Source organism: Rhizorhapis sp. (assembly GCF_035276005.1).
Taxonomy (GTDB): domain Bacteria; phylum Pseudomonadota; class Alphaproteobacteria; order Sphingomonadales; family Sphingomonadaceae; genus Rhizorhapis.
In genome coordinates this window covers 56375-112198 of sequence record NZ_DATEMB010000008.1, presented here as the reverse complement: position 1 = coordinate 112198, position 55824 = coordinate 56375, and the positions used below count along the sequence as shown (strand labels likewise).

At 60.9% G+C, this 55824-nt stretch carries 56 protein-coding genes and 1 tRNA gene (2 of these 57 only partly in view); 20 read left to right on the top strand and 37 right to left on the bottom strand.

The window, feature by feature from the left end; translation table 11 throughout:
* Nucleotides 1-1247, top strand: partial view of a DEAD/DEAH box helicase gene (locus VJS46_RS03035; protein WP_324057861.1) — the 3' portion only. It extends 70 nt beyond the left edge of the window; the window shows 1247 of its 1317 coding nt (coding positions 71-1317); its start codon lies off the left edge, out of view; its stop codon occupies nt 1245-1247.
* A 169-nt stretch (nt 1248-1416) separates the two neighbouring features.
* Here the strand turns inward: VJS46_RS03035 and VJS46_RS03030 are convergent, their stop codons facing one another.
* Nucleotides 1417-2181, bottom strand: coding sequence for a DUF2171 domain-containing protein (locus VJS46_RS03030; protein WP_324057860.1), 765 nt, complete (start codon nt 2179-2181; stop codon nt 1417-1419).
* A gap of 194 nt (nt 2182-2375) precedes the next feature.
* Here VJS46_RS03030 and VJS46_RS03025 point away from each other — a divergent pair.
* A tRNA-Ala gene (locus VJS46_RS03025) sits at nt 2376-2451 on the top strand.
* 194 nt (nt 2452-2645) lie between these two features.
* Here the strand turns inward: VJS46_RS03025 and VJS46_RS03020 are convergent.
* A complete protein-coding gene (locus VJS46_RS03020; RefSeq protein WP_324057859.1) occupies nt 2646-3140 on the bottom strand; it encodes a hypothetical protein in 495 nt (164 codons plus the stop codon).
* Nucleotides 3141-3824: 684 nt separating this feature from the next.
* Here VJS46_RS03020 and VJS46_RS03015 point away from each other — a divergent pair.
* The 3 genes from VJS46_RS03015 to VJS46_RS03005 all read left to right on the top strand — a co-directional run bounded on the left by VJS46_RS03015 (nt 3825) and on the right by VJS46_RS03005 (nt 6861).
* The gene (locus tag VJS46_RS03015) at nt 3825-4583 is read left to right on the top strand and encodes a Crp/Fnr family transcriptional regulator (protein ID WP_324057858.1); all 759 of its coding nucleotides are present in this window, start codon (nt 3825-3827) and stop codon (nt 4581-4583) included.
* A gap of 95 nt (nt 4584-4678) precedes the next feature.
* Nucleotides 4679-5356 carry a protein-L-isoaspartate(D-aspartate) O-methyltransferase gene (locus tag VJS46_RS03010; RefSeq protein ID WP_324057857.1) on the top strand — a complete coding sequence of 226 codons (678 nt, stop codon included), beginning with the start codon at nt 4679-4681 and terminating at the stop codon, nt 5354-5356.
* A 131-nt stretch (nt 5357-5487) separates the two neighbouring features.
* Complete coding sequence (locus VJS46_RS03005; protein WP_324057856.1) at nt 5488-6861, top strand: OprO/OprP family phosphate-selective porin; 1374 nt, start codon at nt 5488-5490, stop codon at nt 6859-6861.
* A 112-nt stretch (nt 6862-6973) separates the two neighbouring features.
* Here the strand turns inward: VJS46_RS03005 and VJS46_RS03000 are convergent, their stop codons facing one another.
* The gene (locus VJS46_RS03000) at nt 6974-7327 is read right to left on the bottom strand and encodes a DUF2171 domain-containing protein (protein ID WP_324057855.1); all 354 of its coding nucleotides are present in this window, start codon (nt 7325-7327) and stop codon (nt 6974-6976) included.
* Nucleotides 7328-7463: 136 nt separating this feature from the next.
* Between VJS46_RS03000 and VJS46_RS02995 the strand changes: the two genes are divergently transcribed.
* Nucleotides 7464-7730, top strand: coding sequence for a hypothetical protein (locus VJS46_RS02995; protein ID WP_324057854.1), 267 nt, complete (start codon nt 7464-7466; stop codon nt 7728-7730).
* On the opposite strand, the gene VJS46_RS02990 is transcribed toward VJS46_RS02995, so the two are convergent.
* Nucleotides 7721-8251 (bottom strand): hypothetical protein, encoded by a 531-nt coding sequence (locus VJS46_RS02990; RefSeq protein ID WP_324057853.1) that lies wholly within the window; start codon nt 8249-8251, stop codon nt 7721-7723. The genes VJS46_RS02995 and VJS46_RS02990 overlap by 10 nt on opposite strands.
* 365 nt (nt 8252-8616) lie before the next feature.
* Between VJS46_RS02990 and VJS46_RS02985 the strand changes: the two genes are divergently transcribed.
* Entirely contained in the window at nt 8617-8928 is a 312-nt protein-coding gene (locus tag VJS46_RS02985) for a hypothetical protein (RefSeq protein ID WP_324057852.1), read from the top strand.
* A 193-nt stretch (nt 8929-9121) separates the two neighbouring features.
* Here VJS46_RS02985 and VJS46_RS02980 read toward each other — a convergent pair whose 3' ends face one another.
* The 12 genes from VJS46_RS02980 to VJS46_RS02925 all read right to left on the bottom strand — a co-directional run bounded on the left by VJS46_RS02980 (nt 9122) and on the right by VJS46_RS02925 (nt 18285).
* Nucleotides 9122-10045 (bottom strand): hemolysin family protein, encoded by a 924-nt coding sequence (locus VJS46_RS02980; RefSeq protein WP_324057851.1) that lies wholly within the window; start codon nt 10043-10045, stop codon nt 9122-9124.
* Between the two features lie 17 nt (nt 10046-10062).
* Nucleotides 10063-10566, bottom strand: a complete 504-nt coding sequence (gene ybeY / locus VJS46_RS02975; protein ID WP_324057850.1) for an rRNA maturation RNase YbeY — start codon at nt 10564-10566, stop codon at nt 10063-10065.
* Nucleotides 10559-11554 carry a PhoH family protein gene (locus VJS46_RS02970; protein ID WP_324057849.1) on the bottom strand — a complete coding sequence of 332 codons (996 nt, stop codon included), beginning with the start codon at nt 11552-11554 and terminating at the stop codon, nt 10559-10561. The genes ybeY and VJS46_RS02970 overlap by 8 nt, the downstream gene beginning before the upstream one ends.
* Nucleotides 11555-11678: 124 nt before the next feature.
* Nucleotides 11679-13016, bottom strand: coding sequence for a tRNA (N6-isopentenyl adenosine(37)-C2)-methylthiotransferase MiaB (miaB, locus tag VJS46_RS02965; RefSeq protein ID WP_324057905.1), 1338 nt, complete (start codon nt 13014-13016; stop codon nt 11679-11681).
* A 10-nt stretch (nt 13017-13026) separates the two neighbouring features.
* Entirely contained in the window at nt 13027-13755 is a 729-nt protein-coding gene (locus VJS46_RS02960) for a lysophospholipid acyltransferase family protein (RefSeq protein ID WP_324057848.1), read from the bottom strand.
* 129 nt (nt 13756-13884) lie between these two features.
* Nucleotides 13885-14307 (bottom strand): Fur family transcriptional regulator, encoded by a 423-nt coding sequence (locus tag VJS46_RS02955; RefSeq protein ID WP_324057847.1) that lies wholly within the window; start codon nt 14305-14307, stop codon nt 13885-13887.
* 132 nt (nt 14308-14439) lie between these two features.
* On the bottom strand, nt 14440-14859 hold the full coding sequence (locus VJS46_RS02950; RefSeq protein ID WP_324057846.1) for a MucR family transcriptional regulator: 420 nt from the start codon (nt 14857-14859) through the stop codon (nt 14440-14442).
* Nucleotides 14860-14955: 96 nt separating this feature from the next.
* Complete coding sequence (locus tag VJS46_RS02945) at nt 14956-15357, bottom strand: GNAT family N-acetyltransferase (protein WP_324057904.1); 402 nt, start codon at nt 15355-15357, stop codon at nt 14956-14958.
* A gap of 89 nt (nt 15358-15446) precedes the next feature.
* The gene (tsaB, locus tag VJS46_RS02940; protein WP_324057845.1) at nt 15447-16064 is read right to left on the bottom strand and encodes a tRNA (adenosine(37)-N6)-threonylcarbamoyltransferase complex dimerization subunit type 1 TsaB; all 618 of its coding nucleotides are present in this window, start codon (nt 16062-16064) and stop codon (nt 15447-15449) included.
* A gap of 34 nt (nt 16065-16098) precedes the next feature.
* Nucleotides 16099-16692 carry a malonic semialdehyde reductase gene (locus VJS46_RS02935; protein ID WP_324057844.1) on the bottom strand — a complete coding sequence of 198 codons (594 nt, stop codon included), beginning with the start codon at nt 16690-16692 and terminating at the stop codon, nt 16099-16101.
* A gap of 34 nt (nt 16693-16726) precedes the next feature.
* Nucleotides 16727-17302, bottom strand: coding sequence for a NifU family protein (locus tag VJS46_RS02930; protein WP_324057843.1), 576 nt, complete (start codon nt 17300-17302; stop codon nt 16727-16729).
* Between the two features lie 56 nt (nt 17303-17358).
* Entirely contained in the window at nt 17359-18285 is a 927-nt protein-coding gene (locus tag VJS46_RS02925; RefSeq protein WP_324057842.1) for a PAS domain-containing protein, read from the bottom strand.
* Between the two features lie 344 nt (nt 18286-18629).
* On the opposite strand from VJS46_RS02925, the gene VJS46_RS02920 reads away from it, so the two are divergent.
* Nucleotides 18630-20003, top strand: a complete 1374-nt coding sequence (locus VJS46_RS02920; protein WP_324057841.1) for a DEAD/DEAH box helicase — start codon at nt 18630-18632, stop codon at nt 20001-20003.
* 110 nt (nt 20004-20113) lie between these two features.
* Here VJS46_RS02920 and cysS read toward each other — a convergent pair whose 3' ends face one another.
* The 4 genes from cysS to VJS46_RS02900 all read right to left on the bottom strand — a co-directional run bounded on the left by cysS (nt 20114) and on the right by VJS46_RS02900 (nt 25306).
* Nucleotides 20114-21598 carry a cysteine--tRNA ligase gene (gene cysS, locus VJS46_RS02915; protein WP_324057840.1) on the bottom strand — a complete coding sequence of 495 codons (1485 nt, stop codon included), beginning with the start codon at nt 21596-21598 and terminating at the stop codon, nt 20114-20116.
* A 180-nt stretch (nt 21599-21778) separates the two neighbouring features.
* On the bottom strand, nt 21779-23605 hold the full coding sequence (gene cobT / locus VJS46_RS02910; protein WP_324057839.1) for a cobaltochelatase subunit CobT: 1827 nt from the start codon (nt 23603-23605) through the stop codon (nt 21779-21781).
* Complete coding sequence (cobS, locus tag VJS46_RS02905; protein ID WP_324057838.1) at nt 23606-24613, bottom strand: cobaltochelatase subunit CobS; 1008 nt, start codon at nt 24611-24613, stop codon at nt 23606-23608.
* A 105-nt stretch (nt 24614-24718) separates the two neighbouring features.
* Entirely contained in the window at nt 24719-25306 is a 588-nt protein-coding gene (locus VJS46_RS02900) for a J domain-containing protein (protein ID WP_324057837.1), read from the bottom strand.
* Nucleotides 25307-25385: 79 nt separating this feature from the next.
* On the opposite strand from VJS46_RS02900, the gene VJS46_RS02895 reads away from it, so the two are divergent.
* Together VJS46_RS02895 and VJS46_RS02890 are read left to right on the top strand one after the other, a co-directional pair.
* Nucleotides 25386-25670 (top strand): BolA family protein, encoded by a 285-nt coding sequence (locus VJS46_RS02895; protein WP_324057836.1) that lies wholly within the window; start codon nt 25386-25388, stop codon nt 25668-25670.
* Nucleotides 25671-25693: 23 nt separating this feature from the next.
* Nucleotides 25694-26596, top strand: coding sequence for a pirin family protein (locus VJS46_RS02890; RefSeq protein WP_324057835.1), 903 nt, complete (start codon nt 25694-25696; stop codon nt 26594-26596).
* Nucleotides 26597-26682: 86 nt separating this feature from the next.
* Here the strand turns inward: VJS46_RS02890 and VJS46_RS02885 are convergent, their stop codons facing one another.
* Nucleotides 26683-28005: a sorbosone dehydrogenase family protein gene (locus tag VJS46_RS02885; RefSeq protein WP_324057834.1), complete on the bottom strand. Its 1323-nt coding sequence runs from the start codon at nt 28003-28005 to the stop codon at nt 26683-26685.
* A 48-nt stretch (nt 28006-28053) separates the two neighbouring features.
* Nucleotides 28054-28230 carry a hypothetical protein gene (locus VJS46_RS02880; RefSeq protein WP_324057833.1) on the bottom strand — a complete coding sequence of 59 codons (177 nt, stop codon included), beginning with the start codon at nt 28228-28230 and terminating at the stop codon, nt 28054-28056.
* Nucleotides 28231-28425: 195 nt separating this feature from the next.
* Between VJS46_RS02880 and VJS46_RS02875 the strand changes: the two genes are divergently transcribed.
* Nucleotides 28426-28629, top strand: coding sequence for a hypothetical protein (locus VJS46_RS02875; RefSeq protein WP_324057903.1), 204 nt, complete (start codon nt 28426-28428; stop codon nt 28627-28629).
* A 109-nt stretch (nt 28630-28738) separates the two neighbouring features.
* On the opposite strand, the gene argC is transcribed toward VJS46_RS02875, so the two are convergent.
* The 4 genes from argC to VJS46_RS02855 all read right to left on the bottom strand — a co-directional run bounded on the left by argC (nt 28739) and on the right by VJS46_RS02855 (nt 31938).
* Entirely contained in the window at nt 28739-29692 is a 954-nt protein-coding gene (argC, locus tag VJS46_RS02870; protein WP_324057832.1) for an N-acetyl-gamma-glutamyl-phosphate reductase, read from the bottom strand.
* Nucleotides 29689-30540, bottom strand: a complete 852-nt coding sequence (locus VJS46_RS02865; RefSeq protein WP_324057831.1) for a C40 family peptidase — start codon at nt 30538-30540, stop codon at nt 29689-29691. The genes argC and VJS46_RS02865 overlap by 4 nt, the downstream gene beginning before the upstream one ends.
* 22 nt (nt 30541-30562) lie before the next feature.
* Nucleotides 30563-30961 (bottom strand): MarR family winged helix-turn-helix transcriptional regulator, encoded by a 399-nt coding sequence (locus tag VJS46_RS02860; protein ID WP_324057830.1) that lies wholly within the window; start codon nt 30959-30961, stop codon nt 30563-30565.
* A gap of 107 nt (nt 30962-31068) precedes the next feature.
* Nucleotides 31069-31938, bottom strand: coding sequence for a BadF/BadG/BcrA/BcrD ATPase family protein (locus VJS46_RS02855; RefSeq protein ID WP_324057829.1), 870 nt, complete (start codon nt 31936-31938; stop codon nt 31069-31071).
* Between the two features lie 49 nt (nt 31939-31987).
* Between VJS46_RS02855 and VJS46_RS02850 the strand changes: the two genes are divergently transcribed.
* The gene (locus VJS46_RS02850) at nt 31988-32881 is read left to right on the top strand and encodes an N-acetylmuramic acid 6-phosphate etherase (protein ID WP_324057828.1); all 894 of its coding nucleotides are present in this window, start codon (nt 31988-31990) and stop codon (nt 32879-32881) included.
* Nucleotides 32882-32888: 7 nt separating this feature from the next.
* Here the strand turns inward: VJS46_RS02850 and VJS46_RS02845 are convergent, their stop codons facing one another.
* From VJS46_RS02845 to VJS46_RS02815, 7 genes are all read right to left on the bottom strand, one after another.
* Entirely contained in the window at nt 32889-34067 is a 1179-nt protein-coding gene (locus VJS46_RS02845; RefSeq protein ID WP_324057827.1) for a phospholipase A, read from the bottom strand.
* Between the two features lie 122 nt (nt 34068-34189).
* Nucleotides 34190-35269, bottom strand: coding sequence for a DUF2279 domain-containing protein (locus VJS46_RS02840; protein WP_324057826.1), 1080 nt, complete (start codon nt 35267-35269; stop codon nt 34190-34192).
* A 301-nt stretch (nt 35270-35570) separates the two neighbouring features.
* Complete coding sequence (gene purL, locus VJS46_RS02835) at nt 35571-37766, bottom strand: phosphoribosylformylglycinamidine synthase subunit PurL (RefSeq protein WP_324057825.1); 2196 nt, start codon at nt 37764-37766, stop codon at nt 35571-35573.
* A gap of 134 nt (nt 37767-37900) precedes the next feature.
* Nucleotides 37901-38449, bottom strand: coding sequence for a gamma carbonic anhydrase family protein (locus VJS46_RS02830; RefSeq protein WP_324057824.1), 549 nt, complete (start codon nt 38447-38449; stop codon nt 37901-37903).
* A complete protein-coding gene (locus VJS46_RS02825; RefSeq protein WP_324057823.1) occupies nt 38446-39000 on the bottom strand; it encodes a GNAT family N-acetyltransferase in 555 nt (184 codons plus the stop codon). Before VJS46_RS02825 ends, VJS46_RS02830 begins: the two co-directional genes overlap by 4 nt.
* The gene (gene hemB / locus VJS46_RS02820; protein WP_324057822.1) at nt 38997-39989 is read right to left on the bottom strand and encodes a porphobilinogen synthase; all 993 of its coding nucleotides are present in this window, start codon (nt 39987-39989) and stop codon (nt 38997-38999) included. Before hemB ends, VJS46_RS02825 begins: the two co-directional genes overlap by 4 nt.
* A gap of 157 nt (nt 39990-40146) precedes the next feature.
* Nucleotides 40147-41715 (bottom strand): M23 family metallopeptidase, encoded by a 1569-nt coding sequence (locus VJS46_RS02815; protein WP_324057821.1) that lies wholly within the window; start codon nt 41713-41715, stop codon nt 40147-40149.
* A gap of 386 nt (nt 41716-42101) precedes the next feature.
* On the opposite strand from VJS46_RS02815, the gene VJS46_RS02810 reads away from it, so the two are divergent.
* The 5 genes from VJS46_RS02810 to VJS46_RS02790 all read left to right on the top strand — a co-directional run bounded on the left by VJS46_RS02810 (nt 42102) and on the right by VJS46_RS02790 (nt 47042).
* A complete protein-coding gene (locus VJS46_RS02810; RefSeq protein WP_324057820.1) occupies nt 42102-44627 on the top strand; it encodes a helicase-related protein in 2526 nt (841 codons plus the stop codon).
* The gene (locus VJS46_RS02805; protein ID WP_324057819.1) at nt 44620-44928 is read left to right on the top strand and encodes an RNA-binding S4 domain-containing protein; all 309 of its coding nucleotides are present in this window, start codon (nt 44620-44622) and stop codon (nt 44926-44928) included. The genes VJS46_RS02810 and VJS46_RS02805 overlap by 8 nt, the downstream gene beginning before the upstream one ends.
* 150 nt (nt 44929-45078) lie before the next feature.
* A complete protein-coding gene (gene fdxA, locus VJS46_RS02800) occupies nt 45079-45417 on the top strand; it encodes a ferredoxin FdxA (RefSeq protein ID WP_324057818.1) in 339 nt (112 codons plus the stop codon).
* A 305-nt stretch (nt 45418-45722) separates the two neighbouring features.
* Nucleotides 45723-46253, top strand: a complete 531-nt coding sequence (locus VJS46_RS02795) for a CarD family transcriptional regulator (protein WP_324057817.1) — start codon at nt 45723-45725, stop codon at nt 46251-46253.
* 90 nt (nt 46254-46343) lie between these two features.
* Nucleotides 46344-47042: a GIN domain-containing protein gene (locus VJS46_RS02790; protein ID WP_324057816.1), complete on the top strand. Its 699-nt coding sequence runs from the start codon at nt 46344-46346 to the stop codon at nt 47040-47042.
* Nucleotides 47043-47079: 37 nt separating this feature from the next.
* Here VJS46_RS02790 and VJS46_RS02785 read toward each other — a convergent pair whose 3' ends face one another.
* Nucleotides 47080-49176, bottom strand: a complete 2097-nt coding sequence (locus VJS46_RS02785; RefSeq protein WP_324057902.1) for a bifunctional (p)ppGpp synthetase/guanosine-3',5'-bis(diphosphate) 3'-pyrophosphohydrolase — start codon at nt 49174-49176, stop codon at nt 47080-47082.
* Between the two features lie 104 nt (nt 49177-49280).
* The gene (locus VJS46_RS02780) at nt 49281-49877 is read right to left on the bottom strand and encodes a phosphohydrolase (RefSeq protein WP_324057815.1); all 597 of its coding nucleotides are present in this window, start codon (nt 49875-49877) and stop codon (nt 49281-49283) included.
* A gap of 223 nt (nt 49878-50100) precedes the next feature.
* Here VJS46_RS02780 and VJS46_RS02775 point away from each other — a divergent pair, with 223 nt between their 5' ends.
* Nucleotides 50101-51198: a sensor histidine kinase gene (locus VJS46_RS02775; protein ID WP_324057814.1), complete on the top strand. Its 1098-nt coding sequence runs from the start codon at nt 50101-50103 to the stop codon at nt 51196-51198.
* Nucleotides 51195-51992, top strand: coding sequence for a LytTR family DNA-binding domain-containing protein (locus tag VJS46_RS02770; protein ID WP_324057813.1), 798 nt, complete (start codon nt 51195-51197; stop codon nt 51990-51992). The genes VJS46_RS02775 and VJS46_RS02770 overlap by 4 nt, the downstream gene beginning before the upstream one ends.
* A gap of 91 nt (nt 51993-52083) precedes the next feature.
* Here VJS46_RS02770 and VJS46_RS02765 read toward each other — a convergent pair whose 3' ends face one another.
* Nucleotides 52084-52695: a glutathione S-transferase family protein gene (locus VJS46_RS02765; RefSeq protein ID WP_324057812.1), complete on the bottom strand. Its 612-nt coding sequence runs from the start codon at nt 52693-52695 to the stop codon at nt 52084-52086.
* A gap of 173 nt (nt 52696-52868) precedes the next feature.
* Between VJS46_RS02765 and VJS46_RS02760 the strand changes: the two genes are divergently transcribed.
* Nucleotides 52869-53636: a CsgG/HfaB family protein gene (locus tag VJS46_RS02760; protein ID WP_324057811.1), complete on the top strand. Its 768-nt coding sequence runs from the start codon at nt 52869-52871 to the stop codon at nt 53634-53636.
* A gap of 246 nt (nt 53637-53882) precedes the next feature.
* On the opposite strand, the gene clpA is transcribed toward VJS46_RS02760, so the two are convergent.
* Nucleotides 53883-55824, bottom strand: partial view of an ATP-dependent Clp protease ATP-binding subunit ClpA gene (gene clpA, locus VJS46_RS02755; protein WP_324057810.1) — the 3' portion only. 383 nt of this gene lie beyond the right edge of the window; 1942 of the gene's 2325 nt are visible here — the last part of the coding sequence; its start codon lies beyond the right edge, outside the window — the gene reads right to left on this strand; it ends in the stop codon at nt 53883-53885.

Here is a 55824-nt window from a genome sequence, read left to right as displayed (position 1 = left end):
CGACCCCTATTCAGGCGCAGGCCATACCGCCGGTGCTGATGATGAAGGACCTCATTGGCATTGCCCAGACCGGAACGGGAAAGACGGCAAGTTTCGTCCTGCCGATGATCGACATTCTGGCCCATGGGCGCAGCCGTGCCCGGATGCCCCGGTCGTTGATCCTTGAACCCACCCGCGAGCTGGCTGCACAGGTTGCGGAGAATTTCGAGAAGTACGGCAAATATCACAAGCTCTCCATGGCCTTGCTCATTGGCGGCGTTTCGATGGGGGACCAGGTGAAGGCGCTCGAAAAGGGCGTGGACGTGCTGATCGCCACCCCGGGGCGGCTGATGGATCTGTTCGGGCGCGGCAATATCCTGCTCACCGGATGCAATCTGCTGGTGATCGATGAAGCCGACCGCATGCTGGACATGGGCTTCATTCCGGATATCGAGGAAATCTGCACCAAGCTGCCCGCCACGCGGCAGACGCTGCTTTTTTCGGCGACCATGCCGCCTCCGATCAAGAAGCTGTCCGACAAGTTCCTCAGCAACCCCAAACATATAGAGGTTGCCCGCCCGGCCACCACCAATTCCGCTATCAAGCAATGGCTGGTGCCTGCCGAAGTCCGGACCAAAAGGGAAATTCTGCGCAACCTGCTGCAGAATGAGGATGTCAACACGGCGATCATCTTCTGCAACCGCAAGACGGCGGTACGGGAACTGGCGAAAAGCCTGCAGCGGCATGGTTATGCCGCTGGCGAAATCCATGGCGACATGGAGCAGTCCGCGCGCATCGCGGAGCTGGACCGCTTCAAGAAGGGCGATATCAATATTCTGGTGGCGTCCGACGTTGCGGCCCGGGGGCTGGACGTCAAGGGGGTCAGTCATGTTTTCAACTTTGATGCTCCCTGGCATCCGGACGATTATGTCCATCGCATCGGCCGCACGGGACGGGCAGGGGCAACCGGCACCGCCTATACCTTCGTCACGAAGGACGATGGAGAGGCAATCGCCAATATCGAGAAGCTGACCGGACAAAAGATCGAACGCGTGGCGGGCATCGAACCGCCCCCTGCCGAGGAGAAACCGGCGCGCCCCAGGCAGGACCGGGAAAAGAAACCTGCTCGGGCAGAAGAGAAGGCGGCGGGCAATTCAGGCAAGCAACGCCCCCCACGCCGCAAGGAAGAGGATGACGGCCCGGATGAGGGCTGGAACGGGCCGGTTCCCAATTTCCTTTCCTATGGCTTCGGTGTGGCTGGCGCTTAGGGTACATCTCGGCCGGTTTGAAGCATTCACCCATTCCCGTTCATGTCGAGCGAAGTCGAGACAGGTCGCGCCGGCGTACTTCGACGGCGCAGTCGAGGGGCTCCCATCGAACGGAGGAGTGATCGCAATATCGGCTTCGCTTTCTCCTGCGGAGAAGAATTGCGCGCTTTCAACCTTGCTCGCTTCTCCACTCCGCCTGCGCCTGGGCCGCCGGAATGGACAGGATCAGCTTGTCCTCCACCCGTTCAATCCAGCGTGAAGGGATGCTGTGATGCACGCCGCCCGCGCCGGGATCAGTCCGGGTGAGCATGATCGCGTCGCCGCGCACGCAATCTACAGTGCCGACATGGGCGCCGTCACTTCCGACGACCTCCATATGCTCGCTGACCTGATCCAGACATGCCTGCTGGGTCGAGCGCTTTTCGCGCCATCCGTCGAAGCTTTCGTCGAACTGCTGCTGTTTTTCCTGGCGATATTCCTGATATTCCCGGTCCATCGCCGCCATCTGCCGTTCCCGCCAGACCTGATATTCCAGGTCGAATTCCCGGTCATGTTCGATAAAGGGCCGGGACGGCCTGCTGGAGATCGCGCCGGTTTGAGGATAGGTCATCGGACCATAGCCTCTTGGCCCGCCAGATCCTCCGGATGAGGCAAAGCCCACCCGATAGGTTTCCATATAGCTATGGTGCATCTGCTCGTCATATTGCCGCCGCCGCTCGGCCTCTTCATCGCCGAACCAGCTTCGCACCTCATCGCCGATCCGGTCGAAGAAGCTGCGGGTTTCCAGGTCATAGCCAGGAGGCGGGGTTTCGAAATCCCCCAGCGAACGCATGGGAGGCGGGGTGGCTTGCCTTGGCATGCCGCCGGGAACATCTCCCCGCAAATCCCGCCTGCGGCGCAGATGGCGCCGGCTTTCCACATCCATTTGGCCCATCTTTCTCTCCTTTCCTTTGCTGATCTTCTCGACGCAATCCATGCGGAAAAGGTCTGACATCCTGTGCTGGTAGAACGGAAAAGCGGCGGGGGTTGTTCCACCTCCGATAGCGTTCAACTGCAGGGCGGGAGAGGGGAGAGCAAAGCAAAAATCCATTGCAACCGAAGCTCCTCCATGCTTATAGAGCCGCCACCGGGGCCGTAGCTCAGTTGGGAGAGCGCATCGTTCGCAATGATGAGGTCAGGGGTTCGATTCCCCTCGGCTCCACCAGTTTTCCGGGCCCTTATTCGCCCGCTTCCTGAATTGCCGCAAAAAAATCCACCACTCCCTAAGGGGGAAGGGAGCGGTGGGAGGGGCCTTTGCCGCATGTCAGCCCATCGGAACGGAGGCATTGTTCCAGATGAAGCCTTCAATCCGGGTCGCAATGGATTGTCGGCCCTTAGCTGACGGCGGCGTTCAGGGTCTCAATGTAGGTTTCCAGACGGCGAGCTAGTATGCCGGCCCGGGTTTGATTCCTTTTTCGGATAGGAAATCTCGCCTTTGGCCGCAGTGATCAGAAATGACTCCATCATTTCGCTCGCCGTGCTGGACAATGCGGCATTAAGCTCCGTCATCTGGGAACCGAGGCTTTCCATCAGCGAGGAGCCGGCGGCAAAACGCTGGTCAGTTGCCGGTGGGACCAACGCATCGCGGGACAATTCGCTACTCAGCGAGATCGCCTGCCAACATAGTTCCGCAGCCGAAGCAGCCAGAACGAAATAGGCCTGGACCGCGGTTGCGGCAGCTCTTGCCGTCCTTTCGCTGCCCTCCCGCATGATGGCGGTTCTTTCGCCCAGCGACTTCATATTGCGCTGAAGCTGCGTATTGGCGCTGGCCACCCCCTCCCGGTAGATGTCCATCAGTGGGGCCGCGATGGATGCGCCATTGGCATTGCTGCTGGTTTGAGCCTGTTCACGCATGCTTTCTGTCCTGTTTCGATCTGCTCCTGGGGGCAGAAACCCGATCGGTGAGTTGCCTCAGCCGAATATCCGGGCCGAACGCTGCCTCGGCGGCGCATAGCAGGGACAGCGGATACCGCTTGTCCTTCTCATGTGAGGAAGAATCCATGGACAATCCTCCTATGAATGAAGCTGGAAACTGAAAAGGAACTCAATTGTTCGCAAGTGAGCCTTGCGTCAGGCGTCAAGGGTTTCCCAGAATCGTTCCACCATCTGCTTGGTTTCCTGTGGTGAAAGCCTGCGCTCTGAATGGGACTCCCCACTTAGCGCCCAACTGGGGTGGGGCAGAGGAGGAACGGTTTGTTTTAGTTGTGGGACAGTGCCGTTTCTTTGGTACCTGGCCATTCGTCATCCTCTCTTTTTTATGATAAATACTAGAGGCGACCCTAAACATTTATCTTGTCGTCACGGTGCCGGTTTGGATGGCCCGTGCTGCTTGCGAGGATGTTTGCTTATAAACAACGCAGTTCAGGATTCGCAATCCCTTTCTCTGTACGGAGGCATACAAAGGTAGCCTGACGTAGGGGAAATAAGGAATGCAAAACATATTGCCTTCCTGAGACAATAGTCTCCTCAGCAACAAGCGGGTCCGGGCAGTCCACCGATAATCGGCTGGAAGGGCGGACCAAAGCAAGGGAGGCGGGAATGCGCGATGTATCAGTCGACCTGTCTTTGACGCGTAACTTGTTGTTGCGCGGGCTTTCGTCAGCCGACCAGGCGGCGTTACGAGCCTTTCTGGTACGTTTTGATCTGGCGCCCCGGATGGTCCTCGAAAGTGCCAATGAACCTGTCTCGACGGTTCATTTTGTGGAATCCGGTTTCATCTCCGTAATGGCCAATACCACGCTCAACCGCCAGGTGGAGGTCGGCATCATCGGCCGCGAGGGGATGTCGGGCATTCCTTTGATTCTGGGCAGCGACCGGTCGCCGAACAAGACCATCGTGCAGGGTGCCGGTACATCGCTTGCCATCGGGAGCGGGGAACTGGTGCGCTTGATGAATGCGCGTCCGACCCTGCACCACCGTTTCGACCTGTTCGTTCAGAGCTTCATGGTGCAGATCACACAAACCACGCTCGCCAACAGCAAGGCGAATGTCGAACAGCGCCTGGCGCGATGGCTGCTGATGGCGCGCGACAGGACGGATGGCGATGCCATACCGCTGACGCATGAGTTTCTGAGCATCATGATAGGCGTGAGGCGGGCGGCCGTTACCATCGCGCTGCACAATCTTGAGGCGGAGCAGTTTATCCGGGCCTCGCGGGGCGTGGTCACCATTCGCGACCATGAGGCGCTGAGGCGCTTCGCTGACGGCCTCTATGGGATAGCCGAGCAGGAATATGACCGGCTGCTAGAAGCGTCATTCTCACATGATCGGAGTTTCGCGGCTGCCGCTCAGGGATGAACGGCGGCCTCAAGCTTTTTTGATCGGGAGATGATATGTTTCGTCCCCGCTGCGTTCTTCCAGAAGCGGAAGGCACGGGTACAGGACGCGCAGCCATGAAACCTCTGACCGAAAAGCATCTCACCATATTCCGGCGGCACATGGTGGAGGTGATCGACGTCAACTTTGACGTTCTGGGCGAGGAAATCGGCAGCGACCTTCTGGATTCAAGGGTTCGGGCGGCTTTTCTGAAAGTGCCGCGTCACCTGTTCGTACCCCATCAGTTTGCAGCGATGGCCTATCAGGATACGCCATTGCCGATTGGCTTCGACAAGACGATCTCGCAGCCCTTCATCGCCGCCCTCATGATCCATCTGTTGTCGGTTTCTCCTGGTCTGAAGCTGCTCGAAGTGGGGACGGGCCTTGGCTATCAGGCGGCGGTCCTGGCGGAGATGGGCGCGCGGCTATGGAGCGTAGAGATCGTCGAGGAATTTGCTGAACAGGCCCATGTCCGGCTGGGGCTGGCTGGATATGAGGGCATAGAGATCCGCGTCGGCGACGGATCGCGCGGCTGGCCGGAACATGCTCCATTTGACCGCATCCTCGTCACTGCAGCAGCCGAGGAGCCTCCAGAAGCCTTGGTGGATCAATTGGCGCCGGGCGGGCGGCTGGTCATGCCGCTGGGGGGCAAGGACAGCCAGAAGCTCACCGTCTTGACGAAGAATCCCACCGGGGCGGTGGAGACGGAGCCGATCATGGCGGTCCGGTTCACTCAGTTGGAAATGGCCACATGACGTAGCGGCATGCGGTGTCACGGAGCGGTCACAAGCGAAATAAATCTGTCATAAAAATTCCGCTGAACCGTAATAATGGTCCCCTAGAGGGACGGCCGGGTTCAAGGTCCGTTTTCAAAAGGGGATTACCGATGAGGATGAAATTGGTTGCGCGACTTGCGGTCGCCTGCTCTTTGCTTGCGCTGGCGCCCGGCATGGCACAGGCTCAGGCGCTCTCCGCGGAGGAAGCTGCCACTCTGCGCGCTGAAGTTGCAGCCCTGAAAGCGCAGTTGAGCGCGATGGAATCGCGCCTCAACAATATCAGCGCTCAAACCGAGGCCAACAGCACCGCCATTGCAACCGCGCCCAAGCCCGCACCTGCGCCGGAGCCGGAAACCACGGTCAAGTGGAAGGGCGCACCCGAACTCAGCACCAAGAGCGGCTGGTCGTTCAAGGTTCGCGGCCGTATGCAGTTTGACGCGGGCCATGTCGACGCACCGTCGTCCATCGATGAGGATGGACTTGGCTTCTCCAGCGAATTGCGCCGCGCATATGTCGGTGTTCAGGGCACGATGCCAGGCGGCTTTGGCTATAAGGCCGAAGTCGACCTCGCTGATAATGAGGTGGAATGGACCGACATTTACCTGACCTATGATCATGACGGAAAGAATGTGACCGTCGGTCAACATTATCCTTTCCTGTCCCTGGAGCAGATGACAAGCGATCTGTTCACCAGCTTTACAGAACGCGCGGCCTTTACAGGCGCCTTCAACTTTGAGCGGCGGGTGGGTCTGTCGGGTGGATATGCCAAGGGCGACCTGATGGTGAATGCCGGCGTGTTCACGGACAATGTCGCTGATCTGACCGACGACGGAAACAAATCCTACAGCGTCGATGGCCGCCTGGTCTGGATGCCCAAATTGGGCGATGCGCAATTGCACCTTGGCGCCTCGGCCCATTGGCGAGACCTCAACAGCAGCCTGGCCGATGCCGGCAGCCGCTATCGCGTTCGTCCCTTCGTTCATAGCACCGATGTTCGTTTCATCGACACAGGAACCCTGAACGTGTCGAAGGAGGCCAATTACGGTCTGGAGGCCGCAATTGTCTCGGGCCGCCTGCATGCGGCGGCCGAAGGGAACTGGCTGCGCGCCAGCCGCCCGGGACTTTCTGACCCGACTTTCTTCGGCGGTTATGCAGAAGTTGGCTATTTCCTGACCGGCGGCGATACACGCGGTTACAAGGCGGGCGCTTTCGACCGGATCAAGCCGTCCAACCCGGTCGGAAAGGGTGGCATCGGAGCGATCCAGCTTAACCTTCGCTATGACTATCTTGACCTGGTGGATGCGGGCATCATCGGCGGCAAACAGAATGGCTATGCTGCTTCATTGATCTGGGTGCCGATCGATTACCTCAAGTTCATGATCAACTATGGTCATATGGAATATGATCAGGCCCGAGTGACCGCCGGAGGAGATGACAGCTATAGCGCCGACGTCATCGGCGCTCGCGCACAACTCGACTTCTGATCCCAATATGGCACCTGTCCTGAGCTTGTCCAAGGGACCTTCTCTTCAACGGGAAAGGACCTGGGCAAGTTCGGGGCAAACCGATCTGGTTCGGCGGAGTTTCCTTTAGCCGTCAACCCAAAAGCGCCAGGATCACGAGCAGCACCACGCCCAGCAGCGCCAGAAAGATCAGCCAGGTGACCGGGCTGGTGCGCTGCGGGCGGTCGCGCCCGGTCTCGGGGGACGGCTTGTCGCTCTTCCTGAACTGCATCGCCTGCCAGCCCGCCGCGGCCTCCGCTCCCGTCCGGTTGAGGTGAACGCGATCATCTATATCCGCGATCCAGAGTTCAGGCAGCGGAACCGTGTTGCCGTTGCCGCCGGACCTTCGGAGGATGAACCCATCAGGTGCCTCATCTTCTATGGTCCCGAGGAATTCTCCATCGGAGGTGAGAACCTGCATGCCCTGGGCCGTTCCGCGTTTCAGCACAATACTCTCCGTCCGTTGTGCCCCCGCTTGCCAAGCCTACCCGCGCCATTTTTTAAGCGTCCTGGCGGCGATTGAATAAACTCTTTAACGATTTCCGCGTTCCGATACTGCCCCGCGTTAAGGAAAGGCAGATTCAATGGACGGGTTTTTCGGCTGGTATGCCAGCCTTACGGGCATGCTCGCCGCCATCGTGATTGCATCAAATCTCGGCCGAAGGATCACAGGCTGGGCCTTCGTCCTCTTTGCCACCAGTTCCGTCGCCTGGATCATCGCAGGGATGCGGGACGGAGAGGACGCTTTGCTGTGGCAGAATATAGTGCTGCTGCTCACCAATCTGTTCGGGGTTTATCGCTGGCTGATCCTGAAGGAACGTCCGAAAATGCCGGTCCGGGCTCAGGGATAGCCCTGGATTTCCTCCATTCTGACAAGGCCGTCCCGTTGAATGATCGCCACCGTCCCCTGTGTGGCAGGATCGGCTGGCAGCGGCGTCCCATCGGCATGCGGCACCGGCGGATGTTGGTCCTCAAGTGCCTCTCCGCTCGCTTCTCCGCTCAAGGCATCAGGGTTGGCCGAGGTGTCGTAATAGGGATCCTCATATGCTGGCGGTTCGTCATAAACCGCATGGAAGGGCTCGCCCCATAGCCTTTCCCGGATGCTGGGCCCACAGCCACGGCAGCGGATCTGGTCCGCCGGAATGCCGCCGCCCTCCACTGCTCCCGCAGGCAAGTCTGCCTCTGCGGCATAGGGATTGCCGACAAGCTCTATAACGGGGCGAACATTGTCCATGAGCCGGTCATGCAGATTGCCGCCAGTGGTATAGGCGGCAAGGCCCAATCCTCCGGTAGCGCCCGTAAGGACGGCCACGCCCATAAGCGTCTGGACCGACGCGCCCCGTAAAAGGTCGAGTGCGCGTATCGTAGTCATGTCGAACCAACGCCTCCCCGTCAGCCGGGTTCCTTTGGCGCAGGGGAGAGAGGGGAGGAAGAGGGGGCTAGCAGACTCGGTTTACCTGCCCATTTTTCGTCATTCCCGCGAAGGCGGGCATCTAACGCTCGCCATAAATCAGACGGATAGCTCTGGATGTGGATTCCCGCCCGCGCTGGAAGACGCAAGAAGAAGAAAGCCTGCTCAGGAAGCGAACGTCTTCACGCTCCGGCATTGCAGGCACGGCATGACGCATTTTGCGGAACGATCCTCCGCTCATCTCCGTTGGTCACGCATAAACGCCACAAGTGGTGCTCTGCGAGCGCCGGAATGGCGCTGTCCAGAAATGCGAGAGGAGAATTCTCATGCGCAGGTTCATCGTGCCGGGGCTGATTGTCGCGGCTGGTCTTTCCCTGGGCGCCTGCTCAACCAATGACCGTACCTTGCGGGATACAGCGGTTGGTGCGGGCGTGGGCGCCGCCGGTGGCGCCGTGGCTGGCGCCGTAATTCCGGGCGTCAGCGTCGGTGAAGGCGCGGCGGCGGGCGCCGTCGCAGGTGGTGTGATCGGCGCCGTCACTTCGGATGGCCGCCGCTATTACTGGGACGAGCGCGGCGATTGCTATTATGTGAAGGATGACCGCCGGGTCTATGTGGATCGGAAGCACTGCAATCCCTGAGCTTGTTTCGCAAAGCTCGATGTCGTCCCTGCTCAGGCAGGGACGACGGTTCACGAAGTGCCTGAAGTCGGAATCACCCCGCCTCCGTTCGGGTTGAGCTTGTCGAAGCCCACAAAAAGGGAAGCTTCGACAAGCTGAGGGCAAACGCGAAAGAGGTGGTGCTGATTTACTGCACGCTGCACTTGTTTTGCGCTTATTCCAGCTCTTCGTCCCGGGCCGGCGGGTGTAACCGCAGCCGGGTCACGCGCCGCGGATCGCCTTCCAAAATCTCCAGCCGCCAGCCGCTTTCCTCATGGGTCAGCACCTCCCCGGGCTGGGGTACATGGCCCGCAATGATGAAAGCGAGGCCGCCCAGCGTATCCACATCCTCATCGACCTGTCCCAGCGCGGAATCGATGTCGCGAGCCACATCGTCCAGTTCCGCGCGGGCGTCGGCTTCCCACAGGCCGTCATCGCAGGGGATCAGGAGCGCCTCTGGCGTCTCGTCATGCTCGTCCTCAATATCCCCAACGATCTCCTCGACCAGGTCCTCGATCGTGACGAGCCCCTCGGTGCCGGAATATTCGTCAAGCACGATGGCAAGGTGCGTCCGCTTTGCGCGCATCTCGGCGAGCAGGTCCAGCACGCCCATGGTTTCGGGCACATAAAGCGGCTGCCTTATAAGTGAAGAAAGGCTTTTGGGTGGCTCCTCTCTGCTCGCAAGGATGGTGAAGGCGTCGCGGATGTGGATCATGCCCACAATTGTGTCGAGGCTCTCCTTATAGACCGGGATGCGGCTGTGGCCCGCTTCGGCGAACAGGGCGACCAGCTCATCGAAGCTGGCACTTTCCTCGATGGCGATCATGTCCGCACGCGGCACGGCGACGTCATCTACCGTATGCTCGCTGAAATGCAGCAGATTGCGGAGCATCTGGCGCTCCAGCGAGGTCAGGTCGCCATTGGTGGGCTTGGCGCCGTCATCTTCCTCATCATATTCGTCGATGGCTTCTTCCAGCTCCTTGCGGAGGGAGTGCTCGCTTTCATCTCCGAAAAGCAGGGATCGAAGGCCCCGCCATAATCGCCCGCCTTCGCTACTGTCCGGCTCTTTCTGGCCGGCTTGGCTACTGTCGTCAGCCATTGAGTATCTTGCGTCCTTTATCTGTCGCCATAGGGGTCGGATATGCCGATGGAGCGGAGAGCTTCGGTTTCAAGCGCCTCCATTGCCTCCGCCTCGGCGTCTTCCATATGGTCATAGCCCAGCAAATGGAAAGTCCCGTGAACAATAAGATGTGCAGCGTGATCGGCAACTGAAATATTCTTTTCGGCCGCCTCGCGTATGCAGACGCAGCGCGCCAGCACGATGTCGCCGAGCAGGACCTCGCCGTCATCGCTATTGCATTGGGCCTCCAGAAGATCAGCCTGCACCAGAGGAAAGGAAAGCACGTTCGTAGGCTGATTCTTGCCCCGGTATTGGGCATTCAACTGCTGCACTTCCGCATCGCTGGTGAGTTTTACCGCGATTTCGAACATCGCCTCCATGCCGATATATTCAGCATAGGGGCTATGCGCGATCGCCGCCGTTACCGCTCTGGCGGCGATGTCGTCCCAATCCGTATCTCCGGGCCATACGCCGTCATTCTGCACGGCAATTTCAAGCATCCTTGCCCTCATAGGCTTCGACGATACGGCCGACGATCGGATGGCGGACGACATCGGACGCGCCGAAGCGGACCGTGGCAATGCCGTCGATCCCCTCCAGCTTGCCGACGGCGTCGGCAAGGCCGGATGCGCCCGGCACCGGCAGGTCTACCTGCTTGGGATCGCCACAAACGACCATCCGGCTATTCTCGCCGAAACGGGTGAGGAACATCTTCATCTGCGCCGTGGATGTGTTCTGCGCTTCATCCAGAATGATGAAGGCGTTGGCGAGCGTCCGTCCGCGCATGAAGGCGAGGGGAGCGATCTCGATCTCTCCGCTCGCGATGCGGCGCTCGACCTGCTCGGCGGGAAGCGTGTCGTAGAGCGCGTCATAGAGCGGGCGGAGATAGGGATCCACCTTGTCCTTCATGTCGCCTGGCAGAAAGCCCAGCCGTTCCCCCGCCTCGACTGCGGGCCGGGAAAGGATGAGGCGGTCAACCGATCCTGTGATGAGCTGGCTCACTGCCTGTGCGACCGCCAGGTAGGTCTTTCCGGTGCCAGCGGGGCCAAGGGCGAAAATCACTTGATCCCGGGCAAGCGCCTCCATGTAGCGGATCTGGGTGGCAGAGCGCGGGACGATTGTCTTCTTGCGCGTGCGGATCATGACCGTTGGCGGCTGGCTGACATCGGTGCGGATGATGCCGTCGAGCGTGGGTTCGGCGGACATCGCAATCACGGCCTCGACCGCGCCGCCGTCAATTTCCTGGCCCTTCATAAGGCGATTGTAGAGACCCGTCAGCACGTCGCGGGCGCGGGCGGTCGCCTCGGCATCGCCCTCTATCTGCAGCTTGTTGCCCCGCGCAGCGATATAGACGCCGAGCCGGTTCTCGATTGCCACAAGATTCTGGTCATATTCGCCGAACAGCGCGCCCAGAAGCTGCGGCTTGTCAAAGGTGACCTCAAGGCGCCCGCGATCGCCGGCTTCTGCCTGCACCTGCTTCTTCGCCATTAGCGCTGGCCTCCTTCCTCTTTGTCATTCCCGCGAGGGCGGGAAGCCATCTCCTGAACATTCGGCAAAGGGGCGGTGTCGGGAGATGGGTTCCCGCCTTCGCGGGAACGACGGAATTCTGGCATCAGGCAGCTTTCCTCTTCTTCAATTCGCCATGCAGGCTGTTGGGACCCGCTGAAACTATGTCGACCTCGATCATGTCGCCAATGGCCGCGCCTTCGCCCTGCACATGAACCGATTGGAGCCAGGGCGACTTGCCGACAAGCTGGCCCGGAAGGCGGCCGGGACGCTCGAGCAGCAGCGTGGTGGTCCTGCCGACCGTCGCCTGGTTGAACTCCAGTTGATGCTGGTTGAGCAGCGTCTGCAAGCGTTGAAGCCTCTCGTCCATGATGGCCGCCGGAACCTGCTCTTCCATGGTTGCGGCTGGCGTGCCCGGGCGTGGGCTGTATTTGAAGGAAAAGGCGTGGGCGTAGCGCACGTCCCGGACAATTTGCAGCGTGGCTTCGAAATCTTCTTCCGTTTCCGCCGGGAAACCCACGATGAAGTCGCCCGACAGCGCTATGTCCGGCCGCACCCTGCGCACCTTGTCGAGCACGGTGAGGTAGCTTGCCGCACTATGGCTGCGGTTCATGGCCTTGAGAATGCGGTCGCTTCCCGCCTGCACCGGCAGGTGGAGATAGGGCATCAGCTTTTCCACCTCGCCATGTGCGGCGATAAGGCCATCGGTCATGTCATTGGGATGGCTGGTGGTGTAGCGGATCCGCTCGAGTCCAGGCAGGCGGTCGAGCGCTCGGATCAGGCCGTCCAGCCCCTGGCTGTGCCCCTTGCAGTCCTCGACGCTCCAGGCGTTGACGTTCTGCCCGAGCAGCGTGATCTCCCTGACGCCGCCGTCGATGAGGGCCTTTGCCTCATCCATGATGGCCTGCCAGGGGCGGCTGATTTCCGCCCCGCGCGTGTAGGGCACCACGCAATATGTGCAGAACTTGTCGCAGCCCTCCTGGACCGTCAGGAAAGCGGTAGGCCGCTTTTGAGCGGTGCGGTCGGGAAGCGCTCCGAATTTGGACTGGGCCGGCATGTCGGTATCGAGCGCCATTTCGCCCTGCTGCGCCTTTTCGATAAGGCCCGGCAGCCGGTGATAGGCCTGCGGCCCCACAACGATATCGACATCCCGCGCCCTGCGAGGAATTTCCGCGCCTTCCGCTTGGGCCACGCAGCCCGCCACAGCGATCATAGGCCGCGTGCCATCTTCCCTGCGCAGCCGGCCAATATCGGAATAGACCTTTTCAGCCGCCTTTTCCCGAATATGGCAGGTGTTAAGGACCACGAAGTCCGCCTCGGCACCTTCCTCTGCTGCGGTCATTCCTTCGGCAGCGAGCATTTCGGCCATGCGCTCGCCATCATAGACATTCATCTGGCAGCCGAAGGATTTGACGTGGAAAGTTTTCGGTTTTTCGCGAGTCATCTTCATTCATCTATACATGGGCCATGTCCGCCGCGATAGGCGGCAGGCAGGCGGCGATCCTTTTTTGCGCCTCCGCTGCGATCGCCTTCCGGTTCGGAAAGTCGCGCGGGTCGAAAGGTTCCAGAAAGCGCAGCGTGACCGGCAGATAGCCTTTCCTGCCAAGAATGCGGCTCGCATTTGCTCCTGCAGGCTCATTATTGAACCAGGCGATTTCCGGCGCGGCGTCCCCATAGTCGATAAATACGGGTTGCACCAGCATGTCGCGCGGGGGAGGGGCCATCACCGCCAGAAGCGAGGGTTTGAACGGCAAAAGCGCTGTGCCATCGCCGGTGGTCCCTTCAGGAAAGATGGCGATGGGCTGATGACTGGCGAGGGCCTCCCGAAGCTGGTCCACTTGGCGGTGGACGTGGCGGCGGGCTTCACGGGACACAAAGATGGTATGGTTCTGCTCGGCGAGCCAGCCAATGACCGGCCAGCCGGCGATGCCGTCATGCGCCACAAAGGCGCAGCCTCCACGGCCGCCAAGCGCCAATATGTCGATCCAGCTTATATGATTGCTGACATAGAAGGCGTCATGGCCGAGCGGCCTTCCCGCGACACGCACCCGAGCGCCCGCCGAAAAGGCCCCCAGAGCCAGGAAGCGGGAGGGCCAGTGCGAGGGACGCCGGATCAAGCGGCAGAAAAGATGCGGGGGAAGGCAGAGGATCAGGCTGAAAAGGAGCAGGATGATACGCCGCATGCGGCGCAGCTTTGCTTTCATGGCCGGCAATTCGTTCCTGTCCCCGTCATCCGATTATCTTATGATCGCTGATGAATATATACCCCAGCTTGGCAGGGAGGACCATGCGCAACTAGGCTCGAACTCTGCTCAACTCTTGCGGTCGATCGACACGCCATATAGTTCCATCCGGTGGTCGACCAGGCGGAAGCCCAGCTTCTCCGCTATCCGCCGCTGGAGTTGCTCCAGTTCTGGATCGACAAATTCTATGACATTGCCGGTTTCGACATCGATCAGGTGATCGTGATGAGATTCAGGCGCGGCTTCATAGCGCGCCCGGCCGTCGCCGAAGTCATGCCGCTCCAGAATACCGGCCTCTTCGAAAAGGCGGACCGTGCGATAGACGGTCGCGATCGAAATGCCAGGATCGATCGCATTGGCACGTTCGTGAAGTTTTTCGACGTCGGGATGATCCTCCGCCTCCGACAGGACACGCGCGATCACCCGGCGCTGCTCGGTAATCCGCAGACCCTTTTCCGCACAGAGCGCTTCAACGTCAATTTTCCGATTCATTACCACTCGCAGTCCGATTCCTGAACATGGTCAGGACTAGTCCTTTTTGCTTCCGCCGGAAAGGCGGCAAATGGGCAAGGGCGGGACGCATATATGACGCCCCGCCTCCCGAGAACATTCCTGTACGAAAGATTACTTCGTCCTGCGGCGGCGTTTCGTGCCAAGCCCGATCTTCTTGGCCAGGCTACGGCGCTGTTCGGCATAGTTGGGCGCGACCATCGGATAATCGGCCGGAAGATTCCATTTCAGGCGGTAATCTTCAGGCGTCATCTGATAGTGGGTCATCAGGTGACGCTTCAGCATCTTCAACTTCTTGCCGTCTTCCAGGCAGACAATATAATCGGGCTTCACTGACGCGCGAACGGAAACGGCTGGCTCCTGTTTCACTTCAGGGGCGGCTGGCGTGCCGGACAGTTGCGACAACGCTCCATATACATTCTGAATGAGCAGCGGCAGATCCGAGACGGCTACGCTGTTATTCGACACATGGGCGGCAACGATATCCGAAGTTAGGGTGATCAGCATTTCGCCCTGAGCGGACTGTTCTTCCATCTTGAAGCTCCTTTATGATTTCTTGGCGACCCCTGCCGTGCTTCTACACGGCAAATATTTAGGCAATTACCCGAATAACTTTTTACGCTTGGAATTTCAAGCCTTTTTGTTCTGGTCCGCCAAGTTCATCGTAAAGCTATGAGCATCAAAGAGCTGGCCGTCCCGTCCCCGATAGTAGGCCCGGCGAGTATTGCTATGCACAAAACCTGCGGAGCGGTACAAATCAATCGCCTTGTTTGTGGCGCGCACCTCTAAATGTACAAGGCCGATGTTCCGCAACTTGGCCGCGGAAATAGTATCCAGCAGCAGCGTCCGGCCCACCTTTTTCCTTTGCCACTCAGGATCGACGGCCAACAGAAGCAGTTCGGCTTCATCCAAAATCGAGCGCATCAGGCTGAAGGCGACGATCCGTTCGCCTGCAACGGCAACGGTCATCCAACTTCCCGGCATATCGAGCATGCCTTCCACCTGGGATCGCGTCCAAGCCTCTCCGTACATGGGGTCGAAGGCTCTTTCCATGACCCCCATGATGGCGCTCAGATCGGACTGGACGCCGGCCCTGCAGAGGATTGGGGGAGGGATTTCGCTCATGCCATCGGGCGGGCATCCGCCCCACGGCCATAGATGGGACGCGGCGGCAGAGTTGCGAGGGATGTTGGCAGGATAGGGTAGTTGGCGGCGTCAGGATGGCGCGAAATTGCTTCGCCGGCACCGCGCGCGTCCACCAATGCTGCAGCGCCGGTGCCAAAGACATGATGTTCGCTCAGGGTGCGGGCCAGTTCCGTAATGGGCGTGGATGCCGGCTCACTCAGCGGCTGAAGCTGTTTTCGTTCAAATATCTGCCAGAAGAGCTCTCCATGGCCGCCCGTTATAGCGACTGCAATGTCCTTCTCGCCACAACCCTCGGACCGAACAGCCGCTGCGATCATCGAAAGGGCGCTATATCCGGTCAGCTCGCTATTCCAGGCGAAGGCCAGTGCACGCGCTGCCGCAATACCGATGCGGACGCCGGTAAAGCTGCCCGGTCCCACGTCCACGGCGATGCGTTCCGCTTTGCCTTGGTCCGGCAGGGCAGCAATCATTGGCAAAAGACGTTCGGCATGGCCACGGCCAACGACCACATGATTCTGCGCCACAAGCGCTCCGTCGTCGAATAGCGCGACCGAACAAGCCTCAGTCGCCGTATCAATCACCAACGTCCGCAAGCGCCATCCTCAGACTCGATCCATCCCGAGCCAGTTAATCGATGCGATTGAATTTTCCAAATTCCGGCCTCGGCCCCCGCGGGCGGACGGAGCCAGGGTCGCCATAGCCGAGCGTGGAAATGAAGTTGGACTTGTAGCTCGGCTGGTCAGCGAAAAACGCAGCATCGACCTTTGCGTTGTCAAAGCCTGACATGGGGCCGGTGCCAAGCCCCAATGTCCGCGCCGCCATAATGAAGTAGGCGCCCTGGAGCGTGCTGTTGCGAAAAGCGGATTGCCGCCGCAACTCCGTGTTGCCTTCAAACCAGCTTTTCGCGTCCACTGCCGGGTAAAGCTCTGGCAGATGTTCGTGGAAATTCTCGTCCATTCCGATAATGACGCTCACTGGCGCCTTCAATATTTTGGGCGCGTTATTGGCGCTTGCGCAGGCGGCAAGCTTTTCCTTGGCCGCGCTGCTGACGCACCACACCAACCGGGCGGGCAACTGGTTAGCCGAGGTGGGCCCCCATTTCATCAGGTCCCAGATGGCATGGAGGGTTTCCGTGGCGACCGGCTTGTCCAGATAGCCGTTGAAAGTGCGGGCTTCGGTAAAGAGTTGAGCGCGTGCCTCGGCGGAAATCGGCTGGTTCAATCTGCGTCCCCTTTTCTATGTTCGTTTCGCGCCGTCACACGGCCCGGACTTCTGTTACTTCCGGTACATAATGCTTCAGAAGCTGCTCGATGCCATTTTTGAGCGTGGCGGTGGAGGAAGGACAGCCTGAACAGGCCCCCTGCATGCGGAGATAGACTTTCCCCTTGTCGAAGCCGCGATAGATGATGTCGCCCCCGTCATTGGCGACTGCCGGGCGGACGCGCGTTTCGATCAGTTCCTTGATCTGCTCAACAATCTCTGCATCGGCTGGATCGTCTTCAAAGTCCTGATCATCGGCCGGCACGTCGATGCCTCCTGCCGTCCCGGGCCTGAACAGCGGCATGTTCGCTGAGAAATGGTCCAGCAAGATGCCGAGCACATCGGGCTTCAAGTCGCTCCACGAGACGCCGGGCGCTGCGGTTACCGAGATGAAATCGCTTCCGAAAAAAACGCCTTGCACGTCGCCAAGCGAGAAAAGCGCGTCGGCAAGCGGAGAGGCTTCGGCCTCTTCAGGAGTCGCAAAATCGCGCGTGCCCATGTCCATGACCTTTCGGCCGGGGAGGAATTTCAGGGTCGCCGGATTGGGCGTGGCTTCGGTTTCTATCAGCATGGCTGCTATTTGGGGCCGTGGGCCACAAGGATCAAGTAGGGATTTCTGCGGCCCCCTCAGCGCATGGGAAGCGCCCCCATGGAGTCGTCCAGTATCGAAAAGAGGACCGATTTGATCTTGTCGTGCATCTGCATGGGTGCCAGGAAAAGGCGGATTGATACTGCACCCCGGTCACGCGTGACGATGTCGGCGCGGCAGCAGACCGGTCCTTTGCCCGCCAGTACATGCGAAACATGCAATTCGCACCGCCGCCGCGAATCTTCTTGAAACAGTCCGCAAAAGGCCGCTCCGGCGAGATCGACCGCGCGTAGGCGGAGCAAACGGGTCAATGAGGAGTGGATCTGGATAAGCCTCCCCTCAATGTCGATCTCACCCACTGCGCAGCCACGCATCATCGACAATAATTGTTCCTGGGCCTGCCGCCGGGCATTCAGCTCTTCTGTTTCCGTTGTTGAGGTAATGTTCGTGGCGAAAAAGGCGCCCCCGCCGGGGAAGGGAACAATTTCCGCCTGGTGATGACCGCCCGCTGTCAAAGCGATGGTCATGCTGCCGCCCAGTCCGCTCCCGAGCATCTTCTTGGCGGAACTGGCGATCCGGCGACCGGCTTCCCCAGGGAAAAGCTCATGGAGCGCAAGCCCGGCAATGTCCGCAGGGTTGCGTTGGAAGAAGGCCGCGGCCGCGCCATTGATCCGCACGACATTCTGATCCTGATCGAACTGGATGAAGAGACCGGGAATCGTCGCGAGCACTATGTCGAGTTGCGCCCGCAGCCTTGCCTCCCGTTCGTCCTGGCTGCCTTGTGCCGCAAGCAATTCGCCATAGCGTTCCAGCGACAATAATATGGAGCGGGGGCGTCCATGGTGGAGGATGGTTACTGGCTGTTCATTGCTGCGGTCCTGCCAGACCGAGAAGTGCCGCACGATCTCTGTGGCGGGAACCATTTGCCCGCTGGCCAGGCTTTGCTTGCGCCGGGTGCTCGCCATGTGACTGGCATAGCTTTTTTCCGGCTCCGGTTTTTACGGATTGGGACCGAATTGGAGATAGCCGAGCCCAGCCATTTTGCACTTCTTCCCAAAGCCTTGACTTCCAGCCTTGCAATCCACCCATGACTCAGCCATATGCAGCGCCGCGCAGCAAAGAGCGGAGGACCGCTCTGGAGCAATTGGCAGCGTGATCGCCCGCTTGAGATAAAGCGGACCGGCCAATGACTAGGCGCATTGCTTTGAGGCTTCCCTTTCACGCGGGTCGTTTCGTTACCCGCGAAGCTTGGACGCACGCCCGGACTGGGCCTGTGGCCAGGTTCCCGCCTGTTTGAGAGTAAACACAGTTGACCAATTTCACGGATCTTGGCCTTGCCGAGCCCATTTTGAAGGCCCTTTCGGCCAAAAATTACAATGATCCTACCCCCATCCAGAAGCAGGCCATTCCGCCGCTTCTGGAAGGCAAGGACCTTTGCGGCATCGCGCAGACCGGCACCGGTAAGACGGCGGCTTTCGCGCTGCCGTCGCTGCACTATTTTCATGAAAATCCGAAGCCCAGGCCGCTTGCAAGCTGCCGCATGCTGGTGCTCTCCCCGACCCGCGAACTGGCAGCGCAGATCGCGGAAAGTTTCCGCACTTATGCCCGTTTCATGCACCTGTCGGTGGAGACCGTGTTCGGTGGGGTACCCATCGGGCGGCAAATCAAGAAGCTTCAGGCCGGAGTGGACATTCTGGTCGCAACGCCCGGCCGTCTGCTCGACATCATTGATCAAAAGGCATTCCACCTGCGCGACGTCGAGATTTTCGTGCTCGACGAGGCGGATCAGATGATGGATCTCGGCTTCATCCAGCCCTTGCAGCGGATCGACAAGCTGTTGCCCCGCAAGCGGCAGAGCCTGTTCTTTTCCGCCACCATGCCCAAGGCGATCGCCGAGCTTGGGGACCGCTTCCTTACCGATCCGGTGAAGGTCAGCGTCGCTCCCCAATCAACCACGGCAGAACGGGTGCGTCAGTTCGCCACCTATGTAAGCCAGGCCGAAAAGCAGGCGCTGCTGACACTGACCGTCAAGAGCGAACCCATTGACCGGGCGCTCATCTTCACCCGCACCAAGCACGGGGCCGACCGGGTGGTGCGTTTCCTGGAAGGTGCAGGGATCGAATCCGTCGCCATTCACGGCAACAAGAGCCAGGGCCAGCGGACAACGGCGCTCCAGGCTTTCCGCCAGGGCCGGGTGCGGCTGCTCGTCGCGACGGATATCGCGGCGCGGGGGATCGACGTTTCCGGCGTTTCCCATGTGATCAATTTCGAGCTGCCCAATGTCCCTGAGCAATATGTCCATCGCATCGGCCGCACCGCGCGCGCCGGGGCAGAGGGCATCGCGATCAGCTTTGTCGCCGATGATGAGCGGCAATATCTAAAGCAGATCGAGCGGACAACGCGCGTGCGGTGCGAGATCGTGCCGCTGCCCGAGAATTTTGCTGAAGCAGTGCGCAATCTTCCCAAGCCGGCTCCCGCCCGCAAGTCCGGCGGCCGGCCCGAGGGGCAGAGAGCAAGGGACGATCGTCCTCGCGCTCACACCGAAAGCCGGGGCCGCCCTGACCGCGCCCACCGACAGGAAGGTCCCCGCCCCGAAGGCGAAGGCCAGCCCAAGCGCCCCTTCCGCCGACGGAAGAATGTAGGCGCGCATAAGGGCGCGGTGCGGAAATTCGGTGAGCGGTAGGTAAGGTCGATCCTTACGGTCGTTGAGGAAAAACAGCCGTCGTCTCTGCCTACGCAGGGACGACGAAAAACAGGTCAGGTGGAACGTTTCACTTTCCCCCGTTTTTGCCGTCAATCCAGCACCACCGCCCATTCCCAGCGCAACGGATCGCCGTCCATCACTTCGACACCCTTTACGGCCAGGGCGTCGCGGATGGCGTCGGAGGTGGCGAAGTCCTTCGCCACCCGAGCGGTCTGGCGGCGGTCGAGCTCTGCCTCAATCTCCTCCTCGGAGAGGATGGCATCCTTCGGCCGGAAGCGCAGGTCAGCGCGGCTGATCGTCAGCAGTTTGAGGCCGAGTGCCAGATCCATGGCGGCGGCAAGGCGGAGCTTGTCGTCCACCGGAACCTTCTTCATCGACAGCGCCTCCTCCAGCAGGGGCAGGGCGCGCGGAACCATGAGATCGTCGCTGAGTGCTGCGTCGAATTGTTCAAGCAGTGGCTGGAGCTTTGGATGGAGGCCGGTAACCAGTGCCGCTCTGTCCTGCGATTGCCACGCCGTTTCTTCCGCCCGCGCCTTCAGCCCCTCGACGGCCATGATCATGCGCTTGAGCCGCGTGAGAGCGGCCATCAGAGTTTCAGGCGAGAATTCCAGTTCGCTCCGGTAATGCGCCGACAGGCACAAGAGGCGGTAGGCGAGGGGATGGACGCCCCGGTCGATCAGCGAGAAAAGGGTGGTGAAACCGCCCTTTGACTTGGACATCTTGCCGCCACGGTCGACCAGGAAATTATTGTGCATCCACCAGTTGGCGCCGGTCTTCGCGGTGCCGGTATAGGCCTGGTTCTGCGCGATTTCGTTGGGGTGATGAATTTCGCGATGGTCGATCCCGCCGGTATGGATGTCGAACTGCTCGCCCAGATATTTCATGCTCATGACCGAGCATTCGAGATGCCAGCCCGGCGCGCCCTTGCCCCAAGGCGAGTCCCATTCCATTTGCCGCAGTTCGCCCGGAGCGGACCTGCGCCAGATGGCGAAGTCGCTCGGATGGCGCTTGCCCTCGACGGCTTCGATGCGGGCATGGGCCGCGTCATCGCGCCCGCCCGCCAGCGCGCCATAATCAGGAACGCTGGTGCTGTCGAAATAAAGGCCGCTCTCAAGCTGATAGCAATGTTCTGGCGCAATGCGTTCGGCGTAGGTGAGCATATCGCCGATATGATCCGTCGCCACGGACCATTTGGCCGGTTCAATGATGTTGAGATCGCCGATATTCTGCTTGAAAGCAGCCGTGTAGTGAGCAGCGATATCCCAAATGCTTTTCGCCTGCGCCTTCGCAGCCGCTTCCATCTTGTCGTCGCCCGCATCCGCGTCTGAAGTCAGGTGCCCGACATCCGTGATATTGATGATGTGCGTGACCTCATACCCCTTCCAGAGCAAGGTACGGCGCAGCGTGTCGGTGAAGACATAGGCGCGCAGGTTTCCAAGATGGGCATAGTTGTAGACCGTCGGGCCGCAGCTATAGACCCGCACATGGCCGGGGGTGATCGGCACAAAGGGCTCGATCTGGCGCGTTAGGCTGTTGAAGAGGCGCAGCGGCGCTCCGGTGGGGGTCTCGGTCATGGGGGAGTCTTTGGGGGTGTCGGCGGACAAAATCAACGCCCTGTTGAAAGTTCAACAAGCCTGCCCGCAAAATCAATATTTGGTCGAAAGTTGGGTAAGCGGCCAGCGAAAGCGTCTTGCATAAATCCGTTCCCCCTTACTCCGTCGTCCCTGCGCAGGGACGACGGAGGAAGGGGGCACTTAGTCCTCGTCGAACAGGCTGGCGAGTTGCTCGACCATGGTGCCGCCGAGCTGTTCGGCGTCCATGATCGTGACCGCACGCCTATAATAGCGGGTCACGTCGTGGCCGATGCCGATCGCAATAAGCTGGACGGGCGAGCGGTTTTCGATCCAGTCGATCACCTGACGCAGATGGCGCTCCAGATAGGTGCCGCTGTTGACCGAAAGCGTGCTGTCGTCCACGGGCGCGCCGTCGCTGATGACCATCAGGATACGGCGGTCCTCTACGCGGCCGATGAGGCGATTATGGGCCCAAAGCAGCGCTTCGCCGTCAATATTCTCCTTGAGCAACCCTTCCCGCATCATGAGGCCAAGATTGCGTCTTGCGCGGCGCCAGGGCTCGTCCGCCTTCTTGTAGATGATGTGGCGCAGGTCGTTGAGACGTCCGGGCTGCGGCGGACGGCCGGCGGCCAGCCAGTCTTCGCGCGATTGCCCGCCCTTCCAGGCGCGGGTGGTGAAGCCCAATATCTCCGTCTTGACGCCGCAGCGTTCCAGCGTCCGGGCAAGGATGTCCGCGCTGATCGCGGCAATGCTGATCGGGCGGCCGCGCATGGAGCCTGAATTGTCGATCAGCAATGTCACCACTGTGTCGCGGAATTCGGTGTCCCGCTCTGCCTTGTAGGACAGGCTGTGCGTGGGATTGACCACCACCCGAGCGAGACGTGCTGCGTCGAGCAACCCTTCCTCCTGATCGAAATCCCAGGAGCGGAGCTGCTGCGCCATCAGCCGCCGCTGCAACCTGTTGGCGAGCTTGGTGACGGCCCCCTGCATATGCACCAGTTGCTGGTCGAGGAACCCGCGCAGCCGATTGAGTTCGTCCTCGTCGCACAGTTCGTCCGCAGCGATGATTTCATCATAGGTGGTCGACCAGATCTTGTAGTCGAACTGGGCATTGAGGTCCGCGGGCGGGCGGTTGGGACGGACGGGCATCATGCCCTCCTCGCCCATGTCGCCCGCGTCGCTCTCGGCGTCCGAATCGAACTCCTCGCTATATTCCGTTTCGGTCTGGTCGCCTTCGCCCTTATCCTGCTGCTGGCGGGAATCTACAGACTGGTCGCTGTCGCCTTGGCCCTCCTGATCCTGGTCGCCATCCTGCTCGTCTTCGCCTTCCTGCTCTTGCTCCTCGGACCCTTCATCTTCGGCCTGCTCCGGCGGAACTTCGGCATCAACCAGTTCAAGATGTTCAAGCAATGCGGTGCTGAGTTTCTGGAACGCCTGCTGATCGTCGAGGGCTAGACCTAGAGCGTCGAGATCGGAGCCGGCCTTGTCCTCGATCCATTCACGCACCAGTTCGACACCGGCCCGGGCGCTTTCGGGGGGATGTTGCCCGGTGAGCCGCTCGCGCACGATCAAGCCCACTGCCGTCGACAGCGGCACCTCATTCTTGCCCCGGGCCCGGCTGATCGGGTCGGAACGCATCCGCATGTCGAGCGCGTGATTAAGATTGGCGGCAACCCCGGCCATCTGCCGTGAACCGATCGCCTCTACCCGTGCCTGCTCCACGGCATCGAAAACCGAGCGGGCGATGGCATCCGCCGGGGCGCCCCGTGCGTGCAGCGCCGCATTATGATGGCGGACCTTCAGAGCGTAGCCGTCGGCAAAGCCGCGCGCTTGGGCGACCTGATCGGGGGGCAGGCTACGGGCGGGCATGGGCACGCGGATGTGCTTTCCCGCACTATGCGGCGGGTCCGCGCTGAAGTTCAACTCCACCTCGGGGTCCGCAGCCACCGCCCGCGCCGCGCCGCCGAGAACAGTTTTGAACTCATCCAGGGCAGAGCGTTGGGTCACTTATCCGGCACGCCCCACAACGCTCTCAGGCAGGTCTTCGCCGAACACCCGCTGATAATATTCCGCCACCAGCGTCCGTTCCGCCTCGTCGCATTTGTTGAGGAAGGACAGGCGGAAGGCAAAGCCCACGCTGTTGAAGATGAGGGCGTTCTGGGCCCAGCTAATGACGGTGCGCGGGCTCATCACGGTCGAGATATCGCCATTGATGAAACCGCGACGGGTCAGATCCGCCACCTTGATCATGTTTTCGACAGTCTTCTTGCCGCCCTCATGATCATATTCGCCGGATTTGGCCAGCACGATCTGCGCCTCGGTCACGGCGGGCAGATAGTTCAATGTCACGACGAGGTTCCAGCGGTCCATCTGGCCCTGGTTGATCTGTTGGGTGCCATGATAGAGGCCGGTCGTATCGCCCAGCCCGATCGTGTTTGACGTCGCGAACAGGCGGAACCAGCGGTTCGGCCGGATGACCCTGTTCTGGTCGAGCAGCGTCATCTTGCCGTCTGTTTCCAGGACGCGTTGGATCACGAACATCACGTCCGGACGGCCCGCGTCATATTCGTCGAAAACCAGGGCCACCGGATGCTGGAGCGCCCAGGGAAGCAGTCCCTCCTTGAACTCCGTCACCTGCTGGCCGTCGCGCAGGACGATCGCGTCGCGGCCGACAAGGTCGATACGGCTGATATGAGCGTCCAGATTGATGCGGATGCAGGGCCAGTTCAGCCGGGCCGCCACTTGCTCGATATGGCTCGATTTGCCAGTGCCATGATAGCCTTGAACCATCACGCGGCGATTGTGCGAGAAGCCTGCAAGGATCGCCATCGTGGTGTCGGGATCGAACACATAGGCGGGATCGATGTCCGGCACGCGCTCATCAGCTTGAGAGAAGGCTGGCACCTCCAGGTCGATGTCGATGCCAAAGCACTTGCGCACATCGATCATCCGGTCGGGCGCGTCCATCAGCGTCTCGGCGCGCGTGTCGGGCTGGGCGTTCGGGATATCGGTCATGTGAGTCTCACTTTGAATGTCCTTCCGCCCTAACGCACTTTGGCGGAGCATGTCGATATTTTGCAGTGCACCCTATTGTGGCTTCCAGTGCGCTAAATAATGCGCTCAGGCAAAGGCCGGAGCCTTTTTCAGGTGGGTATAGGCAGAAATCACATCCTGCAAAGCCTTCTCAAAACTCCGGTCCCCACCATTTTTGTCTGGATGATATTTACGGACCAATTCGGTATAGCGGGCCCGCAAAGCCTTTCTGTCCGCATCGGGTGGTAGCCCAAGTGTTTGCAGTGCCTTGCGGTCATCGCCAGACAGGGGCTTGTCATCCTGGCGTGCTCGCGCTTCCTTCAGCCTCTCCTGAAACCTTGCGCCGATGGCATCCAGTGGATCAGTAAAATCCTGCCAGCGGGGAGACGGGGAGGCGGCGTTCGATGAGAAAGCCCGTGTCTCGCGCTCCCAACCGGCATAGGGCCGCTGCGCCGCATGAATTTCTTCGGCCGTCATGCCCGCAAAATAATTATAGCCCTGGTTGAATGCACGCACATGATCCAGGCACAGCCAGCGCCATGCGCCGGGATCATCCGAACGGCCCTCGCGGCCCCCTTCGGGAGGCGCGCGAAATTCGCCCGCTTCCTCGCAGCCCGCGACGGCGCAGGGTTGCTCCCGTCCGCCGACGCGCCCGTGAAAGCGGCCTTGCCTCACCCTTTGCTCTGTTGGATTGCCTGCCAAAATTGTGCCGATACATGCTTAAAAGAGAAACCAAAGAAGATATATAGGACCGATGACCCAATCATCAAAAGGCCCCGTGGCCACAGAAATCGAACAAAGGCTGCAATCCGCCCTGTCTCCCCTGCACCTCGCCGTCATAAATGACAGCGCCCAGCATCGCGGCCATATGGGCGATGACGGCACGGGGGAAAGCCACTTCACAGTCGAAATCGTTGCGGCCGCCTTTGCGGGACAGAGCCGTGTCAGCCGTCAGCGCATGGTGAACAAGGCGCTTGCCGATGTGCTGGCGGAAAAGGTCCATGCCCTCGCGATTAAGGCGAAAGCGCCGGGCGAATAACCACCCACATAAGGGACGCTATCATGACCGAATTGCCTATCGTTCAGACGATTGTGCCTGTCACGCACGATCTGGGGGACTTCCGCGTTCATCGCGCGCTTCCGTCGCGCGACCGGACTATGGTGGGGCCGTTCATTTTTTTCGATCAGGCGGGGCCGGCGAAATTGGAGCAGGGGCAGGGCATCGACGTGCGGCCTCATCCCCACATCAATCTTGCAACCGTGACTTACATGTTCGAGGGCAGCTTCCTGCACCGGGATTCGCTGGGTTCGTGCCAGTTGATCGAGCCGGGTGCGGTCAATCTGATGACGGCGGGCAGCGGCATTGTCCACAGCGAGCGTTCGCCCGACGAGGACCGGGCGAAAGCGGCGAAACTTTCTGCCATCCAGACTTGGCTGGCGCTGCCGGATGGGCAGGAGGAGATGGATCCGGCCTTTGAACATGTGCCGGAAACGGCCCTCCCTGTGGTAGAGGCGCATCGCGCCCGCGCGCGGGTGATCATGGGAAGCCTTTGGGGCGAAACGGCTCCTGTCACGACTTACGCGAACACCATCTATGCGGATATCAGCCTTCAGCCCGGCGCCGCCATTCCCATCGATTCCGACGCGGAGGAGCGTGGTATTTACCTTGCGGGAGGGGACGCGGCGCTCGACAATCTGCGCCTCAGCCCGATGACGCTCTACGTCCTTCGCCCCGGCCTGGGTGCTACATTGCGCAGCGTTGACGGTGGCCGGGTGATGCTGTGCGGCGGCGAGGCTTTTTCCACGCCCCGCCATGTATGGTGGAATTTCGTGTCCTCAAGCAAGGACCGGATCAAGGCCGCAAGCGAGGACTGGACAGCGGGGCGGTTCGAAAAAATACCCGGCGATGCGGAGGAGTTTATCCCGATCCCCAAGGGAACGCCCAAGACGGTGAGCTATCCATAGCAAAGGGAACTCTCAAAAGCTAAGTTCCGTCGTCCCTGCCTTCGCAGGGACGACGGAACTTCGGCAATAAAGACAGCCTCGACCGGCTATTTGCTCACTCGCCAGATAATCCCGCCGATGTCATCGCTGACCATCAAGGCCCCGGTGCGATCCACCATCACATCGACCGGACGCCCGCGGGCCTGATCCTCTCCTGATAGAAAGCCTGTAAGAACGTCCACCGGCTTCCCCTGCGGCTTGCCCTTTGCATCGAACTTCACGAAAACCACTTTGTAACCGGCAAGCGGCTTGCGGTTCCAACTGCCGTGCAGTCCCACAAAAGCGCCATTGCTGAACCCGTCGCCCAACTTCGTGCCAGTGGCGAATGTCAGGCCCAGCGGAGCAGTATGGGCACCAAGGCCATAGTCGGGCCGGTGGGTATATTCCCTGAGGTCAGGCCGCTCGGGCTGGACCCTTTTATCCTCATAGCCGCCCCAATAATTCCAGGGCCAGCCATAGAAGGCTCCGAACTCAACGCGCGTCAGATAGTCGGGAACCAGATCGCTGCCCAGCATGTCCCGTTCGTTGACGACGGCCCAAAGCTCGTCGCTGCCGGGCTTCCACGCCATCCCGACGGGATTGCGAAGGCCGCTTGCGAAGATCCTGTAATCGCCGGTCTGGGGATTGACCTCCAATATGGCGGCGCGATTGTCTTCCTTGTCGAGGCCATATTCAGCGATGTTGCTGGCGGACCCGATCCCGACATAAAGCCGCGATCCGTCCGGACTGGCGAGCAGGCTGCGGGTCCAGTGGAAGTTCGGCTGCTGCTTGGGCAGGTTCAATATCTTGCGGCCCTTGCCGCTGATCTTCGTCTCCCCTTCCTTATAGGGAAAGGCCATGAGCGCGTCAGTGTTGGCCACATAAAGCGTCCCGTTCACCAGCGCCATGCCATAGGGCGAATTCAGCCCCTGCAGCAGGACGTGCCGCCCTTCGGCCTTGCCATCGCCATCGGCATCGCGCAGCAGCGTGATCCGGTTCGGAGAAGGCGAATCAGCAGCCGCTTCGCCCATCAGGAAACGCATGACGATGCCCGTCACCCCACCTACTTCCCGCGGGGGACTGGCGGTTTCCGCGACCAATATGTCGCCATTGGGCAGACGAAGCAGGGAGCGGGGGTGGGCCAAGCCCTCGGCAAAGCGATCCACCTTCAGGCCCGCTGCGGCGGCGGGCTTTTCACCCGCTTTCCATCCGGTCATTTCGGGGATCTTCACGGTGGGCACCATTTCACGCCGGGCGGCAGTGATGCGAGGCTCCCGGCCGGAAAGCTGCTCCACCGTTAGCCGCGCCGTATCTCCGCGCGAAAGATAGAAGAAGACCCCGACCGCGATCGCGAGACAGAGCAGAAGGAACATGAATATGTGCTTGAGCATGGCGCACTAACTATGCGCTTGTGCGGCAGCGTTCAAGCAGGCGCGGTCTTATTTGTGCCGGTCGCGCAACCACATGGCAAGGGCGATGGCAAGGCCCAGGCCGACCCCCGCCAGCAGTCCGATCGTCGGCTGGCCCATTAAACCTCCGGCGATGACGCCCGTTATACACAAAAGCGCTATGATGGAGCCCGCGCCCCGAGGCGAGCCTGGCTGTTTGTCTGTCATTGGGCTCCTTTGGCATGGTTCAGCATGGGACACCAGATGTGCCGGAACGGGATGGATGTCCCGCTTTGGCATTTGGCTAACGTCGCTTTGACCATCATGCTGCGCTGCAATAGGCGGGACGCGGGAATTGGCACGCGGGTTGAATAGGTTTGCCCCGATCGATCTTCGACATCTTTCGGGAGTTGTGAATTGCTGGTGCCTTATCTGTCTAGCCGGAAGAGTTTCGAGGATGCCCAGGACCTGATTTCCCGCTTCGGCGACAATGCGGGCTTTGAGGCCGCCGCGCGCGCGGATCGCAGCCGGGATCTCGGCAATCACATTCACTTCTGCCATTGGCGCCAGATCGAGCGCCTCATCATCCTGTTGTCAGTGGACGATGTGGTCGGCACGGTGCATTGAAGTCACCTGGACTGTTCAGGCCCATTCGTCTCCGTTCGTGTCGAGACACGTTGCACTGAGGCAATATCCCTCGACTTCGCTCGGGACGAACGGCTTCATTCAGTCAGCCCTAAAGCCGCAGACCGGCCGTCTCTTCTAATCCCGCGAGTATGTTAAGGTTCTGCACCGCCGCCCCGGCCGCGCCCTTGCCCAGATTGTCAAGGGCCGCCACCAGCCGCGCCTGACCCGAGCGTTCATTGCCAAAGACGAAGATCTCCAGCCGGTCCGTCGCGCCTACCTGCTCTATTTCAAGCTTGCCCAAGGCTTCGCAGTCCTCCCTGCTTGCAACCCGCACCAAGGGTGACGCCTCATAGGCAGCCGCCAGCGCCTCGCGCAGCGCCTTGGGCGAGAGTGCCCCAGGCATAGCGCAAAGCTGCAACGGCACTTCGACCAGCATACCCCGGTAAACGCGAGCCACGGCGGGGGTGAAGAGCGGAGCATGTTTGACGCCTGCATGAAGCTGCATCTCAGGCACATGTTTATGCCCAAGGCCCAGCGCATAGGCACGGTAGGCCGTTTCGGCGGGCTGAGGCGCGGTTCCGGCTTCAAACTCCGCGATCATCGCCCTGCCGCCGCCCGAATAGCCCGATACCGCATTGACGGTAAGCGGCCAGTCGGCGGGGATCAGCCCCTCCCGGACAAGCGGCCGCACCAGCGCCAGAAAGCCGGTGGGATAGCATCCTGGATTGGACACCCGCGCCGACCCCGACAGGCGCTGCCGCATATCGGGCTCCAGTTCGGCAAAGCCATAGGTCCAGCCCTCAGCTACCCGGTGGGCGGTGGAGGCATCGATGACCTTGGTCCGGTCATTGTCGATCAGCGACACTGCCTCCTGCGCCGCATCGTCGGGAAGGCAGAGGATCACTATATCGGCGTCGTTGAGCGCTGCCTTGCGTGCCGCTGCGTCTTTCCGCTCGGCGTCGGATAGGGTGATGAGCGAAAGCTCGCTGCGCCCCTTCAGCCGATCACGGATCTCGATACCTGTAGTGCCAGCGGCGCCGTCGATAAATATCTGTGTCGTCATAAGCTGATCCTTCTGCGCGCCAGCACGGGCAGCGCATGCCCATCCTCCAGCCGCTTCACGACATCCGCCAGCGGTTCAGTGGTGACCTGCATCCAATGAGCATTGGCGTGGATCAGCTTCTCGCCGTCCGCCATGAAGCCCACATGGCCCGGGAAAAATATGATGTCGCCTCTCCGCAATTCGCCGCCGGGCTCGATCTCTTCCCCCAGCGCCGCCATTTGTTGGTCGGTATCCCGCGGAGCCGCGACTCCACAGAGCGAAAGGCACAGTTGAACCAATCCCGAGCAGTCGACGCCGTCGCTGCTGCGGCCGCCCCACAGATAGGGAGCGCCGGTAAGCCGCTCGGCAATGCTGACTGGGTCGCTTTCCACGGCGTCCATGGCCGAAAGGTGCCGCAGATGGATGAAGCCGCTGCCTGTCTTCAGGAAGTTGCCCTCTACCTCACCCGCCACCCGGCTCCCCATGGGCAGCCGCGCCTGTTCAGCGGACTTGATATTGGCCTCTGCAAAGACCAAAGCCGCTGGCACCGTTACGACATGGGTGGGTTGGAGCGGTACGCCCAACAGGGACACCGGAACATAGCCGACATAATGGTCGTGCGCGCTGTATCCCCAGGCCCAGCCACCCGCGACGTCAATTGCCTGGAACAATTCGCCATGAAGCAGTTCGGACACGGCGGTCGATTCAGGATCCGCCTTCGAACGGATCGCCGTTCGGGGAAAGCGAAGGGAAAGTGCTTGCGGGCAGGAATAATGGGGCGCGAAATAGCGGCCCGCAAGCGCGACGTCCGCCAGGTCGCCGCGAATGGCGTTGACCCGCCGGTCCAGCGCTATGGAGCGCCCGGTCAAAGTGAAACGGCTCCGGCCCGCCTTAGCTTGCGACCCGCCTTTTACCCCAATGTTCACCGCTTGGTTCAGCGATGAAGCGCTCGAATCCGTCAAGAAAATGCGCCCCTTTCGACGTCCTGGTTATGAAGATGTTGCGGCGGTCCGCTTCATCCCGCTCGCGGCGCAGATAGCCGAGAGCACCCAGCTTGTTCAAGGCACGAGTAATGACAGGCTTCGAAACATTGAGTTGGTCAGCCAATCCACGCACTGTGTGCGGTCCTGGCATGATGTACACAATCATCATCAAGGCCATTTGGCGATTGGTGAGATCGGGCTCCCCCGACCGCACATAGTCGACAAGCGTCCGCATCCAGTTGCCCAGAGCAGGTCCGGTCAACGGCGCCGATTCGTTCAAGTCGGCTTTGGCGCTATGCTTGTTCATGCGCATCCAACGCACCAGATGCGAACCGGTTGCGAAACGGACTGCAAAAAAGGATTTGATCTGGAGGAAAGCCGGGCAGGGTTCCGGGCGTGCTTGGGGAAAACGGATTATTTCTGGGCGGCGCGCGTGCGGGCGAGGAGAATCGCGCCGTCCAGCGGATCCCCAAGCGGTTCGGACAGACGCGCGCGAAGGCTGGCGGCGAGCCAATCCCGCATCCTGGTCGCCACCCCTCCCATGATGCAGCAGCGGGGGGCGCCAAGATCGAAAAGGGTACGGATGATGTTGTCGACGCGCCTGGCGGACTCCTGCACGATCAATTCCGCGATCGTGTCCCCCGCGGTCGCGTGGTCCAGCACCATTGGAGCAAAGGCGCCATAGTCGGCGGGCGTGGCTCGGGTTGTCCAGTCGACGATTTCCCCGGCGGAACCCTTGAACCGGTCCAGTACCTCAAGCGTCATGGCGGAATGCTCAATGCGTCCGTCGCGCGCCCATAGCGCCCGGCGGATGGCGCGCAGGCCAAGCTCGGCGCCACTACCTTCGTCCGAAACCGGAAAGCCATAGCCGCCGATGGTGAATATCCTTTCGCCCACACGGGCAAAGCCGACGCTTCCAGTGCCGACGATAACGACTGCGCCGTCACCGCCGGCATGAGCGCCGAGATTGGCAATTGCCGCATCGCTTGCAAAGGCAATGGAGCGGAAGGGGAATACATGCCCCTTGAGGCCCTCCAGAACGCCCCGGCGGTTGAGCCCGGCCATGCCGAGGCCCGCATATATGCTGGAAATCTTGGCAGGGCCGAGGCCGGCCTGAGTAAGCGCCTGCGACCAGGCCTCCTCAATGGCCAGCAAGCCGCTTGGCAAGCCAGCAGGGGTATTGGCTGGTCCTCCCTTGCCTGTACCCAGCACCTGGCCGTCCCCGGACACGAGCCTTGCCCGTGTATGGGTGCCGCCCGCATCGATTCCGAGATATAATTCCATGATCTGATGGAATATCCTGATGAGCGGTTGCGGCCAAGGAGAGACTGTCATGTCCACGGAAGCAAAGGGCGCCCGCTACGCCGATCTGGACCTTTGGCCGACCAGTGAAGCCGTTATGGCGATGCTGGAAGGCCAGCTTGGCGCGGGTGCAGCGGTGCTGCCGCAGACCGAAGCCATCGCGCGGGCCGCTGACGAGGCGGCCGCGCGGCTTCGCGATCGGAGAGGACGGCTCATCTATGTGGGTGCAGGCACCTCGGCGCGAATAGCGGTTCAGGATGGCGTCGAACTAGGCCCCACCTATGGCTGGGACAGCGAGCGCACGGCCTATCTGATCGCGGGCGGGACCGATGCTCTCCTTTCCAGCGTCGAGGGAGCGGAGGATGATTTTGCGGCGGGGGAGGGCGGGATGCTCGGCTTGGGGCCGGGCTCGAATGATGTCGTCGTGGGTCTCGCTGCGAGCGGGAGGACGCCCTATACCCTTGCTGCTGTCCAGGCGGCGCTTCCGGGCGGGGCCCTGACGATTGGCATTGCCAATAATGGCGGAACGCCACTGCTGCAGATGGTGACCCATCCCATCCTTTTGGACACGGGCGCGGAGGTGATCGCTGGATCCACCAGGATGAAGGCGGGAACTGCCCAAAAAATTGCCCTCAACCTGTTTTCCACTGCCGTGATGCTGCGCCTGGGGGGGGTCTACAAGGGTTTGATGGTCAGTATGCGCGCGTCAAATGATAAACTCCGCCGCCGCGCCGTTGACATGATATGTGAGATTGCGGGCGTCGGCGCTCCGGTGGCGCAGGAGGCGTTGGCGCAGGCGGATGGCGATATAAAGCTCGCGGCACTGATCGCGCTCGGCGGAAACCCTGCCTCAAGCAGGACAATATTGGCCGAGGCAGAGGGCAATTTGCGGAGCGCCATGCGGAATTTCAAGGCCGGAGAGTGAGCTTTGTTCAACGGGTAATGGCAAGGCCCACCCGGAGACGGGTCATGCGTCTGTCATAATCGAGCAGGCTTTCCCCATAACCAACGAAGCTCTGGCCGAATAAGTAGAATTCAGGCCCGCCGCCAAAGAGGCGCGGCAGGGGATAGGACAGTTCGGTGGTCACCGCGCCCTTGCCCGTGGAAAAATTATACCGGCTATAGGCGGACAGGCGCAGGCCGTCATCCTGGCCGATTTGCACGTTGAGGCCGGTGTTTCCGCGGTAGCGCTGGATATCCGGGTTGCCCGCTCGTCCGCCCACCAGAACCCAGGCGCGAGGCGCCAGCATCAGCTTGTACCCGCCGCCAAGATCGAACATGGCATGGGGCGAGACATAGACATTGTTGACACTTCGCCCCAGATCGCCGGAGCGTCCGTTGGATTCATGCTGTATCCCCGCCTGAACCCCCAGTTGGCCATTGGAGCCGAGGGAAAAGGGGCTGGTGCGATAGAAGAGTTCGGGCAGATAGTTGGCATCGCGGAAGGACGCGTCCGAGGCAATGTCCCAGAACAGCCGCTGCGTGAAACCCAGATAAAGCCCATCATTCCAGGATGAACTGTCCGAGGGCGGCGCCCCTAGAAGGCGGTATTTGAAGCTCAGTTGAACCCGCCATTCGCTGTCCTCGGCGGTGCCGAAGACGATATACATTGGCTCATAGGCCGACAGATTGTCGAAAAAGCCGTTCGCGCCTGCCGTCTTGCGCGCTTGCTGGGCGGGTTTTGATTGGGAAGCCAGTTCCACTTTGCCGGCAGTTGGGGACGAGGGGCTCATCGCCACCTGCTGGGTCGCCCAGAGCGGGATGCTGATGAGCGCCGCGCCTTGACCCTGGCCCGGCGGAGGAGTGAAACGATAGCGGGCGCGCGCAAAGCCCTTCGGCGGGACTGCGATCGTCGCGGGCGTATCCGAGGCACGTTCAAGCCAGACCGGAGACGCTTTGCCAAACATGACCTCAGCTTCGACGCGGTCGGGCAGGGGCATGTCCTTGCTGTCGGGACCATTGTTCAGCAGCAGGAGTTCGACGAGGGCCGACCCGTCCCGATCGATATGCCCCGCTTCGCTGATCAGGATTTCGAAGTCGTCGGCCGCCAATGCAGGAGAGGCGAAGGCCATGACGGCACAGGCTGTCGCCCAAGCAAATCCGTGTTTCATCCCCCTTTGTCACTCCATCACTAAATTATGGCAAAGGTAACGATAAGTGGTAGTGGCCAATCAGGCAAGTAATGTCATTTCACCGGTAAGGTTATACTTTCCAGATAGTGCCATATTGCGCCCTAATGCACATGATAGGCGGTGTAAGGCACCTGCAGATATTGCAGACCCTCGCTCGCCGCGCGGCCGGCCCAGCCCGATGGACGGCGGCTGCCGAAGAGCAACTGGTTGAGGTTGATCCCGATCCCGACAAAGGGCTTCTGACGCCGCTCTTCGCCGCGCCGTTCCTCAGCGGCGGTGAAGCCCGTTGCATAATAGCCCGCGTGAAGCTCCAGGAAGCGCAGGGGGCTTCGCTCCATCCCCTCAAAGCCCGCGAGCTTCAGCGCGAGAATATAGCGCATCTGCCGGTAATGGCGTGTGCCGGAGAAGGTGTATATGTCGCTATTGGGCAATAACAGCAGCCGGAAATCGACCTTCTCGTCCAGCCGGGGCACGCTGTTGCGGAGCACCGAGAAGCCGGCGCCCGCAGCGTTCATCGCAAGGTCCTGGAAGGAAAAGCCACTCGTCTTCTTATGCGCGTCCCAAAGCTCGCTGTAGAGCATCAGGCCCATGGACATGGCGGCGGCGGGGACAGCGGCGTTGGTTGCACCGGTCTTATGCCGGATGCGCGCCTCGATCACGTCGGTCAGCCAATAGGTGTTCCAGGCATGGGCAAGCTTGTCCATGCCAAGATTGACGGTGTCGTCGCCAAACCAGCCCTCATCCTTGAACCGGAAGTCGCGGCCGCCGTCCCGGCTGATCTTCACGATGTTGGAGGCGGTCATCCATGTGAGCGCCAGCCCCAGCTCCCACTTCATAGCGCCGATCTGGCGGCCGAAAGAAACATGTGTTCCACCGTCTCCGGCAGAAGCTTCGGCGGTTTCCTCGGGGCCATAGACCGGAGACGCGGCGGGCGTGTCCTGAAGGCTGGCGGCCTGAAGGAGCAAGGCATCCTGCTGGCTTTGCTCGGGAAGGCTGTAGTCGACCGGAGCCACGCTTCCGGCGTCAAGCGGCGCACCGGCATCAGCGGAGGCAGTTCCCGAATGAAGTGCAAATGTAGCGCCAATCAGAGCCGCAACTTGCTTTACCTGGCGGAAGGACACGCGAAAGCCATGATGATGAACCCCTTTACTGCCCGCGTCCTTAGCACTTCGATGCGCCATTGTGTCAACCATCTATAGCGCTCGATACGGAATTCGCTGGGGGCGGACTGTGGGAAGGTGGCACGTTGAGTTTGAAGGAATTTGCCTGTTGGATAGGCAATTCGTGATGCCGGAATACAAAGAGCCGGACGGGGGCCTTGCGTAAGCCGTCCCCCACTTGCTGTCGTCCCTGTGCAGGCAGGGACCCGCTTCCTTTCTCCCCATTCAACAAAAAGCTGCGTCCCTGCGCAGGGACGAGAGAGAGAGAGACGAGCGTTGCTTCGCATCGCCTCTCCGCCCGGTCCCTCCATGAAGGAGGAGATTAAGCTTCCATCAAAGCGGGGAAGAAGCCTTCATGGGCCGTGCGCAGGTCCGATAGAGCCACCGCTTTTCCGTCCACCTTGATCGCATCGCCGCCGGTGGTGCCGATGCGTTTCACGGGTGCGCCTGCCGCCTCAAGGGCCGACGCGTCGCGGGTGGTGACGATATAGCGGGCCTGGTCTTCGCCGAAGGCCGTGGCGGCGTCAGTTATTGTTTCGAGGGCAGCACCGATGTTTCCGGCCAGCGCCATTTCGGCGAGGGCGACGAGCAGGCCGCCGTCCGAAACATCGTGTACCGCCGTGACTTTGCCTTCCGCAACAAGTGCGCGGACGAAGTCACCATGGGCCCGTTCCTTCGCCAGATCGACAGGCGGTGGGGGGCCGTTTTCGCTGCCGTGGAGTTCGCGGAGGTAGAGGGACTGGCCCAGATGGCCGCCCGTTTCGCCAACCACGAAAATCGCTTCGCCTTCAGCCTTGAAGGCGATGGTGGCCATTTGCCCGACATTCTGTAGGAGGCCGATGCCGCCGATCGCTGGCGTGGGCAGGATGGCGCTGCCGCCGCCGGTCGCTTTGCTCTCATTATAGAGGCTGACATTGCCCGAAACGATCGGGAAGTCGAGCGCGCGGCAGGCTTCGCCCATGCCTTCGAGGCAGCCGGTGAACTGCGCCATGATCTCTGGCCGTTGCGGGTTGGCGAAGTTGAGGCAGTTGGTGACCGCAAGCGGCGTGGCGCCGACGGCGCTCAAGTTGCGCCAGCATTCGGCGATGGCCTGCTTGCCGCCTTCATAGGGGTCGGCATAGCAATAGCGCGGGGCGCAATCAGTGCTGATCGCAATGCCCTTTTGCGAGCCGTGGACGCGGACCACCGCGGCGTCGCCGCCGGGGGCCTGGACGGTGTCGGCGCCGACCTTGTGGTCATATTGTTCCCAGATCCAGCGGCGGCTGGCGATGTCGGGGCTGCCCATGAGCTTCAGCAGGTCGGCGGTGAGATCGGTGCTTTGGGGCACGTCGCAGAGCGGCTTGATACCGGTCCAGGCCTTATACTCGTCGCGCGGCATGGCGGGGCGATCGTAAAGCGGGGCGTCGTCGGCGAGCGGGGCGAGGGGGATGTCGCAGACTGTCTCGCCCTTGTGGATGAGGACCATGTGTCCGGTGTCGGTGACTTCGCCGATGACCGCGAAATCGAGTTCCCATTTGTGGAAGATCGCCTGCGCCTCGGCTTCATGGCCGGGCTTCAGGACCATCAGCATGCGCTCCTGCGATTCCGACAGCATCATTTCATAGGCGGTCATGCCGGTTTCGCGCTGGGGGACCTTGTCCATGTCGAGCCTAATGCCGACGCCGCCCTTGGACGCCATTTCGACGCTGGAACTGGTGAGGCCCGCTGCGCCCATGTCCTGAATGGCGACGATGGCGTCCGACGCCATGAGTTCGAGACAGGCTTCGATCAGGAGCTTTTCGGTGAAGGGGTCGCCGACCTGGACGGTCGGGCGCTTTTCATCGCTATCCTCTCCGAAGTCGGCGCTGGCCATGGTGGCGCCGTGAATGCCGTCGCGGCCGGTCTTTGAGCCGACATAGACAATCGGATTGCCGACGCCTGAAGCTGCCGAATAGAAGATCTTGTCGGTATCCGCGACGCCCACGGTCATGGCGTTCACAAGGATGTTGCCGTCATAGGCGGGGTGGAAGTTCACCTCCCCGCCAACGGTCGGGACGCCGACGCAATTGCCGTAACCGCCAATGCCGGAGACGACGCCGGAGATAAGGTGGCGCATCTTCGGATGATCGGGGCGGCCGAAGCGGAGCGCGTTCATGTTCGCCACCGGACGTGCCCCCATGGTGAAGACGTCGCGCAGGATGCCGCCGACACCGGTCGCCGCGCCCTGATAGGGCTCGATATAGCTGGGGTGGTTATGGCTCTCCATCTTGAAGATGGCGGCCTGGCCGTCTCCGATGTCGACGACGCCCGCATTCTCGCCGGGGCCACAGATGACCTGGGGGCCTTCCGTCGGCAGCTTTTTCAGGTGGATGCGGCTGGACTTGTAGCTGCAATGCTCGGACCACATGACCGAGAAAATGCCGAGCTCCGTCAGGTTGGGCTCGCGGCCCAGCGCGTGGAGGACGCGGTCATATTCTTCAGGGGAAAGGCCATGGTCGGCGACGACCTGCGGGGTGATTTGCGAGCTGGCGGTGGTCATGCGGAGCCCCTTAGCGAAGGCAGGGGGTTTGGGCTAGACCCTTTAGGCTTTCCGTCGCCCCTGGGGCAGGACCACGCCATTGTTAAAAGCGGCTGGAAGACATAGGGCCTTGCCTATGCAGGGACGGCGATCTGCTACAGTGCCTTCACCGCGCCCATATGCGCCTTTGCATTGTGGACATAATAGTCGACGCCCTGGCGCATGCCGGTGACGGCATTGTCGTCCAGGTCGCGCATATATTTTGCGGGGCGGCCGGACCAAAGCTGGCGGTGCGGGATGATCTTGCCGGGCGTCAGCATGGCCCCGGCTGCAAGCATGGCGTCACCCTCTATCACGCAGCCGTCCATGACGATGGAGCCGAGGCCTACGAAAGCACGGTCCTTCAATATGCAGCCGTGCAGCATCACCATATGGCCGATGAGGACGTCATCGCCGATGATGGTGGGAAAACCGCCCGTTCCATCCCTGTCACCGTCGCAATGGACCACAGTGCCATCCTGGATATTCGTGCGCGCGCCGATGCGGATGTAATTACAGTCGGCGCGGATGACGCAGTTGTACCAGATGCTGGCGTCGGGACCGATCTCGACATCGCCGATGATACTGCAGCCCGGCGCGATGAAGGCGCTGGGGTGAATTTTGGGCGTCTTGCCTCCGAACGGCAGGATCACGGGGTCCATCATAAGCCTTTCCATTCAAGCCTGGTGATGCGGTAAACGATAGTTGGGTTGAGATCCTCGCCATAACGCGGATCGATGAAATCGAGATCCGGCCGGCGGAGCATGCCCAGCCTTTTCATGAGCCCCCAACTGGCACTATTGCCTTCGACGGTGAAGGCGACGACATGCGGTGCTTCGAGCGTGGCAAAGGCGTAATCAAGGGACGCGGCTGCAGCTTCCTTGGCATAGCCCTTGCCCCAGCTTTCCTCTCCGAAGCGCCAGCCGATTTCGTGCTGGCCGGTCAGACCGGTTCCTTGTGCATCGACTCTCTTGATGCCGCAGAAGCCAAGCACCTCGCCATCCTCCTTGCGCACCACGATCCAGAATCCGTGACCATGGGTGGCGAAAAAGGCAGTATGGCGCTGATAAAGGGCGGCCAACTGCTCCTCGTTCATGACACCGCCGAGCCAGCGCATAACGGCGGGCGTGTTGGTTGCCTGATGGAAGCGCTTGAAGGCAAGCTCGTCCCAGGTCTGGAGCAATAGCCGCCCGGTTTCGATGACGGTTTCGCTCATGCCAGGAGGCGCGCGGCGTGTAGCGCGTGGTAAGTGAGAACTCCGGCGCATCCGGCGCGCTTGAAGGCCATTAGGGTTTCCAGAACCAGCGCGTCGCGGTCCCCCGCACCCGCCGCGGCGGCGGCCTCGATCATCGCATATTCGCCCGACACCTGATAGGCGAAGACCGGAACCTCGAAGCGCTGCTTCACCTTTGCGATGATGTCGAGATAAGGGAGGCCGGGCTTGACCATGACACTGTCGGCGCCCTCGGCGAGATCGAGCGCTACTTCGCGCAGGGCCTCCTCGCTGTTTGCGGGATCCATCTGATAGGTCTTCTTGTCGCCCTTCAGCAGGCCGCGGGAGCCGACTGCGTCGCGGAAGGGGCCGTAGAAGGCGCTCGCATATTTGGCGGCATAGGACATGATCTGGACATTGAGATGCCCCGCATTCTCAAGTGCCGAGCGGATGGTGGCAATACGGCCGTCCATCATGTCGCTGGGCGCGATAATGTCCGCTCCTGCTTCGGCCTGCACGAGGGACTGGGCGGTCAGCACCTCGACCGTCGCGTCGTTGAGGACGTAGCCTGCCTCATCGATGAGGCCGTCCTGCCCATGGCTGGTATAGGGATCGAGCGCGACATCGGTAAGGATGCCGATGTCCGGCACGGCGTCTTTGATCGACTTGATCGCGCGGCACATGAGATTGCCGGGATTGAGCGCTTCCTTGCCATCATCGCTGCGGCGACCAGGCTGGGTGTTGGGGAAAAGGGCGAGGCAGGGGATGCCTGCGTCGCGAGCGTCCCTCGCGCGCTGCACGATGAGGTCGACGGACCAGCGGGAGACGCCGGGCAGGCTGGCGACAGGCTCCTCCACGCCCTTGCCCTCGGTGATGAAGAGCGGCCAGATGAGGTCCTGCGGACCGATGCGGTTTTCGGCGAACAGGGCGCGGCTCCAGGCGGAGGCGCGGGTACGGCGCAGGCGCAGGGCAGGGTAGGCGGCGTGGGTCATATCCGCCGTTTAGGGCTTGGGAGCAGGGATGCCAATGGGCTTATGGGGGAAAGATTGCCGTCGTCCCTGCGCAGGAAGCGACCCCGCTTAATCTTTATGGCATCATGTTGAAGAACAGCGGGGTCCCTGCCTGCACAGGGACGACGGGGAGCCTGAGTTACCGCAGTTCCTTTTTCGAACCATCGGGAAGGAAAGCGATTTCCTTTGGCTCTTCGCTCAGCTTGATGCGTGGCTTTTCGGCGCTTTGCATTGGTTCCTGAGGACCTGCCCTCAAGCTCTTGAGTTCCGCCAGCCGGTTGCGGAAACGGCGAAGGTCATTGCCAGCAAGCTGAGCCGTCACGGTGAACTTGACCGAGCGCGGGTCGATCGTGCGCCCGTTGCGGTAGAGCTCATAATGGAGGTGCGGACCAGTGGAGAGGCCCGTCGAGCCTACATAACCGATGATCTGGCCCCGGCGCACATGGTCGCCATTATCCGCCACGATCCGGCTCATATGGGCGTAGCCCGTGGCAAGGCCGTTCCCGTGACTGATCTTCACATATTTGCCATGACCGCCATGGCGGCCGGAATAGATGACCCGTCCGTCGGTCGCCGCATAGATCGGCGCGCCATAGGGAGCGGCGAAGTCGATCCCGGCATGCATGCGGCTATAGCCAAGGATCGGATGGCGGCGCATGCCATAGCTGGAGCTTTGCCGGCCGCTGACCGGGCGAGCAAGCTGGCCGCGCTGTTCGCCGACGCCCGATGCCTCGAACCATTCGGTCCGGCCGCCGGTGATCCATTTGAGCAGGTTCACATCCTTGCGGCTGGTGCGCTCAAGACCGGCAAAGAGCAGATCGCCCACTTCCACCTCGCCGGTTTCCGCGCGGCGATAACCAAGGATCATGTCGAATTCGTCCGACGAACTGATGTCGCTGTCCAGCGACAGCCTGCCGGCCAGTGCCTTGAGATAAGCCTGAATGATCTTGGGCGGCGCGCCAGCGGCGCGGGCGGAGCGGTAAAGGCTGGACCCGACCCTGCCCCGGATGCGAAGCGGCGTGTTGTCGACCGCGATGGGTATCTTCGTGACCTGCAGCCTGCCATTCGCCCGGTTGACGGTGATCGCCAGTTCCAGCTTCGCGCGGAAGGCGAGTGCGTCGAGCGGACGCGGCATGTTGCGGGAAGCCCGCCTGCCGAGCCGGATGTCGAGACGGGTGCCCGGCGTCAACGCGCCAATGGAGCCCGACAGGAGGTCCATCACCTGCGATGTGTCGGTTTCGCTGACGCCCGCACGGCGCAGCGCCCGGCTGAAACTGTCGCCATTGCCGATCTGGGCCGTCAGATCGATTTGCGGGCGTTCGGGGGTTTCCTTAAGCGGCACCACGGCGTCGTTCGCAGCCATGTGGCGGCCGGTGTCGCCGCCAAGGCCCAGTGGCGCTATCATCTGGGTGCGCGCTTCGTCGAACTGACGCCCGGTCATTACCGGCTCGGAAACGCCAGGAATAGGCGCAAAGGAAGGCGAAAGATAAAGGGCGCTGCCGCACAGCGCGGCGCAGGTCAGGACACCGCGGAACCATTCGGCCGAACCGATCCGCTGGCCGAGATCGGGAACGAGATCGATTTCCTCGCAATATTCGCGAAGACGCTCCCGCCAGCCCCTCTTGTGCGGAACGGATATGGCATCGGCGAGCGACAGGGATATAGTCGCGCCGCCCTGGCCGTAGCCGAATTCATTCTTCTGAAACAAGATGTTGCATCCCCCGACGGGCCATACCGGAATAAGGAGCCCTTCGCCCAGCTTATCCAAGGATTTTTCTGCTCCACTAAGGTTAAAGTCAATTTAAGATCATGGTAAAGATGGAATCCGTGCGGTGAAACGTGCTTCAGCGCCGATCAGTTACGTTTCATTTCGGAACCATTCCAGAAAACAGTAGGCCGATTATCCTCATCGGTCGTGTCTTGGGACCCCGCTTCTGACTTCCAGGCATATTAGGGAAAAGCTGGGTCCCTGCCTGCTCAGGGACGACGGGAGGGGGATTGTGCTGGAGATTTTTCCCTCGATCCGACAGGCAAAATTGGAACAGCCGGTAAACAATGCTTGCGCCGGACGATGGCATTTCCGACATAGAGTGCATGGCCAGCTTTGCTCGTTCTCCGCTGACCGCCGTGCTTGGTCCTACCAACACCGGCAAGACACATCTGGCGGTCGAACGGATGTGCGCCCATTCAAGCGGCATGATCGGTTTTCCCCTGCGGCTGTTGGCGCGGGAGGTCTATGACCGGGTTGTTGGAATCAAGGGAAAAGACCAGGTCGCGCTGATCACGGGCGAGGAAAAAATCCTGCCCGACAAGGCGCGCTGGTTCCTCTGTACAGCCGAGTCCATGCCGGTGGACAGGGATTTTGCATTCGTCGGTGTCGATGAGGCGCAGCTTGGCGCTGATGCCGAACGCGGGCATGTCTTCACCGACAGGCTGCTGCGGGCGCGCGGGCGCGAAGAAACAATGATCCTCGGATCAGATACGCTGAGGCCCTTGGTGCGGGCGTTGCTTCCAGATGCGGAGATCATTGATCGTCCGCGTTTTTCGACCCTTAGCTACGCCGGATCGAAGAAGCTGTCCCGCCTGCCCAAGCGGTCGGCGGTGGTCGCCTTTTCGGTGGAGGAGGTTTACGCCGTGGCGGAGATGCTCCGGCGGTTCCGGGGCGGTTCGGCGGTGGTCATGGGCGCGCTTTCGCCCCATACCCGAAACCGGCAGGTGGCAATGTTCCAGGCGGGCGAGGTGGATTATCTCGTCGCCACCGACGCCATCGGCATGGGCCTCAACATGGATGTCGCTCATGTCGCCTTCGCTTCACTCAACAAATTTGACGGGCGGCGGGTGCGGAGGCTTTCGGTAACGGAAATGGCACAGATCGCCGGCCGTGCGGGTCGGCATCAGCGGGACGGAACCTTCGGCAGCCTTGCAGGGGAGGGCAGCGAGGCGGCCTTTACCGATGAAGAGATCGAGCGGATCGAAAACCACCGCTTTTCGAAGCTGGACTTCCTTTATTGGCGCGAAGGCGAGCCGCCGATGGAAAGCGTCGATGGCCTGGTAGCCGCCTTGGAGGAAAAGCCGTCCCGTCCAGAATTGCGGCCCGCGCCGGAGGCCGTCGACCTTGCCGTGCTGAAGCGGCTTGCCGATGAGGCCGACGTCATCGGCCGGGCGCGCGGACGAGCGCAGGTACAGCGGCTTTGGGCGGCTTGCGGCCTGCCGGACTTCCAGAAGCTGGGCGCGGAGGATCATGCTCGGCTTGTGCTGCGCATCTGGCGGCATCTGAGCGAAGGCAATGGGCATATCCCGCAGGACTGGTTCGCGCAGCAGGTGGCTCGCCTCGACAGCGTGCAGGGGGATATCGACACGCTCTCTGCGCGTATCGCGGCGGCGCGAACCTGGTCCTATATCGCCCACCGCTCCGACTGGCTGCAACACCCTGCCGAAATGGCCGAACGGACGCGGGTGCTGGAGGAGAAGCTGTCCGATGCCCTGCATGAACGGCTGACCCAGCGTTTCGTTGACCGCCGGACAGCGGTGCTGTTGCGGGAGATCGGCCATGGGGCGGGGCACCTGCCCGTCGATGTGGATGAATCGGGAAGCGTCCATGTCGATGGCGAGTCCATTGGCCAGCTAAACGGCTTTCGCTTTTCGGTTGCGCCGGATGCGCGGCATGCCGATCGCAAGATGCTGCTCGCGGCGGCGGAGCGGCGCCTTGGCGGCATATTGGCGCAACGGGCCGATGAGCTTCTAACTGCCCCGGACAAGGATTTTGCACTGGTGGCGGAGGAGGGGTTCGAACCCGGCATCCGCTGGAAGAATGTGCATGTGGCGACTTTGAAGGCCGGTCTTTCGCTGCTGGAGCCGCGAATAGGGCTGGATGCCGGCATTCTGACTTTGCCCGCCGAGCGGCAGCAGGTCATTTCAGCCAAGCTGTTCGCCTGGCTGGAACGGCAGAAGGCGCGGCACCTGGGGCCGCTTCTCGCGATCGACGGGCAGTCGCGAAAGGCCGATATTCCGCCCACGCTTCGGGCGGTATTGGCCCAGCTTGCCGATGCGGGCGGCCTATTGCCGCGCATGGCGCTGGATGACGCTCTTGGCCATCTCGACCGGCCGAGCCGAGCCCTGCTGCGCAAAACGGGAATCGTCATCGGATCGCTGGACGTCTTCCATCCTGGCCTGCTGAAACCGGGCGCAGTGCGGCTGAGACTGGCTTTGCTCGCGGCGCGGCAGGGACAGTCCATGGCGCAAGCGCCGCATCCAGGCGCGGTGCTCCTGGTCCCGGCAAAGGGTGCCGGGGAACTGGGCGCCCGGCTTAGCGGTTTCAGGCCTTTCGCGGGTCAATATCTGCGCATAGATATAGCCGAAAGGCTGGCGCGGCTGGCCCATGACAAGATTGGAAAAGGGGAGGCGTTTACGCCAGAGGATCCGCAGATCATCTCACTGGGCCTGAATGAAGAGGCGTTCGGCCAATTCATGCGCGGCGTGGGCTTCCGGCCAGCCCGGCAGCCATTCAAGGGCGAAGCCAATTGGGCCTTCCGCGGCCGCCGCCGTTCCGTAAAGGCCAAGCCAGTGCCTGAAGGGCATCATTTTTCTGGCCTCGCGCAACTGCTGGGCCGGCATGGCTAAGGCGCTGGCATCGCAAAAGGGCGCCCCCCAGCATGGCGAGGTACTGCGCATCGATAAATATCTCTGGTTTGCGCGACTGGCCAAGGACCGGTCGGTTGCCCAGAGGATGGCAGAGGCAGGCTATATCCGGGTGAACGGCAGGCGGATCGACCGGTCACACGCCTCTATCCGGCCGGGCGACCTTATCACCTTTCCTTTTGGCCAGCGCGTGCGCATCGTCCGGGTGCTCAGCCTGCCGCACCGGCGGGGACCGGCGGCGGAAGCCGCCCTGCTCTATGAAGAAATAGTCGCGGGCGGTTGAGAAATCATTGCCCTGCCACATGCCGCGACATATTGACGCGCGTCAAAGGGAGGCATAGCAGGGCAACAAATCAGCTTTTATGTTGCCGCGATTTCCTGCGCGCTGGAGGTTCGTCCAGCTCGAAATCGTCATAAGGGGAGCCTATTTGAAATGACCTATGTCGTCACCGATGCCTGCATCCGCTGCAAATATATGGATTGCGTTGAGGTGTGCCCGGTGGATTGCTTCTACGAGGGTGAGAACATGCTCGTGATCAATCCCAATGAATGCATCGATTGCGGCGTCTGTGAACCCGAATGCCCGGCGGAAGCCATTCTGCCCGATACGGAAAATGGCCTGGAGCAGTGGCTGGAGCTGAACGCCAAATATTCCGCCGAATGGCCGAATATCACAACCAAGGGCGAGCAGCCGGCGGATGCGGACGAACATAAGGGAGAAGAAGGCAAGTTCGAGAAATATTTCTCGGCGGAGCCCGGCGCGAATAACTAAGCCTGAAGGATCGCATTTGAGCACTGCTCATCGCGATTAAGTCTTGCGTCGCAAAATGGTGGAAAATATTCTCTGGAAGGAGATTTCCACAGGCTTGCGCACAGAAAAATTGGCCAGCCTGCGCCGTTCCTCGCGCGCGGGCTGGTAATTATATTACGAATCTGCTACATAATGCATTAACCGGCGTTATGGTGTCCGGCGGAGAAAAAATAGGTCGCATGTTCTTTCCTCCCATGACCGCTCCCAGCGGTTCGGCTTCGTACATGGCGCCTGATCTCCTGATGTAGATGGAAAGGTTTTCAAGAATGGCTGCCAAAGCGCTGTCTTTCGATGTTGGCGATTATGTTGTTTATCCGAAACACGGCGTGGGCCGGGTGGTGGAACTGCAAAGCCAGGAAATCGCAGGCATCCAGCTGGAGCTTTACGTTCTGCGGTTCGAGAAGGAGCGCATGACGCTCCGCGTGCCCACCAACAAGGCTGAAAGCGTTGGTATGCGCAAGCTGTCGTCGGACAAGACGCTCGGCGAGGCGCTGGAGACGCTGAAGGGCAAACCCAAGGTGAAGCGCACCATGTGGTCGCGCCGCGCACAGGAATATGAGGCGAAGATCAACTCGGGCGATCTGGTTTCGATCGCCGAGGTGACGCGCGATCTGTTCCGCGCCGACGACCAGCCCGAGCAGAGCTATTCCGAGCGCCAGATTTTTGAGGCGGCCTCGAGCAGGCTGGCTCGTGAGCTGGCGGCGATGGAAGAGGTCGACGAACCTCGCGCGCTCCAGAAGATTTTGCATATACTGAATGAGGCGGCCCCCAAATATAATCGGGAAAAGGTCGACTAAGCCACGGTTCTAGTGGGCGAAAGAGGGCGGTCCCTTTCGAGGGGCCGCCTTTTTTATTGTGTGTTAAGCGCCGGCTGGCATGATGCCGGGATGATCAGGAAAATTCTGGCGGCTATGGCCGGTCTGACCGTCGCGGTGGCGGGACCTGCCTTCGCGGCGCAGCAACAATATAGCGTTACCGATTTCCACACGGTTCGGATGCAGGCGCCTTTCCGGGTGGTTGTGCTGACCGGGAAAGGCAACAGCGCGCAAGGTGAAGGGGCAAGGGATGCTCTCGACCGCGTGTCGCTCAGCGTTTCGGGCGGTGTCCTTACCATTCGAGCGGCGGCGTCGCGCTATGGCGAGCAGAATCGCAATGCCGGAGCGGTCGAGCTTTTGATCAGCACGCCTGCGGTCCGGCGCGTGATCATGGGCGGCGATGGCTCGCTCAGCGTCCATGGCATGAGGGGCGTGCGGGGCGACATCAGCATGGCGGGCAATGGCGATCTGGAGGTGGACGGAGTCGCCGTTGATCAACTGGTGGTGAATAGCGCTGGCGGAGGGCGAATCCGCCTGAGCGGACGGGCTGGGCAGGCGAGGGTTCAGGTCATCGGAGCGGGAAACATCGAGGCGCCGGGGCTGGTGGCTAAGGACCTTGTTCTGGATAGCCAGGGGCCGGGAAGCATCGCGCTCAGCGCTTCTGGTATGGCCGAGGTGACCGTCAAGGGGGCCGGCGACGTGAAGGTCCTTGGACCTGCGGCTTGCAAGGTGAGCCAGGCAGGGAGCGGGCTGGTGGAATGTGGGCGGTGAAGGCAGTTCCCCTCCGCTTGCGGGAGGGGAGAGGAGGTTAAACCCGGTCCGCCTGGATCACGGGTTCAATCGAACGCAGCGCCGAGATGATCCGCATGAGGTGCGCGGTGTCGTGTACCTCTATGTCGATGATGTCCGTATGGAACGGCCCTTCCCGGTTGCTGAGCTGCAGGTTCAGGATGTTCGCCTTGTTAGTGCCGAAGATATTGGCAACGGCAGCAAGCGCCCCCGGTTCATTCTTCAGTATGACGCTAAGTCGCGCGGTGCCGCCGCCCGACTTGGCATCCCAGCTCAAGTCCACCCAGTCCGCATCGGCGCTGTTTTCAAGATTGCGGCAGTCGATGGTGTGAACCTCAATGCCTTCGCCCGGATGGCGCAGGCCCACGATGCGGTCGCCGGGAACAGGGTGGCAGCATTCGCCGAGCTTGAAAGCCACGCCGGGGGTGAGGCCACGGATGGAAATGGCCTTGTGCTGCTGCGGCACGTGGAGATGGTGTTCGGCGTCCATGGTGCTGCCGGGGATCAGCGCCTCCATGACCTCCGCGTCGGAGATGCTGTGCGTGCCGATGGCAAGCATGAGGCTGGAACGGTCCTCCAGCTTCAGGCGCGTCAGGGCTGCGGCCATGGCCTTGTCGCCGATTTCCACCGGCAGGCGGCCCGCAATTTCCTCGAACAGCATTTCGCCAAGCGCGATCATTTCGTCCCGCTGCTTGTGACGGACGAAGCGGCGGATGGCGGCGCGGGCTTTGCCGGTGATGACGAAGGTCAGCCATCCGGGGCTTGGCTCCTGCCCCTCTGATTTGAGGATCTCGACCTGATCGCCATTCTGAAGCTGCGTGCGCAGCGGCACGACGCGGCCATTGACCTTGGCGCCGACGGTCTGATTGCCAAGATTGGTGTGCACCGCATAGGCAAAGTCGACCGGCGTGGAGCCCTTGGGGAGCTGGTGCAGCTCCCCCTTGGGCGTGAAGGCGAAGATGCGGTCCTGGTACATCGCCATGCGGGTATGTTCGAGAAGCTCGTCCGCATCCTGGCTCTGGTCAAGGATTTCGATAAGGTCGCGTATCCACCCCGCCTGGCCATCGGGCCCAGCGCTGCTCCGCTGCTTATAGGCCCAGTGCGCCGCCAGACCAAATTCGCTGTCCCGGTGCATTTCCTTGCTGCGGATCTGGATTTCGATTCGCGCATTTTCATTGTGGATGACCGTCGTGTGCAGCGACTTGTAGCCATTGCGCTTGGGCGTTGAGATATAGTCCTTGAAGCGCCCCGGAACCATTTTGTAGCGCTGGTGAATGATGCCGAGCGCGCGATAGCAGTCCTCGGCACTTTCGGTGATGACGCGAAAGGCCATAACGTCAGTGAGCTGCTCGAAGCTGATATGCCGCTCCTGCATTTTCTTCCAAATGGAATAAGGATGCTTCTCCCGGCCTGAGACCGACACCTTGATCCCCGCACTGCCCAGCAGCAGTTGCAGACCGGAGGCGATGCGGGCGATCTTGTCGCCGCCGCCTTCCTTCAGTTGATCGAGACGCCGGGTGATGCTGGCGCAGGCATCCGGCTCGAGTTGCTGGAACGCCAGAAACTGCATTTCCCGCATGAATTCATACATGCCGATCCGCTCCGCCAGCGGGGCATAGATGTCCATGGTTTCGCGGGCGATGCGCTTGCGCTTTTCCTCATTCTTGATGAAGTGCAGCGTCCGCATATTGTGGAGCCGGTCGGCAAGCTTCACCAGCAGGACGCGGATGTCATCCGACATGGCGAGCAGGAACTTGCGCAGATTTTCTGCGGCGCGCTCATTTTCAGTCTGCGCCTCGATCTTGGAGAGCTTGGTGACCCCATCGACGAGCCGCGCAATGTCCGGCCCGAAATTCTTCTCGATCTCCTCATAGGTGACCAGCGTGTCCTCGATCGTATCATGGAGGAGGGCGGTGATGATCGTCTGGTCATCAAGGTGCAGGCCGGTAAGAATGCCCGCCACTTCAATGGGATGGCTGAAATAGGGGTCGCCGCTGGCACGCTTCTGGCTGCCATGCTTCTGGACCGAGAACACATAGGCGCGGTTGATCAACGCCTCATCGGCGTCGGGATCATAGCGTTTCACACGCTCAACCAGTTCATATTGGCGCAACATCCCCAAAAGGATGTGGGCGATTTTCGCCGCCATGCAACAAAAAATTGCGGCTTTTCGCTACTGCCTGACGATTTGCTGCGTAGGGCCCTGCTGGCGGAGGAAGATCAGCCCAGATTGACTGTGCTTCTGCAAATCACGGCCTTCTTGGGCTCGGCAAAGATCCGGTGCACCATTGGCTCGAAAAAGCTTAGCGGCGCTGTGTCATAATCCCGATCAAAGGCGGCCTGGTCATATTTGTCGACAAATTCTGCCGCCGCTTCAAACCAGGGATGCCCGCGGAAAGCCTCTCGCGCGTCACGGTCGATGCCGATGTGATGAAAAAAGAAATAGCCCTGAAAAATTCCGTGCTGCTGCACAATCCAGTGATTTTGTTCCGAAACAAAGGGCTTCAATACCGCCGCCGGCAAGTCTGCATGATTGTAGATGCAGAGCAGGTCCCCCATGTCGTGCAGGAGCGCCATAACCACATATTCCTCATCCCGGCCGTCCCGATAGGCGCGGGTGGCGGTTTGCAGGCAATGGCTAAGGCGGTCGATCGGAAAACCGCCATTATCGCCTTCAAGAACCCGCAAATGCGCGAGCACGCGTCCGGCCAAGCCACCGGCAAAGCTTTCCATTTCGCCCATGATGTGGCGCCAGTCTGCTGGCGTGGATTCGGTCAGCGCACGAAAATTCGTTCCGGTCAATCCCGGCTCAGCCATGCTTTTCTCCACCCTCTTACCCGCGGGGCCATGTTCTGCGGCGGCTCTTCTGGTTGTGCCATCCGCGCTGCAGGGGACGCACGGTAGAGGTTTTTGACATGTGAATATAGGATAAAGCGGGCATCTTTTTGCCTGTTTCCCTTCGTGCCCGTTGAGCGGCAGCCCGGCTCGTCACACCAATCAGACGCTTCAAACCGGCGGAAAAAGCCTATAAGAGGCGCTGATGGCCGTGCTTCCGATCAAACCGAAACCGTTTTTCGAGGACAAGAACAGGGCGTTCTGGAACCTGCAGTCATTGGGCTGGTTCGGCGCGCTCGTGCTGCGCGGCCTGTCCGGTCTTGCCAACAGTCAGCCGATTTCCTTCCTGGTTCCGGTGCTGATCTCCACGGTTACGGGCTATTCCCTGACCTTGCTGATGGCGGTGATCTTCCGGGCGCTTCTGAAGCAGCGCCCCTTTGTAACCTGGGTGGTTTCGATCGCCGTCGTGCTCGTGGCCGCAACCGCAGCGGCCGTGATTGACGCCTGGGTGTTCTCGACCCAGAACCGCGCCAGCGACACGGCCGGGCTTCAGCTATTCCTGGGCGCCTTCTACATCAACATCACGCTGCTCGGCGCTTGGTCGGCGCTCTATTATGCCATCAATTTCTTCCTCACGATCGAGGAGCAGGCCGACCAGCTTCAGCGCCTAGAAAACCAGGCTTCGAGCGCACAGCTTGCGATGCTGCGCTATCAGCTCAATCCGCATTTCCTGTTCAACACATTGAACAGCATCTCCACGCTGGTGCTCCTCAAACAGACTGAGCGCGCCAATGCGATGCTTTCCCGCCTGTCCTCCTTCCTGCGTTATACGCTCATCAATGAACCGACGGCACAGGTCACCCTTTCGCAGGAGGTGGAGACGCTGAAGCTGTACCTCGAAATCGAAAAGATGCGGTTCGAGGACCGGTTACGCCCGGTTTTCGAGATCGATCCGGCGGTTTCGCGGGCGCGATTGCCATCGCTTCTGTTGCAACCGCTTGTCGAAAATGCCATCAAATATGCCGTCACACCCAAAGAAGAAGGCGCGGAAATCTCCATTACGGCGCAACCTGCCGGTGAAAACGTCCGGATCATCGTGTCCGACACCGGTCCGGGATTGAATGAGACGGAGGTACGTCCGAAAACATCCATGGGCGTGGGGCTCGCGAATATCCGCGACCGCTTATTTCAGGCCTTCGGGGAACGGCAGAGCCTGGAGACGCGTTCTACGCCCGGCGGCGGGTTTTCGGTCATAATCGAAATGCCGCACGTAACGGAAGAACAAGCAAAGGTTGCCGCATGACGATCAGAACGATCCTGGTGGACGATGAAAGCCTGGCCATTCAGGGTCTTAAATTACGCCTGGAAGCCCATGAAGATGTCGAGATCATCGACACCTGTCTGAATGGGCGGGAAGCGATCCGCTCGATAAAGACGCACAAGCCCGATCTTGTGTTCCTTGATATTCAAATGCCTGGTTTTGACGGCTTTTCCGTCGTCCAGGGGATGATGGAGATTGAACCGCCGCTGTTCATCTTCGTGACGGCGTATAGCGACCATGCCATTCGGGCCTTCGAAGCGCAGGCAGTCGACTATCTGATGAAGCCGGTGGAAGAGGACCGTCTGGCCGACGCGCTTGACCGGGTGCGCCAGCGCCTCGCCGAAAAGCGCAATGTGCAGGAAGTGGAACGGCTCCGCGAAGTGCTGGCAGAGGTTGCGCCCGAGGCGATCTCCGACTTTCCCGAAGAGGACACGCCGGCTTCCAGCCGCTATGAAAAGCTCATCAACATCAAGGATCGCGGGCAGATTTTCCGCGTGGATGTGGACACGATCGAACGTATCGACGCGGCGGGCGACTATATGTGCATCTACACCGCCGATAACAGCCTGATCCTGCGCGAAACGATGAAGGATCTGGAGAAGCGTCTGGACCCGCGCAATTTCCAGCGCGTCCATCGCTCCACCATCGTGAACCTTAGCCAGGTGCGGCAGGTGAAGCCGCATACCAATGGCGAATGCTTCCTGGTGCTGGATTCAGGGGCTCAGGTGAAGGTCAGCCGGTCCTACAGGGATGTCGTAGCGCGTTTCGTGCATTGATGGGGCCACCGGGGTTGCTGGGGCACCGGTCGGGTCTTTTCTGACATCAAGAACACAGCCGTCGTCCCTGCCTGGGCAGGGACGACGGTGATCAGCTATTCCCCGCCCGCGTCCGTTCATAGGCTGGACGTGCGGTGACGCTCTCCACATAGCGGGTAAATAGCGGACTGTCCTTCAGGCCCGGCGCGCCGAACATCATGGCCCAGTTGAGTTCCGAGCCTATATAGACATCGGCCGCGCTGAAATTCTCGCCCAGCAGATAGGGGCCGGGGCTGAGCCCCTTTTCCAAGGTAGAGAGCACTGCGTCATAGCTGCCCCAGCCGAGCGCTCCCGGCCGTTCGGGCGGAGGGCGGTTGAACATCTTGTCGACGAGGGCGGGCTCAAAGCAGCTTCCGCCGAAGAACAGCCAGCGATACCAGGTCCCGCGCTCCAATGATCCGACAGGGGGCGCGAGTTTTGCGTCCGGGTAAGCATCTGCCAACCAGGCGATGATGGCTGGCGTCTCGGTGATGGGTGTTCCGTCCACCACGATGGTGGGTAGCTTGCCAAGGGGATTGATTGCCAGAAATTCCGCAGAGCTGTTGTCGCCCTTGTCGAAATCCATAGGGCGGATCTCATAATCCGCACCGGCTTCTTCCAGCATCCAATGAACCATCACTGATCTGGAACGGGGGTTATGATAGAACAGGATTTCAGCCATCATCTCGCCTTTCCGCTAATTTCGCAGATCCCTCCAATGTCGATGCGTGTAGCGCATCTCCCTTGAATTGCTATGTTCCTCGATCTTCAATGTTGCTAATATTTCGGCAACAGGGGTTGCACCATAACGAATCCTGCCAGCGTCCGCTGAGCATATTAGCAAAACAGGGGGTTATTGTGTTCAAGACAGTTGTATCGTCCCTTATTTCCGTCGCGCTGTGCGTTGGCTCGGCCTCTCCGGCATTCGCTGCCGACAAGTCTTCCGCTGAAAAGCAAAAGCAGAAGGGCATGGCGGAAATTCCGGTGTGCACCAAGAAGCTGGGCACCGTGGCGGTGGTCGAGCCTGACAATCAATGGTGGACCGCGCTGAACCTCGGATCGCCCGAAGCGATCATCAAATTATTCGTGATGAAGTCGGGCTGCTTTGGCCTGGTCGATCGCGGCAAGGGCCTTCAAAGCCGCAATATTGAGCGGGCGCTTGCGGATAATGGCGAACTGCAGAAGGGCTCCAATATCGGCCGCGCGCAGGTGAAGGCGGCGGACTATTTCATCGTGCCCGATCTCGTCACGAAGAATGCCAATAGTGGCGGCTTCGGCCTTGGCGGGGCGCTCGGCGGCCTTGTCGGTGGCGGGTTCGGCAGTGTGCTGGGCGGTCTCAAGGTCAGCAAGAAGGAAGCCAATGTCACGCTGACGCTGGTCAATTCCCGCACCACCGAGCAGGAACGGCTGGTTGAGGGCTATGCGCGCAAATCGGATGTAGGCTTTGGCGGCGGTGCTGGCGGCTGGTGGGGCGGCGGCCTCGCGGCTGTGGGCGGCGGAAGCTATCAGAATAGCGATGTGGGCCAGGTGATCGTTCTGGCCTATCTTGATGCCTATAAGCAGATGGTGACGCAGCTCGGCGGCCTGCCGCTCGATCCAAGCGCAGCGGCGCCTGTCGCTCAGTAAGAATTTTCGAGGTTGGAGAGGGAAAGGGCGGCTTCCCCGGGTGGGGAAGACCGCCCTTCGATTGTGTGGGCGTGGTGTTGAGTTGCTCTTAACCGTCGTCCCTGCGCAGGCAGGAACTCCGCTTTTTCTTCAAGCAAGTTGTGCAAAAGGTAGCGGGGTCCCTGCCCGCGCAGGGACGACGGGATTTGATTGGAACGGGGACGGTCACCACAATAAAAAAGGCGGCTCCTTCGAGCCGCCCTTCCTTCACTTTGCCTTGGCCGCAGCCTTTTTCTCGCCACCGCCTTTTTTCGGCCGCTTGGGTGCGGCGGGGGTGATTTCGAAGGCGAGGGCGCCGTCCTTCAGGCGGACATGGACCTCGCCGCCATGGACGAGCTTGCCGAAGAGCAGTTCCTCGGCGAGCGGCTGCTTGATCTTCTCCTGGATGAGGCGACCCATCGGGCGCGCGCCATAGAGCTTGTCATAGCCGCGCTCGGTGAGCCAGGCCTTGGCATCATCCTCCAGAGTGATGTGCACGTCGCGGTCGGCCAATTGCAGTTCGAGCTGCAGGATGAACTTCTCGACCACGCGGGCCACCACTTCGGGGGGCAGGTAGCTGAACGGAACGATCGCATCGAGGCGGTTGCGGAATTCCGGCGTGAACAGCTTCTTGACCGCTTCCTCGCTGGCATCTTCCTTGCTGATGACGTCGCCAAAGCCGATGCCTTCGCGTGCCATGTCGCTGGCGCCGGCATTGGTCGTCATGATGAGGATGACGTTGCGGAAATCCACCGTCTTGCCGTGATGGTCGGTCAGCTTCCCATTGTCCATCACCTGCAGGAGGATGTTGAACAGGTCCGGGTGCGCCTTTTCGATCTCGTCGAGCAGCAGGACGCAATGCGGCTGCTGGTCGACCGCGTCGGTGAGCAAGCCGCCCTGGTCATATCCCACATAGCCTGGAGGCGCACCGATGAGGCGGCTCACCGAATGCCGTTCCATATATTCCGACATGTCGAACCGCTGCAGCGGAATGCCCAGCAGCGTCGCGAGCTGACGGGCAACCTCCGTCTTGCCGACGCCGGTGGGGCCGGAGAAGAGATAATTGCCGATCGGCTTGTCAGGATCGCGCAGGCCCGCACGGCTGAGCTTGATCGCACTAGAAAGCACCTCGATCGCCTTGTTCTGGCCAAAGACCACGCGCTTGAGATCGGTGTCCAGCGTTTCCAGCGTCGCCTTGTCGTCGGTCGAAACCGATTTGGGCGGGATGCGCGCCATGGTGGCGATCACCGCCTCGATCTCCTTCGAGGTGATGGTCTTGCGCCGCTTGGCCGGGGGTACGAGCATCTGCATCGCGCCGACCTCGTCGATCACGTCAATGGCCTTGTCGGGCAACTTGCGGTCATTGATGTAGCGTGCCGAAAGCTCCACGGCCGCCTTGATGGCATCAGGCGTATATTTGACCTTGTGGTGATTTTCGAAGGCGCTGCGCAGTCCCGCGAGGATCTTCACCGTATCGTCGATGGTCGGTTCATTGACGTCGATCTTCTGGAACCGGCGCAGCAGGGCGCGGTCCTTTTCGAAATGGTTTCGGAACTCCTTGTAGGTGGTCGAACCGATGCAGCGGATCGTCCCGCCGGAAAGGGCGGGCTTCAGCAGGTTGGACGCATCCATCGCGCCGCCGCTCGTCGCGCCCGCGCCGATCACCGTGTGGATCTCGTCGATGAAGAGGATCGCGTGGGGGAGCTTTTCAAGCTCGTTCACCACGGCCTTCAGCCGTTCCTCGAAATCGCCGCGATAACGCGTGCCGGCAAGCAGCGCGCCCATGTCGAGCGAGTAGATCACGGCTTCCTTCAGCACCTCGGGAACGTCGCCCTCGATGATCTTGCGCGCCAGTCCCTCCGCGATGGCGGTCTTGCCAACGCCTGGATCGCCCACATAAAGGGGGTTGTTCTTCGACCGGCGGCAGAGGATTTGGACGGTGCGGTCGACCTCCGGACCGCGGCCGATCAGCGGATCGACCTTGCCGCGCTGCGCCTTTTCATTGAGGTTGACCGTGAACTGGTCGAGCGCGCTTTCCTTCTTGTTCTTGGTCTCGGTCTTCTGCGCCTTTTCCTCCTCGGTGCCCTTGACCTCCCGCGGCTCGGGCGTGGAGACGCCCTTGCCGACGCCATGGCTGATATAGCTTACGGCGTCGAGGCGGCTCATGTCC

Excerpts from the sequence above, each read along its gene's own strand:
- cysS (WP_324057840.1), bottom strand. The coding sequence starts at position 21,598 with ATGACCGAGACCCCCACCGGAGCGCCGCTGCGCCTCTTCAACAGCCTA.
- VJS46_RS03010 (WP_324057857.1), top strand. The coding sequence starts at position 4,679 with ATGAAACCTCTGACCGAAAAGCATCTCACCATATTCCGGCGGCACATG.
- VJS46_RS02885 (WP_324057834.1), bottom strand. The coding sequence starts at position 28,005 with ATGCTCAAGCACATATTCATGTTCCTTCTGCTCTGTCTCGCGATCGCG.
- VJS46_RS02785 (WP_324057902.1), bottom strand. The coding sequence starts at position 49,176 with ATGTTGCGCCAATATGAACTGGTTGAGCGTGTGAAACGCTATGATCCC.
- VJS46_RS02840 (WP_324057826.1), bottom strand. The coding sequence starts at position 35,269 with ATGGCGCATCGAAGTGCTAAGGACGCGGGCAGTAAAGGGGTTCATCAT.
- VJS46_RS02810 (WP_324057820.1), top strand. The coding sequence starts at position 42,102 with ATGGCCAGCTTTGCTCGTTCTCCGCTGACCGCCGTGCTTGGTCCTACC.
- VJS46_RS03005 (WP_324057856.1), top strand. The coding sequence starts at position 5,488 with ATGAGGATGAAATTGGTTGCGCGACTTGCGGTCGCCTGCTCTTTGCTT.
- VJS46_RS02765 (WP_324057812.1), bottom strand. The coding sequence starts at position 52,695 with ATGATGGCTGAAATCCTGTTCTATCATAACCCCCGTTCCAGATCAGTG.
- VJS46_RS02860 (WP_324057830.1), bottom strand. The coding sequence starts at position 30,961 with ATGAACAAGCATAGCGCCAAAGCCGACTTGAACGAATCGGCGCCGTTG.
- VJS46_RS02895 (WP_324057836.1), top strand. The coding sequence starts at position 25,386 with ATGACCCAATCATCAAAAGGCCCCGTGGCCACAGAAATCGAACAAAGG.
- VJS46_RS02795 (WP_324057817.1), top strand. The coding sequence starts at position 45,723 with ATGGCTGCCAAAGCGCTGTCTTTCGATGTTGGCGATTATGTTGTTTAT.
- purL (WP_324057825.1), bottom strand. The coding sequence starts at position 37,766 with ATGACCACCGCCAGCTCGCAAATCACCCCGCAGGTCGTCGCCGACCAT.
- VJS46_RS03020 (WP_324057859.1), bottom strand. The coding sequence starts at position 3,140 with ATGCGTGAACAGGCTCAAACCAGCAGCAATGCCAATGGCGCATCCATC.
- VJS46_RS03030 (WP_324057860.1), bottom strand. The coding sequence starts at position 2,181 with ATGGGCCAAATGGATGTGGAAAGCCGGCGCCATCTGCGCCGCAGGCGG.
- ybeY (WP_324057850.1), bottom strand. The coding sequence starts at position 10,566 with ATGCTTGAAATTGCCGTGCAGAATGACGGCGTATGGCCCGGAGATACG.
- argC (WP_324057832.1), bottom strand. The coding sequence starts at position 29,692 with ATGACGACACAGATATTTATCGACGGCGCCGCTGGCACTACAGGTATC.
- fdxA (WP_324057818.1), top strand. The coding sequence starts at position 45,079 with ATGACCTATGTCGTCACCGATGCCTGCATCCGCTGCAAATATATGGAT.
- VJS46_RS02770 (WP_324057813.1), top strand. The coding sequence starts at position 51,195 with ATGACGATCAGAACGATCCTGGTGGACGATGAAAGCCTGGCCATTCAG.
- VJS46_RS02990 (WP_324057853.1), bottom strand. The coding sequence starts at position 8,251 with ATGACTACGATACGCGCACTCGACCTTTTACGGGGCGCGTCGGTCCAG.
- VJS46_RS02805 (WP_324057819.1), top strand. The coding sequence starts at position 44,620 with ATGGCTAAGGCGCTGGCATCGCAAAAGGGCGCCCCCCAGCATGGCGAG.
- miaB (WP_324057905.1), bottom strand. The coding sequence starts at position 13,016 with ATGACTCGCGAAAAACCGAAAACTTTCCACGTCAAATCCTTCGGCTGC.
- VJS46_RS03015 (WP_324057858.1), top strand. The coding sequence starts at position 3,825 with ATGCGCGATGTATCAGTCGACCTGTCTTTGACGCGTAACTTGTTGTTG.
- VJS46_RS02845 (WP_324057827.1), bottom strand. The coding sequence starts at position 34,067 with ATGAAACACGGATTTGCTTGGGCGACAGCCTGTGCCGTCATGGCCTTC.
- VJS46_RS02970 (WP_324057849.1), bottom strand. The coding sequence starts at position 11,554 with ATGGCGAAGAAGCAGGTGCAGGCAGAAGCCGGCGATCGCGGGCGCCTT.
- VJS46_RS02985 (WP_324057852.1), top strand. The coding sequence starts at position 8,617 with ATGCGCAGGTTCATCGTGCCGGGGCTGATTGTCGCGGCTGGTCTTTCC.
- VJS46_RS02790 (WP_324057816.1), top strand. The coding sequence starts at position 46,344 with ATGATCAGGAAAATTCTGGCGGCTATGGCCGGTCTGACCGTCGCGGTG.
- VJS46_RS02945 (WP_324057904.1), bottom strand. The coding sequence starts at position 15,357 with ATGTACGGAGAGGCTTGGACGCGATCCCAGGTGGAAGGCATGCTCGAT.
- VJS46_RS02890 (WP_324057835.1), top strand. The coding sequence starts at position 25,694 with ATGACCGAATTGCCTATCGTTCAGACGATTGTGCCTGTCACGCACGAT.
- cobS (WP_324057838.1), bottom strand. The coding sequence starts at position 24,613 with ATGACCGATATCCCGAACGCCCAGCCCGACACGCGCGCCGAGACGCTG.
- VJS46_RS02980 (WP_324057851.1), bottom strand. The coding sequence starts at position 10,045 with ATGGCTGACGACAGTAGCCAAGCCGGCCAGAAAGAGCCGGACAGTAGC.
- VJS46_RS02775 (WP_324057814.1), top strand. The coding sequence starts at position 50,101 with ATGGCCGTGCTTCCGATCAAACCGAAACCGTTTTTCGAGGACAAGAAC.
- VJS46_RS02950 (WP_324057846.1), bottom strand. The coding sequence starts at position 14,859 with ATGGAAGAACAGTCCGCTCAGGGCGAAATGCTGATCACCCTAACTTCG.
- VJS46_RS02930 (WP_324057843.1), bottom strand. The coding sequence starts at position 17,302 with ATGCTGATAGAAACCGAAGCCACGCCCAATCCGGCGACCCTGAAATTC.
- VJS46_RS02955 (WP_324057847.1), bottom strand. The coding sequence starts at position 14,307 with ATGAATCGGAAAATTGACGTTGAAGCGCTCTGTGCGGAAAAGGGTCTG.
- VJS46_RS02850 (WP_324057828.1), top strand. The coding sequence starts at position 31,988 with ATGTCCACGGAAGCAAAGGGCGCCCGCTACGCCGATCTGGACCTTTGG.
- VJS46_RS02825 (WP_324057823.1), bottom strand. The coding sequence starts at position 39,000 with ATGAGCGAAACCGTCATCGAAACCGGGCGGCTATTGCTCCAGACCTGG.
- VJS46_RS02960 (WP_324057848.1), bottom strand. The coding sequence starts at position 13,755 with ATGCGGCGTATCATCCTGCTCCTTTTCAGCCTGATCCTCTGCCTTCCC.
- hemB (WP_324057822.1), bottom strand. The coding sequence starts at position 39,989 with ATGACCCACGCCGCCTACCCTGCCCTGCGCCTGCGCCGTACCCGCGCC.
- VJS46_RS02830 (WP_324057824.1), bottom strand. The coding sequence starts at position 38,449 with ATGATGGACCCCGTGATCCTGCCGTTCGGAGGCAAGACGCCCAAAATT.
- VJS46_RS02855 (WP_324057829.1), bottom strand. The coding sequence starts at position 31,938 with ATGGAATTATATCTCGGAATCGATGCGGGCGGCACCCATACACGGGCA.
- VJS46_RS02925 (WP_324057842.1), bottom strand. The coding sequence starts at position 18,285 with ATGGCGAGCACCCGGCGCAAGCAAAGCCTGGCCAGCGGGCAAATGGTT.
- VJS46_RS02880 (WP_324057833.1), bottom strand. The coding sequence starts at position 28,230 with ATGACAGACAAACAGCCAGGCTCGCCTCGGGGCGCGGGCTCCATCATA.
- VJS46_RS02995 (WP_324057854.1), top strand. The coding sequence starts at position 7,464 with ATGGACGGGTTTTTCGGCTGGTATGCCAGCCTTACGGGCATGCTCGCC.
- VJS46_RS02780 (WP_324057815.1), bottom strand. The coding sequence starts at position 49,877 with ATGGCTGAGCCGGGATTGACCGGAACGAATTTTCGTGCGCTGACCGAA.